General features: G+C 63.0%; 59 protein-coding genes, 1 pseudogene and 1 riboswitch (2 of these 61 cut by a window edge). Of the genes and pseudogenes, 37 read left to right on the top strand and 23 right to left on the bottom strand.

Going from position 1 to position 55,116, the window contains the following annotated elements; all coding sequences use genetic code 11:
• The 3 genes in view from K226_RS0107015 to K226_RS0107005 are tightly spaced (at most 2 nt apart) and all read right to left on the bottom strand, a layout consistent with a single transcriptional unit that may run on beyond the window.
• Nucleotides 1-658 carry the 5' portion of a type 4a pilus biogenesis protein PilO gene (locus K226_RS0107015; protein ID WP_024814123.1) on the bottom strand. 11 nt of this gene lie to the left of the window's left edge, so 658 of the gene's 669 nt are visible here — the first part of the coding sequence; its start codon is at nt 656-658; its stop codon lies off the left edge, out of view.
• Between the two features lie 2 nt (nt 659-660).
• Nucleotides 661-1,281: a PilN domain-containing protein gene (locus tag K226_RS0107010; protein ID WP_024814122.1), complete on the bottom strand. Its 621-nt coding sequence runs from the start codon at nt 1,279-1,281 to the stop codon at nt 661-663.
• A complete protein-coding gene (locus tag K226_RS0107005) occupies nt 1,278-2,357 on the bottom strand; it encodes a pilus assembly protein PilM (protein ID WP_024814121.1) in 1,080 nt (359 codons plus the stop codon). The genes K226_RS0107010 and K226_RS0107005 overlap by 4 nt, the downstream gene beginning before the upstream one ends.
• A 269-nt stretch (nt 2,358-2,626) precedes the next feature.
• Here K226_RS0107005 and K226_RS0107000 point away from each other — a divergent pair, with 269 nt between their 5' ends.
• A complete protein-coding gene (locus K226_RS0107000) occupies nt 2,627-5,026 on the top strand; it encodes a penicillin-binding protein 1A (protein WP_024814120.1) in 2,400 nt (799 codons plus the stop codon).
• Nucleotides 5,027-5,138: 112 nt separating this feature from the next.
• Here K226_RS0107000 and cyaY read toward each other — a convergent pair whose 3' ends face one another.
• Nucleotides 5,139-5,468 carry an iron donor protein CyaY gene (cyaY, locus tag K226_RS0106995; RefSeq protein ID WP_024814119.1) on the bottom strand — a complete coding sequence of 110 codons (330 nt, stop codon included), beginning with the start codon at nt 5,466-5,468 and terminating at the stop codon, nt 5,139-5,141.
• A 12-nt stretch (nt 5,469-5,480) separates the two neighbouring features.
• Here cyaY and K226_RS19445 point away from each other — a divergent pair, with 12 nt between their 5' ends.
• Nucleotides 5,481-5,690, top strand: coding sequence for a lipoprotein (locus K226_RS19445; RefSeq protein ID WP_081739334.1), 210 nt, complete (start codon nt 5,481-5,483; stop codon nt 5,688-5,690).
• 122 nt (nt 5,691-5,812) lie between these two features.
• The gene (locus K226_RS0106990; protein ID WP_024814118.1) at nt 5,813-6,640 is read left to right on the top strand and encodes an MBL fold metallo-hydrolase; all 828 of its coding nucleotides are present in this window, start codon (nt 5,813-5,815) and stop codon (nt 6,638-6,640) included.
• Between the two features lie 67 nt (nt 6,641-6,707).
• Here K226_RS0106990 and K226_RS0106985 read toward each other — a convergent pair whose 3' ends face one another.
• From K226_RS0106985 to K226_RS0106965, 5 genes are all read right to left on the bottom strand, one after another.
• On the bottom strand, nt 6,708-7,349 hold the full coding sequence (locus tag K226_RS0106985) for a sulfite oxidase heme-binding subunit YedZ (protein ID WP_024814117.1): 642 nt from the start codon (nt 7,347-7,349) through the stop codon (nt 6,708-6,710).
• Nucleotides 7,350-7,395: 46 nt separating this feature from the next.
• Nucleotides 7,396-8,391 (bottom strand): protein-methionine-sulfoxide reductase catalytic subunit MsrP, encoded by a 996-nt coding sequence (gene msrP / locus K226_RS0106980; protein ID WP_024814116.1) that lies wholly within the window; start codon nt 8,389-8,391, stop codon nt 7,396-7,398.
• Between the two features lie 143 nt (nt 8,392-8,534).
• Nucleotides 8,535-9,869, bottom strand: coding sequence for a c-type cytochrome biogenesis protein CcsB (ccsB, locus tag K226_RS0106975; RefSeq protein WP_024814115.1), 1,335 nt, complete (start codon nt 9,867-9,869; stop codon nt 8,535-8,537).
• 8 nt (nt 9,870-9,877) lie between these two features.
• Nucleotides 9,878-12,022, bottom strand: coding sequence for a cytochrome c biogenesis protein ResB (locus K226_RS18765; RefSeq protein WP_035240912.1), 2,145 nt, complete (start codon nt 12,020-12,022; stop codon nt 9,878-9,880).
• Nucleotides 12,023-12,156: 134 nt separating this feature from the next.
• Nucleotides 12,157-12,798 (bottom strand): cytochrome c, encoded by a 642-nt coding sequence (locus tag K226_RS0106965; protein WP_024814114.1) that lies wholly within the window; start codon nt 12,796-12,798, stop codon nt 12,157-12,159.
• Between the two features lie 72 nt (nt 12,799-12,870).
• Here K226_RS0106965 and yihA point away from each other — a divergent pair, with 72 nt between their 5' ends.
• Together yihA and K226_RS0106955 are read left to right on the top strand one after the other, a co-directional pair.
• Nucleotides 12,871-13,623 (top strand): ribosome biogenesis GTP-binding protein YihA/YsxC, encoded by a 753-nt coding sequence (gene yihA, locus K226_RS0106960; RefSeq protein WP_024814113.1) that lies wholly within the window; start codon nt 12,871-12,873, stop codon nt 13,621-13,623.
• 50 nt (nt 13,624-13,673) lie between these two features.
• Nucleotides 13,674-14,579: an alpha/beta fold hydrolase gene (locus tag K226_RS0106955; RefSeq protein ID WP_024814112.1), complete on the top strand. Its 906-nt coding sequence runs from the start codon at nt 13,674-13,676 to the stop codon at nt 14,577-14,579.
• A 161-nt stretch (nt 14,580-14,740) separates the two neighbouring features.
• On the opposite strand, the gene K226_RS0106950 is transcribed toward K226_RS0106955, so the two are convergent.
• The gene (locus K226_RS0106950) at nt 14,741-15,607 is read right to left on the bottom strand and encodes a lysophospholipid acyltransferase family protein (protein ID WP_024814111.1); all 867 of its coding nucleotides are present in this window, start codon (nt 15,605-15,607) and stop codon (nt 14,741-14,743) included.
• Nucleotides 15,604-16,452 (bottom strand): lysophospholipid acyltransferase family protein, encoded by an 849-nt coding sequence (locus K226_RS0106945; protein ID WP_024814110.1) that lies wholly within the window; start codon nt 16,450-16,452, stop codon nt 15,604-15,606. The genes K226_RS0106950 and K226_RS0106945 overlap by 4 nt, the downstream gene beginning before the upstream one ends.
• Nucleotides 16,453-16,584: 132 nt before the next feature.
• Between K226_RS0106945 and metK the strand changes: the two genes are divergently transcribed.
• A complete protein-coding gene (gene metK / locus K226_RS0106940; RefSeq protein ID WP_024814109.1) occupies nt 16,585-17,775 on the top strand; it encodes a methionine adenosyltransferase in 1,191 nt (396 codons plus the stop codon).
• A 366-nt stretch (nt 17,776-18,141) separates the two neighbouring features.
• Complete coding sequence (locus tag K226_RS0106935) at nt 18,142-19,179, top strand: bifunctional nicotinamide-nucleotide adenylyltransferase/Nudix hydroxylase (protein WP_024814108.1); 1,038 nt, start codon at nt 18,142-18,144, stop codon at nt 19,177-19,179.
• Between the two features lie 75 nt (nt 19,180-19,254).
• On the opposite strand, the gene cho is transcribed toward K226_RS0106935, so the two are convergent.
• From cho to K226_RS0106920, 3 genes are all read right to left on the bottom strand, one after another.
• The gene (gene cho, locus K226_RS0106930; protein ID WP_024814107.1) at nt 19,255-20,115 is read right to left on the bottom strand and encodes an excinuclease Cho; all 861 of its coding nucleotides are present in this window, start codon (nt 20,113-20,115) and stop codon (nt 19,255-19,257) included.
• A gap of 2 nt (nt 20,116-20,117) precedes the next feature.
• Nucleotides 20,118-20,249 (bottom strand): S24 family peptidase, encoded by a 132-nt coding sequence (locus K226_RS20205; protein ID WP_238324205.1) that lies wholly within the window; start codon nt 20,247-20,249, stop codon nt 20,118-20,120.
• Between the two features lie 122 nt (nt 20,250-20,371).
• Nucleotides 20,372-21,001, bottom strand: a complete 630-nt coding sequence (locus K226_RS0106920; protein ID WP_024814106.1) for a hypothetical protein — start codon at nt 20,999-21,001, stop codon at nt 20,372-20,374.
• Between the two features lie 189 nt (nt 21,002-21,190).
• Between K226_RS0106920 and K226_RS0106915 the strand changes: the two genes are divergently transcribed.
• Nucleotides 21,191-21,613 (top strand): HU family DNA-binding protein, encoded by a 423-nt coding sequence (locus tag K226_RS0106915; RefSeq protein WP_024814105.1) that lies wholly within the window; start codon nt 21,191-21,193, stop codon nt 21,611-21,613.
• Between the two features lie 207 nt (nt 21,614-21,820).
• Here the strand turns inward: K226_RS0106915 and K226_RS0106910 are convergent, their stop codons facing one another.
• Entirely contained in the window at nt 21,821-22,231 is a 411-nt protein-coding gene (locus K226_RS0106910) for a hemerythrin domain-containing protein (RefSeq protein ID WP_024814104.1), read from the bottom strand.
• An 820-nt stretch (nt 22,232-23,051) separates the two neighbouring features.
• Here K226_RS0106910 and K226_RS0106900 point away from each other — a divergent pair.
• From K226_RS0106900 to sufT, 11 genes are all read left to right on the top strand, one after another.
• On the top strand, nt 23,052-24,704 hold the full coding sequence (locus K226_RS0106900; protein ID WP_024814103.1) for a cbb3-type cytochrome c oxidase subunit I: 1,653 nt from the start codon (nt 23,052-23,054) through the stop codon (nt 24,702-24,704).
• The gene (locus tag K226_RS0106895) at nt 24,694-25,338 is read left to right on the top strand and encodes a cbb3-type cytochrome c oxidase subunit II (RefSeq protein ID WP_024814102.1); all 645 of its coding nucleotides are present in this window, start codon (nt 24,694-24,696) and stop codon (nt 25,336-25,338) included. Before K226_RS0106900 ends, K226_RS0106895 begins: the two co-directional genes overlap by 11 nt.
• A gap of 19 nt (nt 25,339-25,357) precedes the next feature.
• Nucleotides 25,358-25,963, top strand: a complete 606-nt coding sequence (locus tag K226_RS0106890; RefSeq protein WP_024814101.1) for a cytochrome c — start codon at nt 25,358-25,360, stop codon at nt 25,961-25,963.
• A 153-nt stretch (nt 25,964-26,116) separates the two neighbouring features.
• Nucleotides 26,117-26,794 (top strand): SCO family protein, encoded by a 678-nt coding sequence (locus K226_RS0106885; protein WP_238324204.1) that lies wholly within the window; start codon nt 26,117-26,119, stop codon nt 26,792-26,794.
• Nucleotides 26,791-27,471, top strand: a complete 681-nt coding sequence (locus K226_RS18760; protein WP_035240909.1) for a hypothetical protein — start codon at nt 26,791-26,793, stop codon at nt 27,469-27,471. Before K226_RS0106885 ends, K226_RS18760 begins: the two co-directional genes overlap by 4 nt.
• Nucleotides 27,472-27,920: 449 nt before the next feature.
• Nucleotides 27,921-29,375 carry a Fe-S cluster assembly protein SufB gene (gene sufB, locus K226_RS0106875; RefSeq protein ID WP_024814098.1) on the top strand — a complete coding sequence of 485 codons (1,455 nt, stop codon included), beginning with the start codon at nt 27,921-27,923 and terminating at the stop codon, nt 29,373-29,375.
• Between the two features lie 34 nt (nt 29,376-29,409).
• Nucleotides 29,410-30,180, top strand: a complete 771-nt coding sequence (gene sufC / locus K226_RS0106870; RefSeq protein WP_024814097.1) for a Fe-S cluster assembly ATPase SufC — start codon at nt 29,410-29,412, stop codon at nt 30,178-30,180.
• Between the two features lie 2 nt (nt 30,181-30,182).
• Complete coding sequence (locus tag K226_RS0106865) at nt 30,183-31,496, top strand: SufD family Fe-S cluster assembly protein (RefSeq protein WP_024814096.1); 1,314 nt, start codon at nt 30,183-30,185, stop codon at nt 31,494-31,496.
• The gene (locus K226_RS0106860) at nt 31,489-32,745 is read left to right on the top strand and encodes an aminotransferase class V-fold PLP-dependent enzyme (RefSeq protein ID WP_024814095.1); all 1,257 of its coding nucleotides are present in this window, start codon (nt 31,489-31,491) and stop codon (nt 32,743-32,745) included. The genes K226_RS0106865 and K226_RS0106860 overlap by 8 nt, the downstream gene beginning before the upstream one ends.
• Nucleotides 32,742-33,215 carry a Fe-S cluster assembly sulfur transfer protein SufU gene (sufU, locus tag K226_RS0106855; RefSeq protein ID WP_024814094.1) on the top strand — a complete coding sequence of 158 codons (474 nt, stop codon included), beginning with the start codon at nt 32,742-32,744 and terminating at the stop codon, nt 33,213-33,215. Before K226_RS0106860 ends, sufU begins: the two co-directional genes overlap by 4 nt.
• The gene (gene sufT / locus K226_RS0106850; protein WP_024814093.1) at nt 33,212-33,760 is read left to right on the top strand and encodes a putative Fe-S cluster assembly protein SufT; all 549 of its coding nucleotides are present in this window, start codon (nt 33,212-33,214) and stop codon (nt 33,758-33,760) included. The genes sufU and sufT overlap by 4 nt, the downstream gene beginning before the upstream one ends.
• 119 nt (nt 33,761-33,879) lie before the next feature.
• On the opposite strand, the gene fdxA is transcribed toward sufT, so the two are convergent.
• The 4 genes from fdxA to istA are packed head-to-tail and all read right to left on the bottom strand — an operon-like array spanning nt 33,880 to nt 36,793.
• Nucleotides 33,880-34,203 (bottom strand): ferredoxin FdxA, encoded by a 324-nt coding sequence (gene fdxA, locus K226_RS0106845; RefSeq protein WP_024814092.1) that lies wholly within the window; start codon nt 34,201-34,203, stop codon nt 33,880-33,882.
• Between the two features lie 15 nt (nt 34,204-34,218).
• Nucleotides 34,219-34,413 (bottom strand): DUF2249 domain-containing protein, encoded by a 195-nt coding sequence (locus K226_RS18755; protein WP_081739333.1) that lies wholly within the window; start codon nt 34,411-34,413, stop codon nt 34,219-34,221.
• A 60-nt stretch (nt 34,414-34,473) separates the two neighbouring features.
• Complete coding sequence (gene istB, locus K226_RS0106835; protein ID WP_024814091.1) at nt 34,474-35,277, bottom strand: IS21-like element ISThsp10 family helper ATPase IstB; 804 nt, start codon at nt 35,275-35,277, stop codon at nt 34,474-34,476.
• Nucleotides 35,267-36,793 carry an IS21 family transposase gene (gene istA / locus K226_RS0106830; RefSeq protein ID WP_024814090.1) on the bottom strand — a complete coding sequence of 509 codons (1,527 nt, stop codon included), beginning with the start codon at nt 36,791-36,793 and terminating at the stop codon, nt 35,267-35,269. Before istA ends, istB begins: the two co-directional genes overlap by 11 nt.
• Nucleotides 36,794-36,901: 108 nt before the next feature.
• Between istA and K226_RS20200 the strand changes: the two are divergent.
• The 5 genes and pseudogenes from K226_RS20200 to K226_RS0106805 all read left to right on the top strand — a co-directional run.
• Nucleotides 36,902-37,066: pseudogene (locus K226_RS20200) on the top strand (DNA/RNA non-specific endonuclease); the annotation flags it as partial.
• 72 nt (nt 37,067-37,138) lie between these two features.
• On the top strand, nt 37,139-37,450 hold the full coding sequence (locus K226_RS0106820) for an HU family DNA-binding protein (protein ID WP_024814089.1): 312 nt from the start codon (nt 37,139-37,141) through the stop codon (nt 37,448-37,450).
• A gap of 130 nt (nt 37,451-37,580) precedes the next feature.
• On the top strand, nt 37,581-38,033 hold the full coding sequence (locus tag K226_RS0106815; protein ID WP_024814088.1) for a transcriptional regulator: 453 nt from the start codon (nt 37,581-37,583) through the stop codon (nt 38,031-38,033).
• Between the two features lie 356 nt (nt 38,034-38,389).
• Nucleotides 38,390-38,875 carry an HAD domain-containing protein gene (locus tag K226_RS0106810; protein ID WP_238324203.1) on the top strand — a complete coding sequence of 162 codons (486 nt, stop codon included), beginning with the start codon at nt 38,390-38,392 and terminating at the stop codon, nt 38,873-38,875.
• A complete protein-coding gene (locus K226_RS0106805; RefSeq protein ID WP_024814086.1) occupies nt 38,868-39,200 on the top strand; it encodes a hypothetical protein in 333 nt (110 codons plus the stop codon). The genes K226_RS0106810 and K226_RS0106805 overlap by 8 nt, the downstream gene beginning before the upstream one ends.
• Nucleotides 39,201-39,376: 176 nt before the next feature.
• Here the strand turns inward: K226_RS0106805 and K226_RS18750 are convergent, their stop codons facing one another.
• Both K226_RS18750 and K226_RS0106795 read right to left on the bottom strand, forming a co-directional pair.
• Nucleotides 39,377-39,730: a DUF4124 domain-containing protein gene (locus K226_RS18750; protein WP_238324202.1), complete on the bottom strand. Its 354-nt coding sequence runs from the start codon at nt 39,728-39,730 to the stop codon at nt 39,377-39,379.
• Nucleotides 39,731-39,890: 160 nt separating this feature from the next.
• On the bottom strand, nt 39,891-40,808 hold the full coding sequence (locus tag K226_RS0106795; protein ID WP_024814085.1) for a restriction endonuclease: 918 nt from the start codon (nt 40,806-40,808) through the stop codon (nt 39,891-39,893).
• A 123-nt stretch (nt 40,809-40,931) separates the two neighbouring features.
• Here K226_RS0106795 and K226_RS19435 point away from each other — a divergent pair, with 123 nt between their 5' ends.
• Nucleotides 40,932-41,300, top strand: a complete 369-nt coding sequence (locus tag K226_RS19435; protein ID WP_369795401.1) for an H-NS family nucleoid-associated regulatory protein — start codon at nt 40,932-40,934, stop codon at nt 41,298-41,300.
• A gap of 473 nt (nt 41,301-41,773) precedes the next feature.
• Here K226_RS19435 and K226_RS0106790 read toward each other — a convergent pair whose 3' ends face one another.
• Nucleotides 41,774-42,397 carry a tyrosine-type recombinase/integrase gene (locus tag K226_RS0106790; RefSeq protein ID WP_024814084.1) on the bottom strand — a complete coding sequence of 208 codons (624 nt, stop codon included), beginning with the start codon at nt 42,395-42,397 and terminating at the stop codon, nt 41,774-41,776.
• A 294-nt stretch (nt 42,398-42,691) separates the two neighbouring features.
• A riboswitch (cobalamin riboswitch) is annotated at nt 42,692-42,933 on the top strand.
• 229 nt (nt 42,934-43,162) lie between these two features.
• Here K226_RS0106790 and K226_RS0106785 point away from each other — a divergent pair.
• Genes K226_RS0106785 through cobA form a run of 12 tightly spaced genes read left to right on the top strand, consistent with a single transcriptional unit; the run spans nt 43,163 to nt 53,606 of the window.
• Nucleotides 43,163-43,840 carry an energy-coupling factor ABC transporter permease gene (locus tag K226_RS0106785; protein WP_008906455.1) on the top strand — a complete coding sequence of 226 codons (678 nt, stop codon included), beginning with the start codon at nt 43,163-43,165 and terminating at the stop codon, nt 43,838-43,840.
• A 13-nt stretch (nt 43,841-43,853) separates the two neighbouring features.
• Nucleotides 43,854-44,636, top strand: a complete 783-nt coding sequence (cobM, locus tag K226_RS0106780; protein ID WP_008906454.1) for a precorrin-4 C(11)-methyltransferase — start codon at nt 43,854-43,856, stop codon at nt 44,634-44,636.
• Entirely contained in the window at nt 44,633-45,523 is an 891-nt protein-coding gene (locus tag K226_RS0106775; RefSeq protein ID WP_008906453.1) for a sirohydrochlorin chelatase, read from the top strand. The genes cobM and K226_RS0106775 overlap by 4 nt, the downstream gene beginning before the upstream one ends.
• Complete coding sequence (locus K226_RS0106770) at nt 45,520-46,200, top strand: precorrin-8X methylmutase (protein ID WP_024814083.1); 681 nt, start codon at nt 45,520-45,522, stop codon at nt 46,198-46,200. The genes K226_RS0106775 and K226_RS0106770 overlap by 4 nt, the downstream gene beginning before the upstream one ends.
• Nucleotides 46,201-47,400 carry a cobalt-precorrin-5B (C(1))-methyltransferase gene (locus K226_RS0106765; protein WP_008906451.1) on the top strand — a complete coding sequence of 400 codons (1,200 nt, stop codon included), beginning with the start codon at nt 46,201-46,203 and terminating at the stop codon, nt 47,398-47,400.
• Entirely contained in the window at nt 47,397-48,752 is a 1,356-nt protein-coding gene (locus K226_RS0106760) for a bifunctional cobalt-precorrin-7 (C(5))-methyltransferase/cobalt-precorrin-6B (C(15))-methyltransferase (protein WP_008906450.1), read from the top strand. Before K226_RS0106765 ends, K226_RS0106760 begins: the two co-directional genes overlap by 4 nt.
• Nucleotides 48,745-49,563, top strand: a complete 819-nt coding sequence (cobI, locus tag K226_RS0106755; RefSeq protein ID WP_008906449.1) for a precorrin-2 C(20)-methyltransferase — start codon at nt 48,745-48,747, stop codon at nt 49,561-49,563. Before K226_RS0106760 ends, cobI begins: the two co-directional genes overlap by 8 nt.
• Nucleotides 49,560-50,339 (top strand): cobalamin biosynthesis central domain-containing protein, encoded by a 780-nt coding sequence (locus K226_RS0106750; RefSeq protein WP_008906448.1) that lies wholly within the window; start codon nt 49,560-49,562, stop codon nt 50,337-50,339. Before cobI ends, K226_RS0106750 begins: the two co-directional genes overlap by 4 nt.
• On the top strand, nt 50,336-51,460 hold the full coding sequence (gene bluB, locus K226_RS18745; protein WP_024814081.1) for a 5,6-dimethylbenzimidazole synthase: 1,125 nt from the start codon (nt 50,336-50,338) through the stop codon (nt 51,458-51,460). The genes K226_RS0106750 and bluB overlap by 4 nt, the downstream gene beginning before the upstream one ends.
• A gap of 43 nt (nt 51,461-51,503) precedes the next feature.
• Entirely contained in the window at nt 51,504-52,523 is a 1,020-nt protein-coding gene (cobJ, locus tag K226_RS18740) for a precorrin-3B C(17)-methyltransferase (RefSeq protein WP_008906446.1), read from the top strand.
• The gene (locus K226_RS0106735) at nt 52,520-52,870 is read left to right on the top strand and encodes a ferredoxin (RefSeq protein WP_024814080.1); all 351 of its coding nucleotides are present in this window, start codon (nt 52,520-52,522) and stop codon (nt 52,868-52,870) included. Before cobJ ends, K226_RS0106735 begins: the two co-directional genes overlap by 4 nt.
• On the top strand, nt 52,860-53,606 hold the full coding sequence (gene cobA / locus K226_RS0106730) for a uroporphyrinogen-III C-methyltransferase (protein ID WP_008906444.1): 747 nt from the start codon (nt 52,860-52,862) through the stop codon (nt 53,604-53,606). The genes K226_RS0106735 and cobA overlap by 11 nt, the downstream gene beginning before the upstream one ends.
• 642 nt (nt 53,607-54,248) lie before the next feature.
• Here the strand turns inward: cobA and glmS are convergent.
• On the bottom strand, nt 54,249-55,116 hold the end of the coding sequence (glmS, locus tag K226_RS0106725; protein WP_024814079.1) for a glutamine--fructose-6-phosphate transaminase (isomerizing). The gene runs 1,046 nt beyond the window's last position; only the last 868 of its 1,914 coding nucleotides appear in the window; its start codon lies off the right edge, out of view; its stop codon occupies nt 54,249-54,251.

Here is a 55,116-nt window from a genome sequence, read left to right as displayed (position 1 = left end):
CTCCGGCATTCTTTTGCGCCTGAATTTCTTCAGGATCCAGGTAACGGAAAGTTCTCGCGGTAGCGTCCATAGACAACGTTCCGGACTCCTTTCCACCAGGAGCAATCGAGATATTGTTCAGCGTCACGATGCGAGACAAATGTGCAACATCCGACGCAAATGAACCAATGTCATGGTATTTGCCAGTTACCCGAACAGCGATCGGAAGCTCAGCATAATAATCTCTTACAACGATTTGGCCAGGACGAAACAAATCGAATTGCAAACTCCGACCCAAGCCGGCTTGGTTGATATCAGACAACAAAGCAGCCATTTCGGCTTTGCTGGGCAATTGTTTTTCCAATTGAATAACATATTGCTGAATCTGCTCGCGCTGCTTCTTTAGCGCCTCAAGACTCACCGCCTTCACGAGCTTCTTCGTATAATCCTCGCGGAGAACAACTTCTTTACCACGCTCAAGTTCGAGCTCTGCCTTATAATCCGTCAGCTTGACAAACCAGAGAGCTACGGCTACGCCAATTGCGATAAATGCACAGAGCAGAACTTTCGGCAAGACAGGCCAAAGCGATGGATCCTTGGTGTCGAGATTCTTAAACTGTCGTTGCAGATTGCTTTGTAACGCAGCGAAATCAATTTTCGGAGATTGTGTTTTTGCCATAGTTACTTTCCAGCCGGAGCAGCAACATTCGAGCTGGCGGCGTCCATGGTCTTTTGAGCCTCGCTTGCCCGTACAAGCTGAAATCTCAAATTGAAAGCACCCACACGACGCTGGTCGCGCGGAGTCAAGGCTACATTGCTGGCGACGATTTCCACCAACTCCGGCTTGGAGAACCAAGGGGTGTTGTTGGTGAGATTGCGCAACATCTCAGAAACACGCTCGTTGGACTGGGCCATACCTTGCATGGTGATGGTCTGCCCGGCTTGCTTCATGCTGGTGATGTAAACGCCATCGGGCAATTGCTTGACGAGTTCGTTCAGCAAGTGCACCGGCAAATTGCGGTCAGATTGCAGGTCCTCAACAGCCTTCTGGCGAGCGCGCAAGGAAGCAATTTCTTCTTCAATGGACGCAATTTCCTTGATCTGATTTTCGAGAACCTTGATTTCACTCTGAAGAAAACTGTTTTTCCCTTGTTGGTCCGTGATCATCACCTGAAACCACCAATAGATGGATCCCGCGATAGCAAGGCCCAACAGTAACGACGCGAACATCGTTGCCTGAAACGCCTCACGCCTGCGTTTACGCGCAGCCTCCCGGTGCGGGAGCAGATTAATCAATATCACTGCAAAAACCTCCGCATTGCCAAACCGCATGAAGTCAAATACGAAGGGGCTTCACGCACCATTTTTTTCAGCCGCACGGAACTTCCAATTTCCATGCCATCAAAAGGATTGACCGCACTGCAAGCAAATCCGGTTTGCTGTGTGACGGCTTCCGTCAACCCGGGGAGCGGCGCCGACCCGCCGGCGAGCATGATGTGGTCAACCCGGTTGTGGGGGGTGCTGGTGAAGAAAAATTGCAACGCACGGCCAATTTCTTGCGCCATGTTTTCGACAAACGGGCGCAGTACGGACGCTTGGTAGTCTTCAGGAAGGTCACCATTGCGTTTTTTGCTCTCCGCCTCTTCGATGGAAAAGCCGTATTGCCGCACGATGAGTTGCGTCAGCTGCGCACCGCCGAAAGCTTGGTCTCGGTCGTACAAGACTTCTTCATTTCGAATGACCTGCATGCTCGTGGTGAGCGCGCCGACCTCAAACAGAGCGACCAAGGCATCCACTCCTTTATTGGGTAATGCTTCGATCAAGCGCCCTGCAGCCAGCCGTGATGCGTGTGACTCAATGTCGACAACGACGGGCTTGAGACCGGCTGCCTCGGCGAGACCTTGACGGTCTTGCACCTTTTCACGCCGTGAAGCAGCAATCAGCACATCCACGTCCCCTGGCGCATTTTTGCTAGGCCCAATCACACAGAAGTCCAGACTGACCTCATCCAGCGAAAATGGAATGTATTGATTGGCTTCCGACTCGACTTGCACCTCGAGTTCCTGCTCCGTCATCCCCCCCGGCAACGTGATCTTTTTGGTGATCACGGCGGACGGCGGTAAGGCCAAGGCAACGTTCTTGGTGCGCGTGCCGCTCTTCTTGACCAACCTGCGCAACGCTTCGGCGACCTCATCGAATTTTTCGATGTTTCCGTCTGTGATCCATCCGCGCTCCAGCGGTTCGATCGCGCAACGCTCAAGCACCAGCCCGCCGGACTTGTCATGCCCCAACTCCACCAGCTTGACGCTGGAGGAACTGATGTCGATACCCAGCAGCGGTGCAGACTGGCGACTAAAAAAGGACCCCGTAGAGATCAAGATTGGTCTCCTGTAACTTGCCAAAATGACGCAACAAAACTTAACATTTCACATGAATGCTATCAGTAAGGTACTTCACCAGCAAAGGTTTTCAGGCACGCACAATCTTTCAAACGTTGCCAAAAGCAGACGGTTCGTTGCTTCGCGACACTGCCATTGATGCATTCGTCGGCCGTCCTGGCTGGCCGATAAGATTGAGGGCGCACCCCCTACAACTGCATCAGTCGCCGCCGTTTTTATAATGGGGGCTCTTTTCCATTCGGAGCGATATGGCGCCCCCCAACTCCCCCAAACAACCTCAAAAGCCAGACGCTTCGGCAACTGGTCGAAGCCCCGGCTGGTTCCGCTGGATTTTTCGTGCTTTTTTATGGATCGGTGGGCTCGGGTTGGCAGGAGGAATCGCATTGCTGCTGACCGTTGGCGTGGCGCTCTCCATGGCCTACCCCAATCTTCCCGACGTATCAGACCTTGCAGACTACCGACCCAAGCTTCCTCTGCGGATCTACTCGTCGGAAGGTGCTTTGCTGGGAGAGTTCGGCGAGGAAAGGCGCAACCTGACGCCCATAGGCGAGATCCCCACCGTGGTGAAAGACGCAGTGCTGGCCATTGAAGATGCACGGTTCTTCCAGCACGGTGGCGTCGATTACAAAGGAATGATGCGCGCAGTCCTTGCCAATCTGGGCCGCGTCAAAAGCCAGGGCGCCTCGACTATCACAATGCAGGTGGCGCGCAATGTTTATTTATCTTCCGAGAAAACATTTACCCGAAAAATTTACGAAATCTTACTGACATTCAAACTCGAACATTTGCTCACAAAAGACCAAATTCTCGAGATTTATATGAATCAGATTTACTTGGGCAACCGGGCGTATGGTTTTGCAGCCGCCTCCGAGGCCTATTTTGGCAAGCCACTCAAGTCGGTTTCCATCGCGGAAGCAGCGATGCTGGCTGGTCTGCCTAAGGCGCCCTCGGCTTACAACCCCATCAGCAACCCCAAGCGCGCCCGGTCGCGTCAACTTTACATCATTGAGCGGATGCAAGAAATCGGCTACATCACCGCCGACGAAGCCGCTGAAGCCAAACAGGAAAAAATCACCATACGATCAGGATATGACAACACCCGCGTTCATGCTGAATACGTTGCCGAGATGGTGCGCCAACTGATCTTCAGCCAGTACGGCAATGAGGCATACACCCGCGGCTTGAACGTATACACCACCCTGAACGCAGGCAACCAGGAGGCTGCTTATGCCGCTTTGAGGCGCGGCATCATGGATTACGAACGGCGCCAACATTACCGCGGCCCCGAACAGTTCGTGAGTCTGCCGACTGCAGCAGAAGAGGTGGAAGACGCGATTGACGAAGCACTGGCTAACCATCCGGACAATGGCGATATCCTGGCTGCGGTGGTGCTGGAGGCCACGTCACGCAAGATCGTGGCGGCGCGCGCCAATGGCGATACCCTCGAAATCACGGGCGACGGACTCAAGCCTGCGCAGTCGGGTCTGAGCGACAAGGCAGCCCCCAACATCAAGATTCGCCGCGGCGCCGTGATTCGCGTGGCCAAGACGCCCAAAAACGCCTGGGAAATCACCCAACTCCCCGAGGTCGAGGGTGCTTTGGTGGCTGTCGATCCACGCAACGGAGCCATCAAGGCGCTGGTGGGCGGTTTTGATTTTGACAAGAACAAGTTCAACCATGCAGCCCAAGCATGGCGCCAGCCGGGTTCCAGTTTCAAGCCCTTCATCTATTCCGCCGCGCTGGAAAAGGGCTTTACCCCGGCCACCGTTGTCAACGACGCTCCGCTGTTTTTTGACGCAGGCGTCACTGGCAGTCAACCCTGGGAGCCCAAAAATTACGACGGAAGATACGACGGCCCCATGACCATGCGAACGGGGCTTGCAAAGTCCAAGAACATGGTCTCCATTCGCATCCTGCAGGCGGTAGGGCCCAAAACGGCCCAGGAGTGGGTCACCCGTTTCGGGTTCGAGGCTGAAAAGCACCCCGCCTATCTGACCATGGCATTGGGTGCGGGTTCTGTTACGCCCTTGCAAATGGCATCGGCCTTCTCGGTGTTTGCCAATGGTGGCTACCGCGTCAACCCTTGGTTGATTACACGCGTGACCGACCACAAGGGTCGGGTGATCTCGGAGAACCCGCCCCCTGACATCAGTAATCTGCCTCGCGCCATTGATGCAAGAAATGCATTTGTCATGAACAACCTGTTGCAGGAGGTCACGCGCTCGGGGACTGCTGCACGGGCGCAAGCCACTCTCAAGCGGACGGATCTGCATGGCAAGACGGGCACCACGAACGACTCCGTGGACGCCTGGTTTGCAGGCTATCAGCCCACCTTGGCGGCCGTGACGTGGATCGGCTATGACAAGCCGCGCAACCTGGGCAGCCGTGAAACCGGGGGCGGACTGAGCTTACCGGTATGGATCAACTTCATGGAACGGGCCCTCAAGGGCGTGCCAGTCATGGAGGCCACTGTGCCGCCAGGGGTGGTGAATGTTGGTGGTGAGTGGTTCTATGAGGAATATTCGCGCAACGCGGGCGTTGCAAACGTAGGCCTGGAAAATCGGCCCACCCCTTCATCGACCGTGGCACCGCAGGCGCCACCGCCACCCGAAGAACGCGGTCGCATACTCGACCTGTTTCGCAACTGATTCTTTGCAAGATGCGGTCCTGCTGTGTTTTCACAGTGGCGCCGCATGTGCAATACATGTCCGGGTCTTGCCACTGCAAGGCTGGCTCGGCTCCCGATCCTGCCAGCGCTAATCAGGCCACGAATCGCAACGGCGTGCCCGACTGCTGTTCGGCATCCCGGCTCAGCCGGTCAAAGAATTCGCCGGCACCTTTGGTGTCTTGCCAAGCCAAGCCATCAAACCGGTAGTGGTATCCGCCCGACTTTGCGGCCATCCACACCTCATGCAGCGGTTTTTGCAAGTTGATGATGATTTGACTGCGGTTGGGAAATGTCAGTGTCACCATGCCGCCTGTGCGCTGGCTGTCCACATCGGCGGCCCCCTCATCGTTGATGCGATCGCAACTGCGTTCAACGGCAAGCAGCAGTTTTTCAGCCTGGTCCAGAAATTCAAGGTCGGTCATTACAATTTACGCATGTTGAGAGCTTCCCAAATTCTAGTCAGGTCTATTGCCCTTGCTGCCAGTGCGGCAGTGCTGTGGGGCTGCGGCCAGCGCGGCCCCTTGTATCTACCTGGGGCGCCTGAAGCCAGTCAACGCGCCACGTTGCCTGAAACGCTGTCCCCTGTAAAAACGGAACCGGCAGCACCCGCCACGGCCGCACCACCCGCTTCCGTGCCACGGTGACTGTGCAGGCGGCGGCCTTCAGGTATGTGAAACGCACAGGGCAAACGCAAACTTGATTCTTATCAAGCACTAAGAACGTGGGTAATCGTACAGTCGATGTTTTATTGCATTGCAGCATCGACATGGCCCTGGAACTCTATCGCGACAAGCATCACGCCTGCCTCATGTTTACCGACCTCATCGAGGAGGATGGGCAGGCGGTTCAGGCCAACCAGTTCCTGATCGTCGATGACGACACGGGCGCAATCATCGATCCCGGAGGCAACCTCGCCTTCAATGAATTGTTCATGGGGATGTCCAAGCACTTCCCGCCCAGCAAGCTGGCGTATGTCATCGCATCGCATGCCGATCCAGACATCATTGCCTCACTCGATCGCTGGATGAGCACCACCAAGGCTTCGCTGGTGATTTCTCGGGTGTGGGAGCGGTTTGCCCCCCATTTCACCAAGGTGGGCAAGACAGAAAACCGCGTGATCGGCGTGCCCGACAGTGGCGGCCACCTGCCTTTGGGGCGCCACGAACTGGTGTTGCTGCCAGCGCACTTCATGCACTCCGAGGGCAACTTCCATTTCTACGACCCGGTCAGCCGCATTCTTTTCACCGGCGACCTGGGCGTGTCAATGACGTCGGGGGCAGAGGCGCGCATTCCTGTCACCGATCTGGCTGCGCATATCCCGCGCATGGAGGGTTTTCACCGCCGCTACATGGTGTCCAACAAGATCTTGCGGCTGTGGGTGCACATGGCGCGCCAGCTGGACATCGCCATGCTGGTGCCCCAGCATGGCGCACCCATCATGGGAAAAAAGGCCATCAGCGATTTTCTGGACTGGATCGAAAACCTCATGTGCGGCATCGACTTGTTTGATGACCGCGCCTACCAGATCCCGACCGCCCACATCGACCCGGTAAGCCGACAAATGCGGCCAGCACTGCACGCGGTGAACGCTTGATGGTTATTGACAAAATCGGCTCCAGCCCTTTCGCATAAAGCGCTAACAGCTACTATTTTAGTAGCATTCAAAATGACTTTGCGGCTTTGCCGTTTCCCGAAGACCGTGCCGCCCTGGAGACCATGCGCCGCCACAGGCGCCAGCCCAGCAGCACCGACAGAATGGCAGCATACACCGCAACTTCCGCAAAGTCGTTTTTGCCCGCGCGCATCCAGAAAAAATGCAGGATCGCCAATCCGGCCACTCCATACACTGCCCGGTGCAGCGCCTGCCACCGGCGCCCTCCCAATGCCCGAATGGCACGTTGGAATGAGGTGGCTGCCAACACGGCGAGCAGGAAAAACGCCAGGAACCCCACCAGGATAAAGGGGCGCTTGGCAATGTCGCGGGCTATCTCGGCAAGGTCAAAGCCCATGTCGAACCCGCTGTAGCTCAACAGGTGCAGCAGCGCATAAAAAAACACAAACAGGCCCAACATGCGCCGAAAACGGGCAAGTTGCGGGCTCGCGGTGATGACGCGCAGCGGTGTCACCGCAAGCACCAAGCACAGGGCCCGCAGGGTCCAGTCGCCTGTGGCGCGGATCAGCGCCTCTGCCGGGTTGGCGCCAAGCTGGTTGGTGGCGGCCGCGTAAACCAGCCACACCAAGGGCAGCAGACACAACACAAACAACACCGGTTTGGCCACCGGATGGAGCAGAAGTTTTCTCATGGCACAACGCACCGGACGATTGGCCCGATGTCACCCGCGGCGGTGTTCAATAAAACTTCTTGAGATCCATGCCGGCGTAGAGCTGGCCCACCTGGGCCTCGTAGCCGTTGAACATCAGGGTTTTGCGCTTCTTGGCAAACAGGCCGTCTTCGCCAATGCGGCGCTCGGTGGCCTGGCTCCAGCGCGGGTGATCCACCTCGGGATTCACATTGGAATAGAACCCATATTCCTGTTTGGCTGCCTTGTTCCAGGCTGTTCCTGGCTCTTTCTCGACAAAACGGATCTTGACGATGCTCTTGGCACTTTTGAAGCCATATTTCCAGGGCACCACCAGGCGCACTGGCGCGCCGTTCTGGTTGGGCAGCACTTCGCCATACATGCCAAAGGCCAGCAGCGTTAGCGGGTGCATGGCCTCGTCCATGCGCAGGCCCTCCACATACGGCCAGTCGAGCACGCGCGAGCCCACATAGGGCATCGTCGCCTTGTCGGCCAGCGTTACGAACTCCACATACTTGGCGTTGCCCTGCGGCTCCACGCGCTTGATGAGCTCGGCCAGCGAGTAGCCCACCCAGGGAATGACCATGGACCAGCCCTCCACGCACCGAAGGCGGTAAATGCGCTCTTCCTGGGCGCTGAGCTTGAGCAGGTCTTCGATGCCGTATTTGCCGGGCTTCTTGACCAGGCCTTCCACCTCCACGGTCCAGGGGGCGGTCTTGAGGGTGTGTGCGTTGCGCGCAGGATCGGCCTTGTCGGTGCCAAATTCGTAGAAGTTGTTGTAGGTGCTCGCGTCCTTGTAGTCGGTAAGCTTCTCCATAGAGACCGCCCCCGCCACCGCCGACCTGGCACCCGCCAGCGCTGCCAGTTTGCCTGGGCGCGCCACCTGGGCCATGGCCTCACGCCCCGCCCAGGAAGCCAGAGCGGCACCCGCCGCACCGCCCGCCATGAGCTTGAGCATCTGGCGGCGGTCTTCGTAAACCGAACGTGGGGTGATTTCGGAGGAGTGCGGGTGGATAAAACCCGAATCGCGCGATGGAATCAGCATGGAGGCTCCGGTCATTCTCTGGTTGAAACAGCTGTGCGGTAGAGCAGAACAACTGTTAGTTCGTTCCCTGAACCGATCAGGTTACACCGAGGACGCGAGAGTTGCAGACCATGCCCTGCATGGCCTTTGCCATCATCGTGGTATCAAAGCGTGCCGTAGCTGTGCAGCCCGCTCAGAAACATGTTCACGCCCAGAAAGGCGAACGTGGTGACCACCAGCCCCACCAGCGCCCACCAGGCAGACACGGTACCGCGCAGCCCCTTCATGAGGCGCATGTGCAGCCACGCTGCATAGTTGAGCCACACGATCAGCGCCCAGGTTTCCTTGGGGTCCCAGCTCCAGTACCCGCCCCAGGCCTCGGCCGCCCACAGCGCCCCCAGCACGGTGGCAATGGTGAAGAACGCAAAGCCGACGGCAATCGACTTGTACATCACGTCATCCAGAATCTCGAACGACGGCAGGCGCTCAGCAATGCGTTTGCGACCCATCAAAATGCCCGCCACGATGAGCGCGGAGATGCCGAAATAGACCATCCAGTAGCCACCGCCGGTTTCGGCGGCACCTTGGCGGAACACGATGGGCTCGAAGCACAGCACCACGCCCAGCAGCCACAGGGGCGCCAGTTTGTACCAGCGGGTTTCACTGGCCTGCTGCTTGATGAGGTAGGCAAAGGCCACCATGGCAGCCAGCGCAAAAGTGCCATAGCCAATGAAGTTGGCAGGCACATGCAGCTTCATCCACCAGCTTTTGAGTGCGGGCACCAGGGGCTGGATCTCGTGGGCTTCGCGCACCACCGTGTACCACAGCAGAAAACCCACCGCAGCGCTCACCACCAGCATCACGAAGCCACCCAGAGCACGCGTGCCGTACTGCTGCTCGTAATACAGATAGAACGCCGCCGTCATCCAGCAGAACATCACGAACACTTCGTAGAGGTTGCTGACCGGGATGTGGCCGATATCGGGGCCAATCAGGTAGCTTTCGTACCAGCGCACCAGGGTGCCGATGAGAGCCATGCCCACTGCAACCCACGCAAGGCGCGAGCCGATCAGACTCATGGTGTGGCCTTCGCCCCTCGCAAACATGCCCAACCAGTAAAACGCCGTGCTCATGAAAAAGAGCATGCTCATCCACAAAATGGCCGACTGGCTGGACAGAAAGTATTTAAGCCCGAACACCGTCTCGGCACGCGCAAGGTTGCCCGCACCATCTTGCTGGTACAAGCCGATGGCTGCCAGTGCCAGCACCACCACGACCAGCATCAACACCTGCAGCGGACGCCAGAACCAGCCCAGCCATACGGTGCAGGGAATCGCGCCCAGCAGAATGCCTTTTTCGTACACATCCATGTAGCTGCCATAGCGCTGCAGCGCATACAGCCCACCTACGGTCACGATGGCAGCGAACAGCCAGTCGAACCAGTTGCGGCGGGCGAAGAACCCCTCGTTGAGCAAGATAGTGGTGGTAGCAGTGTTCATGCGTTGCCTCAGTGGGGACGAGCCCCGATCAGTTTTTCAGCGAGCTGGACGAACTCCCGGTCGCCGTCCATGGTCTTGCGATTGGTGGACAGTGCCATCAGCGCGTGAGACTGGTCCCCCTGCGGAGCGACCCACACCCACACGCGGCGCTCGCGCACATAGAGCATGGCAAAAACGCCCAAAATCAGCAAGGCGCAACCCAGATAGACAATGTTCTTGCCAGGGGCTCGCGCCACCTGAAACACGCTGGCCTGCACCTGGGTGAAGTCTTTGAGCTCAAAAGCCAGCGGTGCAGGATAGATCTGCGCATCGCTCAGCGAGAGCACCGCCTGCGTCATGAACGCCTGCGTCTGGTCACTCTGCTCCATGGGTTTCAGCCCTGCACGCTCACGCGTGAGCTGGGCCAGCTCGAACAGGGCACCGTTGAGAATGCGCACCAGCACTTCGCCGGCACGCGAGCGCTCGGCTTCGGGCACGTTGGCCTCCATGAAGTCAGAGATGGCCTGCAAGCCACCGAGCGTCTTGCCATCAGGCCCATTGCTTCCGGCAAACAACGCCAGCGCCCGCAACGCAGATTGGGACAGCTGTGCAGCCAATTCGGGGCGCGATGGCTCTACCGCCAGCGCTACGTAACGGCGCACGGCCTCCTCACGCGCCGCCGGATCGCCGAGTGCGGCGTACAGGCGCATGAACTCTTCCATGGAGCTCTGCTCGTCGGCTGGAACGCGCAGGTAACGGAAGGGATCGGACGGGTTCTCGCGCACCCCCAGCAAAAACACCGGCACCCCGTCGCCCGTGTCCACGGGCAGCATGTAGTTGTGAAACTCGCGCGCCTGTCCTGCCGCATCGCGCAGCTTGTAGCTCACGCTGGGCCCTACATTGCGCAGTTCTTTCTTGGTCACCGTCTTGTTGGCAGCACCCAGGCGCGACTCCACCGACTCACGCAGATCGACCTTGCGCACATCGACACCTGAGCCCGGTGCGCCCACCACGTCACCAAAATTCTCGACATTGATGGTGCGCAGCGCCGTGAATTCCAGCGTGAGCTTCTCGCCGTCCGTAACACCGCCCCTGCCGACCAGTTCGGTGGATCCGCCCACCGTGCCTTCAATGTCAAATGCCTTGGCGCCCGCAGTCATGGGCACGGCGCGCAGCTTGAGGTGCGAGCCACCGTCGTCAAAGCTCGACTGGTAAATCTCGATGCCCTTGTAACTGGCGGGGTGATTCACCTCGATGCGGGCAGGCGTTTTCTCGCCAGTGGCCTTGTCGTGAATGATGACCTCGCTGGCAAACAGCTTGGGCATGCCGGTGGAGTAATGCTCCACAATGAATTTCTTGAGTTCGATGGCAAAGGGCAGGTCTTGCAACAGCACCCCGTCGGACTGGCTGAGGATGGCGGTGCCCGATTGCGTTCCCTCTGCAACCACCAGATTGCCCCGGAACGTGGGGTTGCGCTCGGACAGACGGTGTTCTGGCTTCACCTCGGAGATCAGGCCACTACCGGCGTAGGGTGTTTTGCCGCCCAGCAGCATCTGCGCTCGCACGATCAGGTCACCATCGAACAGCCCGCCCAGGCAGATCAGCACGATGGCGCTGTGTGCAGCGATGTAGCCGATCTTGTTGGCGGCCCCGGCCTTGGCCGCCACCATCCAGCCCGGACCCGCGCCCTTGGCCGAATCCCGCTGCTGCAGTTTCACCTTCCAGCCGCCACTGGCCAGCGTGCTGCCAATGCGTCGCGCTGCGGCCTCGGCCGGTTCCGCCAGCGAACCTTCGGCCTTGTGGTGAAAGGACCGAAGGCTTTGCTCGCGGATATTCTCTTTGTAGACCTTCAGATCCACCAGAATTTTGGGCGTGTTGCGCGCGATGCACAACGACGTGCTGACCACCAGAAAGGCCAGGATCAGCAGGAACCACCATGCGCTGTAAACCGCATTGAGCTGGATGGCTGCAAAGAGTTCTGCCCAGAACGGGCCGAACTGGTTCACATAATTCACCGCCGGTTCATGCTGCTTGAGCACCGTGCCAATGACCGATGCGATGCAGATCACCGTCAGCAGCGAAATGGCAAAGCGCATGGAAGACAGCAGCTCGATGCCTGCACGCAGGGCCTGGGAGCCAGACCGGACTTGAACGCCTTGGGTTGTGTCAGACATGAAAGAGGTGAACGCAAGCACTAAAGAAAAAGGGCGGGGCCATCTTGAACGATGGGCCCGCCCGTCTTGGGGTTTGTTATTGGCGGTTGGTTCCAGGCTTCCCGCCTGGCGGGGCCGCCGAAATCACAAAAAAATCAGCGCAGGCCGGCAATGTAGTCGGCAACTGCCTTGATTTCCCGGTCATTGAGCTTTGCGGCTACTTGGGTCATCTGCAGACTGTTGGCACGCGAGCCGTCGCGGAACATGTTCAACTGCGACACGGTGTAGTCGGCATGCTGACCCGAAAGGCGGGGATATTGCGACGGAATGCCCGCGCCATTGGGGCTGTGGCAACCCGCGCAAGCAGCAATCTGGCGGTCTGCGATGCCGCCGCGGTAGATGCGCTCACCCAGTGCCACCAGGGCCTTGTCGGTCGACGTGCCGGGCGTGGCGGGCTTGGAAGCCGCCCAGTACGAGATGTTCTTCATGTCCTCGTCGGTCAGCATCGATGCAAAGCCGGTCATGATGGCGTTGCTGCGTTTGCCGGACTTGAACTCCTGCAACTGCTTGACCAGGTATTCCGGATGCTGCTGTGACAGCTTCGGATTGACAGGAATGGCGGAATTGCCATCTGCACCGTGGCATGCAACGCACACCGCAGCGTAGCTGGCCTCGCCTTTGACCAGGTCGGGCTTGGCCGCCTTGGTCGGCGCCGCAGGTGTTTCACCCGCAGAAAAGGCCGGGAGAGCGGGTGCTGCCAGTGCGGCAGCCATCAGCATAGAGGCAAGCAACTTCATATCGAGGGTCTGTAATTAGGTCCGCAAAACCACGCGATTCTACAATGAGGCTTCAACGTATCCTAACTTTCCATGACGACACCCTCTTTCGCGCCAGTTGCTGGCTCCCTTTCGCCCGCACCAGACGCCAAGATCGCCATGGGCTGGATGCACACCGCCAAGTTCCTCACCACGGCTGCGCAACTGCACCATCTGCCGCCCATCCACGTGCCTGAGATAGCCTTTGTGGGCCGTTCCAACGCGGGCAAATCCACTTGCATCAACACGCTTACCCAGCAAAAGCAGCTGGCGTTCGCCTCTAAAAGGCCCGGGCGCACGCAGCACATCAACCTTTTCTCTCTGGGCAAACACGGCGTGACCGATGCCGTGCTCGCTGATCTGCCCGGCTACGGCTACGCGAAGGTGTCGCGATCCGACAAGGTGCGCTGGCAGCAAGTGATGGTCAATTACCTGGTCAGCCGCCCCGGGCTCACCGGCATCGTCTTGTTGTGCGACCCACGGCTCGGGTTGACCGAGCTGGACGAGGCCCTGCTCGAAGTGCTGCGCCCACGGGTCGAAGAAGGCCTGAAATTCCTCATCCTGCTGACCAAGGCCGACAAGCTCACACGCTCTGAGCAGGCCAAGATCCTGTCGATTACGCGACTGAACGCGGCCGGCGGAGATGTGATGATGTTCTCGGCCCTCAAGAAGCAAGGGGTGGACGAGGTGGCGCAATTGCTGTGGCAATGGGCACACCCGGTGTTGCCTGCAACCGAGGCGGCGCAAGCGCCCCCCGAGTCGGCCCCCGAAGCACCGGAAAATTCTGGGGAATCTGAACCAAACTAGGCTCTGGCGCTTATGCATCAGGCGGCAGCAGCTATTGATTGCATAGCACCATGATTTCTTCACAAGCCATCGACCTGCCGCACGGCATCACCCTGCAGTGCCGCGTGAGCGGCGTGGCGGGGCGGCCTACCCTGTTTTTTTTGCACGGCTTTCCGGAAGGCGCCTTCATCTGGGACGCTTTGCTGCTGCATTTTTCGCGCCCCGAAAATGGCGGCTACCGTTGCGTGGCGCCATTTTTGCGCGGCTTCGGGGCATCGAGCAGTCCGGCGGAAGTGGCGGCTTATCGCGCCAAACACCTCGTGCAGGATCTCGTTGCGCTGATTGCCGCTGAATCCCCCGGCGGCGTACTCGAATGCCTGGTGGCGCACGACTGGGGCGGTGCGGTGGCCTGGAATCTGGCCAACCAGCAGCCCGGTCTGATGAAGCGGCTGGCCATCTTCAATTCACCCCACCCGGGGGCTTTTTTGCGCGAGCTGCAGCACAGCCCGGCGCAGCAGGCCAGCAGCCAGTACATGCACTTTTTGTGCAGGCCCGATGCCGAGGCACTGCTGGCCGAAAACGACTTTCGTCGCCTGTTTGCTTTTTTCAACAACCCGGACGGCAGCGCACCCGCGTGGTTGACCGACACCGTGCGCGCCCAATACCGCGCCCTGTGGCAGCAGGGCCTGACCGGCGCCTGCAACTACTACCGCGCCAGCCCGCTGCGCCCGCCCCGCGAAGGCGACCCGGCCGCGCAGGCAGTCACCCTGCCCGACACGATGCTGACCGTGGATGTGCCCACACTGGTGCTGTGGGGTATGGACGACCCTGCCCTGCTGCCCGGCCTGCTGGACGGCCTGCCGGGCTGGGTGCCGCAGCTGCAATTGCAGCGCGTGCCGGGCGCATCGCACTGGATCGTGCATGAACACCCGGAGCGCGTGGCCGTGGAATTGCAGCGCTTTTTGCAATCAAACTGATAGCTGCTTGCGCTTTACCCATAAGCGCCAGAGGCCATTTTGACTCATATTTTGCAGCACAGGCTGCGCCATGCTGCTGCCACCATGGAGCTGTCTTGGCCGGGTTGCCGTCGCCCCCTGCGATAGAAGGCGCGCCGCACGCCATGAAAGCCCCGGGGAAATCAATACACCGATGGCTCGCCTGCGGGCCGCGTCTTGAACCGCTTGTGCACCCAGTAATACTGGCCGGGCATGGTGTCGATATAGGATTGCAGGCGCAGGTTCATCTGCGCCGTGTCGGCCTCTACGTCGTCAGAGGGATAGCCCTCCCAGGCTGGCGTGATCTCGGCCACGTAGCCGGTGGGTGTCAGGCGGGTGTACATGCCGATCACCTTGGCCCGCCCCAGCCGTGCAAACCGTGGCAGTGAGGGCACGGTTGCGGTTGGCACACCATAAAAAGGCACGAAGATCGACTCGCCGGGGCCAAAGTCCATGTCGGACAGCAGGTACAGCAGCCCACCCTTGCGCAGGTTGGAAATGATGGGTTTCACGCCATCGGCCCGGTTGAGCATGCGCACATCGCCAAAGCGCTGGCGCCCGGCCATGAACCAGGCGTCTACCGCCGGATCGGGGTGGGTTGAAAAAATGGATGTAAAGGCGCGCGGGGTGTGCAGCGTGAGCGCGGTGCCCCCGGCGTCCATGCCGTAAAAATGCGGGGCAAAAATGATGGTGGGGGTGTCGCCCTCCAGCTCGTTCAGCGCGCCCTGCAGCCGCACGCGCCGCTGCACCACTTCGCGCGGGGCAAACCACAGCCAGCTGCGGTCCAGCCAGGTCTGGCAGAACACCACAAACGTTTCGCGCGCCCAGCGACTGCGCTGCGCAACGGTGGCCTTTGGAAAACACAACGCCAGGTTGCGCAGGGCCACCTTGCGGCGCGGCACGGCCAGAACGTAAAGCAACTGCCCAAGGCACCAGCCCAGCGCGCGCAGCGCGGGCAACGGCACATGCGCCAGCACCCGCATGAACCACACCCCCAGGCGCCCGGTCATGCCGCGCCCCCGGGGGTGGCTTCAGCACGCGGCTGCTTGTAGCGGGCATAGCCCCACAGGTATTGCTCGGGACATTGGCGGATGAGGTGTTCCATGGCCTGATTGATCTGCAAAACAGCACTTTCCAGCCGCTCGTCCAGCGGCGCGGGCAAAGGCTCGAAGTGGGTGACGAAACCACGGCCCCAAGGCAGACGCTCGCAGCGCGCCAGCACCACGGCAGCGCCGGTCTGCTGGGCCAGGCGCACGGCCAGCGTCATGGTGTAGGCATCGCGGCCAAAAAAGGGCGACCAGACGCCCTGGCCATCGGGCGGCACCTGGTCGGGCAGCAGCCCCACCGCCTCGCCGCGGCGCAGTGCCTTGATCATCTGGCGCACGCCCGACAGCGTGGTGGGCACGGCCAGCATGCCGGGGCGGTTGCGCGCGGTCTCCATCACCCGCGCCAGCCACGGCTGGCGCGCTGGCCGGTAGAGCACGGTGATGGGGCCGCGCTCAGCGCTCCAGTGGCGCGCCGCCGCCTGGGCAGACAGCTCAAAACAGCCCTGGTGGGGCGTGAGAAACACAATGCCGCGCCCCGCGGCGTACGCCTGCTCTACACAAGCCTCGCCCACCATACCGCAGGGCAGAGGCGCACCCAGCCACAGCCGCGGCAACTCGGCCACCATGCGGCCCGCATGGGCCACTGCCGCGCGCACCGCACCAAACGAATACCCGGCCCGCGCCGAATTCTCGAGAAAGCGGCGCCGGTAGGTGGGCGACGCACAGAACGCCACCCAGCCCATGGCTACGCCCATGACATGCAGCAACCACAGTGGGAATATGGAGAAGATTCGAAAAACCAATGGCATTAAAATGACCGGGTCGCTGAGTTAAATGAGCAACTTGCAGGGCGACGTTAAATAAATCTGCTAAAGCGTTCGCCAAAGCTCCTTCGGGGTGAGGGCAACGCCCTAAATGCCGGAACACTGGAGTTTATTCAAATGGCGAACGACTTTCTCTTTACATCGGAATCCGTCTCCGAAGGCCACCCCGACAAGGTGGCCGACCAGATCTCGGATGCGATCCTTGATGCGATCTTCAAGCAAGACCCCCGCAGCCGCGTCGCCGCCGAAACGCTGACCAACACCGGCCTCGTGGTGCTGGCCGGTGAAATCACCACCAACGCGCATGTGGATTACATCCAGGTGGCCCGCGACACCATCAAGCGCATCGGCTACGACAACACCGACTACGGCATCGACTACAAAGGCTGCGCCGTGCTCGTGGCCTACGACAAGCAGAGCAACGACATTGCCCAGGGCGTGGACCACGCCAGTGACGACCACCTGAACACCGGCGCCGGTGACCAGGGCCTGATGTTCGGCTACGCCTGCGACGAAACGCCCGAGCTGATGCCCGCGCCCATTTACTACGCGCACCGCCTGGTCGAGCGCCAGGCCCAGCTGCGCAAGGACGGCCGCCTGCCCTTCCTGCGCCCCGACGCGAAATCGCAAGTGACGATGCGCTATGTAGACGGCAAGCCCCACAGCATCGACACCGTGGTGCTCTCCACCCAGCACCACCCCGACCAGAGCGAGACGCAGCACAAGATGAAGGCCAGCTTCATCGAGGCGGTCATCGAAGAGATCATCAAGCCCGTGCTGCCCAAGGAATGGCTGCAGGACACCAAGTACCTGATCAACCCCACGGGCCGCTTCGTCATTGGCGGCCCACAGGGCGACTGCGGCCTCACCGGCCGCAAGATCATCGTGGACACCTACGGCGGCGCCTGCCCTCACGGCGGTGGCGCCTTCAGCGGCAAAGATCCAACGAAGGTGGACCGCTCGGCCGCCTACGCCGCGCGCTACGTGGCCAAGAACATCGTGGCGGCCGGCCTGGCCAAGCAATGCCAGATCCAGGTGGCCTATGCCATCGGTGTGGCGCACCCGATGAACATCACGGTCTACACCGAAGGCACGGGCGTGATTCCCGACTCCGAGATCGCCAAGCTGATTCAGTTGCCCGAGATCGGCATTGACCTGCGCCCCAAGGGCATCATCCAGATGCTCGACCTGCTGCGCCCCATCTACGAAAAGACCGCCGCTTACGGCCACTTTGGCCGCGAAGAGCCCGAGTTCAGCTGGGAACGTACGGACAAGGCAGCTGCGCTGCGCGCAGCTGCGGGCCTGTAAAGGCCCCGAGCGGAGCGCGCTTGGCTGTTTTTCGGCGCAGGCTCATATCGCGCAGCGATGTGAAGGCCTGCAAGGTCGGCCGAAGCCAACGCACCGACAAGGCGACGACGCTGCAGGCAGCGGCAGGGCTCTAGGCCCGCCGTTTGCCCCACGCAAACCATAAAGCTCCGGCAGGGCTGCACGCCCGCCATGCGGCGGCAAGCGCTCCACCGCCAGCGCAACCGCTATCAAACCAATAGCGGCCTGCGCCTGTATATTGAGCACTTAGAACAATAAGCAGTCGAAAACTGATACAGACCAAGCGCAAGGCGCTATTGTTTTTGATGCAGGCCAATCCCTGCTTGCACCAAGGCAGACCGGAGACACATGTACGACACCGCCATCTACATCGGGCGTTTTGAACCCGTCCACAACGGCCACATGGCCTTGCTGCAGCGTGCGCTTGACAGCGCCCGCAACGTGATCGTGGTGATGGGGTCGGCCTGGCAGGCGCGCTCACCCAAGAACCCGTTCACCTGCCACGAACGTGCCGACATGATGCTGGAGGCCCTGACCGAGACCGACCGGGCCCGCGTGCAGGTGCTGCCCATGCGCGACTACTACAACGAGGCGTTGTGGGTGCAGGCGGTGCGCAAGGGCGTGGGCCAGATCGCGGCAGCAGATGCCCACGTCGGGCTGGTGGGCCACTTCAAGGATGCGACCAGCAGCTATCTGAGCGCCTTTCCCGGCTGGGAGTTAATCCATGTCGAGCGCCAGGGCCGCATTGATGCCACAGCCATCCGCGATGCCTACTTTGGCGCCACGCCTGGCACCGTGCGGGCCAGACTGAGCGACCTGGCCAGCCAGATGCCCGAGAGCACCCTGGGTTTTCTGGAGCGCTTTGCGCAAACCCCCTGCTACCCGGCACTGCAGGAAGAGTGGCGCATGCTGCGCGGCTACCGCGAGGCCTGGGCCGCAGCGCCCTACCCGCCGGTGTTTGTCACCGTGGATGCCGTCCTGCGCTGCCAGAACCATGTGCTGCTGATTCGCCGCGCCCACGCGCCGGGCAAGGGTCAGCGCGCAGTGCCGGGCGGGTTCATCGAGCAACGCGAAACGGTGTGGCAGTCGTGCCTGCGCGAGCTGGCGGAAGAAACCCATTGCGAGTTGCCCGAGTCGCACATGCGCGATGCCCTGCAGTCGGTGGCGGTGTTCGACCACCCCGACCGCAGCCAGCGCGGACGCACCATCACGCATGCGCACTATTTCGATCTGGGCGATGCGCCGTTTCCGGCCGTACGGGCAGATGACGATGCCATGCAGGTGGAGTGGGTGCCCGTGGAAAAACTGGCCGCGATGGAAGAAGAGTTTTTTGAGGACCACTTCCACATGCTGGACCACTTTCTGGTCCTCACGACTCCGCCGTGAACCCAGTCAGCCGCGCTGCACAGCTTGCACCGCCACGGAAACTTTTACCTTCGCCCAGGGCCCCACTGCCCCTGCCTAAAGCAGGATGACCTCTGCGCGGCCACTCAGGATGGGCTTGCACAGGATCTTGTAGCCGTCCGCATCAAAGCCCGGCGCCACCTTGTCCAGCAGCCGGGCTTCGTCTGCATCACGGACGCTGCCCAGGTAATGCCAATGGTGGATGACGTGGATTTGCTGCCCGTCACCGTCGCGCTCGACCAGTCCAATGGCACCCGGATAGGGCCAGCAGGCCACCCGCAGCCCTTCAAGGCCGATGAACAGGCGCTGCCGATGCACATCGGGGTCTTCATCGCCGCGGCACACGCCCGCGCACTGGTGCAGCATGGCCCGAAAGCATGCCCGGCCCTTGGGGAGCTTCTCCAGACCCAGGGCTGCGTAGCACAGGCGCTGGTCGTCGGCCACCTGGCGCAGCGACTCCAGGGCCGCATGGCGACTGGCGTACAGGCCATACAGGTCGGGCGCGGTGGCAAAGTTCAGGTCTTTGGAATAGACCACCTCGGGCAAGCCACCCTCTTGCACCCGCAGGGAACACAGCTGGCGATTGCGGCGCAGCTTCTGGTTGAGCAGCGGGTGCTGCTGCTTGATCAGGCGCGCTTCGAGCAGCAGTGCGCCGATCTCCCCGGCAGTGCGGACATGGCTGATGCGCAGGGTCTGGCGCAGCAGGCGCGCTTCATCGGGATTGCGCAAGTGGGCCAGCAAGCGGCTGCGCAGATTGACGCTCTTGCCGATGTACAGCGGCAGATCACCCTCGGCCCCATGAAAGATATACACACCCGGTGCGCAAGGCATGCCCTCGATGGCCTCACGCAGGTGACTTGGGTATTCGTAGAGTCGGGCCTCGTCAAACTCGGAGTGGCGACGGCGGTGCAATTGCATGCTCAGTTCCGAAACAGGGTCAGTGCAGCGGTGACCACACCCCACACCTCGATGGTCTGTCCCTCCTTGGGACGAATGTCGGGGTAAGCCGGATTGGCGGCCACCGGGCGCACACGGCCATGGTGCGCAAACAACTATTCTGGGTAATTAAAGTCGTAAACCCAGGCCGAGCATCCATGTGGGTTTGCAGGCTTCCGACTTGCAAGAGTGTCGATCTAAAGTCGTAAACACACTATCCAGTCAATGGCATGCCGTGTCATGCCAGCCGATAGCTCCCTTTGCCCCGCTCGCGCACAGCCTCAGCGACCACCAATCTCCTCATCGCCAGGCCGACAGAACCCAGAGGGATTCCCGCCCCTTGGGCAATGGTCCCGTGGGTCAACGTCACCCAACTGCGGCGGTCCAATACCTTTTGCAGGTGCGCCAAGACCTTTTCGTCGTTTGAACTCAAGCGTTGAGGCTGGCTTGCTGTTTCCTTCGCCCGCTTTCGCAGCGGTTTGGCCCTGGGTGACTGCCGGTGCAGCGCGGGCTTGACGATCACGTCTTCTGCTTCGTCCAGGTCTCCCGCGCCTTGATGAGCACGAGAGCGCCTTCCATGGTCCTGCAACGCAACAATGACTGGCGTCTCGGGCTGCATCATTTCCGCAGCTCCTCCGTACATAGTCTTGAGTTGCTCTTCGATGCTTTGCAACTCATGCGCCATGCGCGCCACGGCGCGCAATTGGGCATAGGCGCGGTCGGCCTCGGAACTGAAGGGCTCACTGGCAACAATACCGACCACACGGCCGGCGTTGGACTGGACTTCCTGCGCGAATGCCTCTCGGGCGGTGTGCAAGCCCTCCCCCGCCTTTTGCAGGGCCAACAGGGTCGAGGGAGAAATGGACATGGGAGCTCCTGAAATGAGACATTGCGGCTTGGCATGCTGCTCGATGCCATTGCCGTGAAGATTCGAGTCTATTGGAGAGCCGATAAGCCCGCTGCACGAGCCTGTCAGAACACTGCTCCTAGAATCCGAATCGCTTGCCTGAATTCATCAGGCAGCGCATATCAATTCACCAACCCAAAAAGATCCACCATGGCAACTGCAAAGAAGACATCCACTCCCGTCAAGAAGACTACGAAAGCGGCGCCCGCCGCCAAGAAGGTCGCGCCTGTTGCCACCAAACCGGCAGCGGTTGCCATCAAGCCCATCAAGACGGTTTTCAACAAGACCACGTTGATCGCCCATCTGGTCGCGCAATCTGGTGTGGAGCCCAAGGCAGCCAAGGCAGTTTTCGCCGCATTGGAAACCGCCATCCTGGGTTCGGTGCACAAGAAGGGATCGGGGGAGTTCACCTTGCCCGGCCTGATGAAGATCGGCCTGCAGCAGGTGCCTGCGAAGAAGAAGCGTTTTGGCAAGGATCCCTTCACGGGTGAGGAGCGCTGGTTCCCCGCCAAGCCAGCATCGGTGAAGATCAAGACGCGCGCGCTGAAGAAGCTCAAAGACGCGACGCTCTAAGCAACGCTTCAAGCAGGCGCCCCATCCGCGGCACATCAGCGGCAATGTGCTGCAGCACACCAGGCAAATAGGTCACGTTGCGCACTACGTGGTGCGCCACAGCTCAGGGAAAAACTGCCGGGGCTGCTTGAGTCTTTTCCTTGAGGCACTCGCGCTCGATGAGTCACCAGGCAGGCATGTGATGGGTGTTTCGGATTTTGCAGCCGGTCACGCTGCCTCTATGCGCGGGTAGAAGTCGCGGTTCTCGCGCTGCATGCGTTCGTGCACCATGCGCAGTACGCGGTTGGCGTCGTCGCGGAATGCCTGCTCGTCGTGAAGCACACTGTCGGCCCGGTTCCAACGCCGCGCGAAGGCCTCGTAGGCCTGGGCGATGGGTCCCATGTCCGTTTGGTACTGCTGGCCCATGCGCGCCAATTCGGGGTTGTCGCCACGTTGCAAAGCCGGGTACAGCGCCTGGTCTTCCACTGCCAGGTGCAGCTTGATGGTGGAGCTCATGCTGACGATGAGCCTTGCGATGTCGGCGGCGTTTTGCGCCACCCCAGCCTGCGCGAGACGCCGCAGGGCCGAGATGTTGCTCATGATGTCTGCGTGCTGGTGTTTGAACTTGTCGATATTCATGGAATGCTCCGTGGATGAAGAGACTGGCGGGTGTAACCCATGGCCCCCGGTTGGAGGATCAGCGGGAGTCCTGCGGCGATGGAGTGCAGATTCGATTCGCAACGGAAGTGCTTCGGTGCGCTAAGAATGATCCTCTTAAAGAATCATAATATATGCATCTTTAACGGATCATCAAAATTGTTGTCGGCGTTGTCCGCCTGGTTTCCATGGTCATGGGACAAGAATCCGCCCTTTTGGGTGAACGGGGAGACAGTCACCTGGCGGGAAAAGGCCACGCCAAGTTGAATACTCACCATGCGCGGACATGCGCGTAAAGGTCGGTTGTCAGCAAGGCCGTGGAAGTCACAGTGAAGACCATTGAGGTGTCTTTGGAAACACAACGGTCTATTTGGCTTTCAGGTCGCACTCAAGCCATGCGGATGCTCAGTACCGAATCGCCCAGGCTTTGCCGGAGGCCATGGAATAAGGCAGATCGGCATAGCCTGACAGGTTCAATATGCAAGCGGGGGAGTTTGCATAAGAGCAGCCCGTCACGGCAGCAGTACCAAGCCCGATAGCTGTAGTTCGACCTCCGGGGCGAACGCCATTGCTCGCTGACGTTCTCCCCCGCAAGTGAGGGAGGTTTGGCCTGACATCCTTAACACTGCTAGTCAGCAGGACATTGTCACACTTTAAACATTCATTTCTTATGAATCATAGAATTCCTGCGTGAATGCTTAGCACGCACAAGAAACGCCGTTATTGCTCTACCTCAACTTTCCCGTAGAGGCTTGAGGCGTTCATTCATTTTTGTAGTGGATACCCTAAAGGACTGACGCTCATGGACAGCGCGATACTGAGTTTGCTGGGTGCATTTTTGCTCTCGATCACGGGGCTGTTTGTTTTCATCTGGTCCATGCGCAAAGGCCTGTTGGTCGAGAACCCGCGGGCGGCTTCGGTTATCTTTGTCCGTGGCGAAATTGGCAAGGTAGACGACCCGGCGCTGCAAGAGGCAGGGCAGGTGCGATTGCAGGCGGCAGCGGCGGAGCGTGGTAGCGACCTGCACGTGGCCGACCCTGATGAACTGCAGCACCGTGTGGCGGCCGACCGTTCCAGTGCGTTCCCGGTATTCATGTTCATTGCTTTTGCCTGCCTGTGGCTGGTAGTGGGCTCACTGGCGGGATTGACTTCATCGCTCAAGCTGCACATGCCCGACTGGCTGGTGGGCGAGGCATGGCTCACATTCGGCCGCATCCGCACGATCCACCTGAATGCGGTGCTGTATGGCTGGATCACCAATGCCGCCCTGGGCGTGATTGTCTGGGTGCTGCCACGTCTGCTGCGCACGCCGCTGGTGGGAGCGATGTGGGTGATGGTGGGCGGAGCGCTGCTCAATACCGGCATTGCCAGTGGCATTGGCGCCATTGGCGCTGGGTGGACTGACGGTATGGAATACCTCGAAATCCCATGGCAGATCGGGATTTTCATCGCTGCAGGCTTCATCTGCATTGTCGGCCCCGTGCTGTTCACACTGGTCAACCGCAAGGTTGAATCACTCTATGTGAGCGTCTGGTACATGGTGGCGGCCCTGCTCTGGATCACCTTGCTGTTCGTGGTGGCGAAGCTGCCGGGCGTGCACACCGGTGTGCAACAGGCCACCACCAATTGGTGGTACGGCCACAACGTGCTAGGCCTTTGGTTCACGCCCATTAGCGTGGGCTCGATCTACTACTTCCTGCCCAAGATCATTGGCAGGCCGGTGCGCTCGTACAACCTGTCTATCCTGGGCTTTTGGACGCTGGCCTTCTTCTATGGTCAGGTGGGTGGCCACCACCTGATCGGAGGGCCGATTCCGGGCTGGCTGACCACGCTGTCCATCGTGCAAAGCATGATGATGATCATTCCCGTGGTGGCCTTCACCATCAATATGGCTGGCACCATGTGGGGGCGGATGCACCTAGCGCTGCACTCGCCCACACTGCGATTCATGATGTTTGGTGGGCTGATGTACATGCTGTCGTCGCTTCAGGGCTCACTGGAGGCATTGCGCAGTGTTAACCAAGTGACGCATTTCACGCACTTCACAGTGGCCCATGCGCACCTCGGGGCCTACGCCTTCGTCACCATGGTGTTGTTCGGCGCCATCTATTTCATGATGCCCCGCGTTCTGAACTGGGAGTGGCCTTCTCCGCGGCTGATCTCGCTGCAGTTCTGGCTGGCAGCCATTGGTATCGGCACCTATTTTGTGGGTCTGACGATTGGCGGCTGGCTGCAAGGACTGGCCATGCTCGACGCATCGCGCCCGTTCATGGAATCAGTGGCCGTGACGATCCCCTACCTGCAGTGGCGCAGCGTGGGTGGTTCGTTGATGGTTCTGAGCCACCTGATCTTTGTCGGCCATTTCCTGGCCATGGTGCTGCGCTTTGGACCTGCGCGCACCGGCGCGGCGCTGTTCTCGCCCCGACTGACCACGGAGCTCGTACATGGAAAATGAAGTCAAGCTGGCCGCAGGCGCCGTGGTGTCGTTGGCGATTGCGACAGCGGCGCTGGTGGTGCTGCCTTACATGCAAGTGAGGGATGTGACACCGCCCGAGGCACTCAAGCCCTACACCAGCGCCCAATTGCGGGGCCGTGATGTCTATATTGCCAATGGCTGTGTCTACTGCCACAGCCAGCAGCCGCGTGACCGTGGCCTGGGGCCCGATCTTGCGAGAGGCTGGGGCCGCGCCTCGGTGCCTGGCGATTACTTCTACGACAAACCTCATTTGCTCGGCAGCATGCGCACCGGACCGGACTTGTTCAACATCGGCGGGCGCCAGCCGAGCAAGGACTGGCACCTGGGCCACCTCTACCAGCCCCGCGCATATGTTCCGGGCTCCATCATGCCGTCCTACCCCTATCTCTTCGAGGTCAAGGATGCCGCCGAGCCCGGTGACGAGGTGCTGAATCTGCCGCCTGGGCAGGGACCATTTGGCCGGGTGGTAGTTGCGCGCCCCGAGGCGCTGGACCTGGTCAAGTACATGCAGGGACTGGACCACACCTATCCAGTATTGCCGCCGGCCCCAAAAGCAGCACAGGGCACCGAGGCACAGCCGCCTGCGGGCGCAGCCTCCAGTGCTGCATCCTGACCCACTGCGAGAGGCATCCATGTTGAATGAACCAAGTACCCAATACCGGGCACAGCAGCGCGAGAACGCCGACCCTGAAGAACGCACAAGGCCCATGCCGCTGATCGTTGCGGCGGTCACGCTGGCCATGGTGGCGTTTGGCGTTATCTACATCCTGCTGTCGGACCCCTTTGGCAACTCGGAGCTGGGTGACCGTCGCACACTGGCAGACCTGTCAGGCCCTGCGCCCGGTGCTTCGGGCGCGGTTGATGGCAAACAGCTATTTGCTGCCAACTGCGTTGCTTGCCACCAGGCCACCGGCAAGGGCTTGCCAGGCGTTTTTCCTCCCCTCGATGGCTCCGAGTGGGTGCAGGGAGACGAACGCACGCTGGCCAACATTCTGCTGTACGGCGTCAGCGGCGAAATGGAGGTAGCTGGCATCACGTACAAAGGCGCGATGCCTGCCTTCCAGCAACTGGGCGATGCCGAACTGGCGGCACTGGCCAGCTACATCCGCGGCAACTGGTCGAACAAAGCGGGCGCAGTTCAGCCCAATCTATTCGAGCACGAACGCAAGGCCAGCAACCGCTCCGCTCCGTTTGAAGGCGGGGCCGCGCTCAAGGCCCTGGCTTCCAAGCCGGCCTGACGCTGCCGTGTACTGGCTGACGGTGTCCATGTTTCTGGACCGGCGCGCACCGCCGGTCATCGCTGTGCGCACAGCCTGCATGCCTCGGGCGCAGGGAGGCAAAGCCAAGCTCCACCGCGCGGCGAAATGCCATGCCGGGCGTAGGAGCCACACGTGACGGTGTTGCGGACAGCGCTGCTCAGCGTGGGGCTGGCAGTGGCGGGATATGCCTCTGTGTCATGGCTCACCCATGATTTCCAGGTGTGGACGGCCGAGGGCGCACGGCGGCTCGAAGTGGCGCTGCAGCCTGTTGCCATGCCGCCCGTGGTGGTCGATGGCCCGGGCATAGCTCCGCAGCTGCTCACCCGTTGGCTGGCCGTGCCCGGTTACGTTACCGTAGTCGATTTCATCTACACGCGCTGTCAGACGGTCTGCCTTTCACTGGGTAGTACCTTTCAGCAACTGCAGAGCAGTCTTCAGCGCGATCGCGCCACGCAGGCAATAGGCGCCCTCATCACAACCACAGAAAGCGCGGGCGGACGTGTGCGCCTGCTGTCGCTCAGTTTCGATGGGGGATACGACACCCCGGCCCGATTGCAGGCGTATGCCCAGAAATTGGAAGCCGACCCGGTCGTGTGGCAACTGGCACGGGTGCCCGACATCGCGCAGAACGCGCTGTTACTGCACCGCCTCGGGGTGGTGGTGGTGCCCGATGGGCGGGGTGACTACGAGCACAACGCGGCGCTGCTCGTGGTGGACGACCAGGGGCGGCTGGTGCGCATCTTCGACCAGGCCGAACAGCAGCTGGCGCTAGATTACGCGCGCGATCTGGCCCAACGGCAATTGCCATGACAACCCCCCGTATTGCCGCCTTCAAGAGCCATTGGGCGTTGATATCCACTAGGGCCCGTGCAGGTGCGGCCACGCTATGCCCGCCGCGGCGCCAGCGAGCGCTGGGGCTGTCCCTGCTGGCGATCCTGCTATTGCCGCCTGTGCGCCATGCCCTGGAGGCCAGCATGGCGCGGCATATGTTGGTGCAGTTTCCGCTGCTCCTGTGCGGCGGTGCCCTGCTGGTCGCCAACCTGTCGTCCCGTACGCGTGCATTCGTTGACCGCTGGAATGCCCACGGCATTAGCGGCCTCGTGGGAGTGTCCCTGGCTCTGGCCACACTCATGGTGCCGCGGGTGCTTGACCTCGCGCTCATCGACCCCGTCATCGAAATCGCAAAATGCACGGCCCTCGTACTGGCGGGTGGGGCGCTGCGGCTGTCCTGGCGCCCGGCGGGGATGGTGGTGCAGGCATTTTTTCTGGGCAATGTGTTACCCATGACAGCCGTGGTTGGTCAGCTCTACATTGATTCACCCGTGCGGGTCTGCAACGCCTATTTGCTGGACGACCAAGCTTTGCTCGGCCAATGGCTGGTGCGCGCAGCTATCGTGCTGGCCGTGCTGTGGCTGATGCAGGTGGCGCGTGCCTTGACGCGTCAGGAAGTGCGGGTTGCTCCACCATCGGCTCCCGACACAGCCTAAGGCCCCTCGATGCAAGCCACCTCCACCAACCACATATGCTCCCCGTGTGAGCGCTCTATGCGCATGCGGGATACGCACTGACGGCGTTCATGACGGGTCTGGAAAGACCGGTTTCCTTTCCTAGTGGGGCTTTCAAATCCACCTTTCCTTGATCCACACCTGCTGTGTTGGATCAGAAATTTGTACTGTTTGAGAGGCTGACCTGTAGGGCTCCATTTGTGCTTCTGCCTATCTGGATTCTTGGCAGGAAGCTGGCCCACTCGCTCTCCCTCCGAGGGCTGGCTGTTTCCCAATGCCCCTTGCAGGCAGGCGGGCAACGCTTTTCAAGATTGTGAGAATTCTTAAAGATTCATATACTTTACTTCTTTAAAAGAGGGTTCAGTTTGAGCGAGCCGAAGCTTCTTCAGCAGCGCATCGAATCTGCACCCTATCCCCGCAGGAGCCCCGCCATGACCACCGTTGAACAAGCACCGCCGCTGACCCAGGCGTTGCAGCAGTCCTACCGGCACGGGTTCGTCACCGACGTGGAGAGCGACTCGCTGCCACCGGGGCTGGACGCCGACACCGTGCGCGCCATCTCGCGCCGCAAGCGCGAGCCTGATTTCCTGTTGCAGTGGCGCTTGGCCGCCTTTGAGCGCTGGCAGTCCATGGCGCATCCGCACTGGGGCCAACTTCGCATCGAGCCGGTGGACTTCCAGGCCCTGAGCTACTACTCGGCACCCAGGTCGCAGAAAGACGGACCCAAGAGCCTGGCTGAGGTGGACCCCAAGCTGCTGGAGACTTACGAGAAGCTTGGCGTGCCGCTGCACGAGCGGGCGCGCCTGGCCGGGGTGGCAGTCGATGCTGTATTCGATTCGGTATCCGTCGGCACTACCTTCCGTGAGCAGCTGGCCGAAGTCGGCGTAATCTTCTGCTCGTTCTCGCATGCCGTGCAGCACCACCCGGCCCTGATCGAGCGTTACCTCGGCACGGTGGTGACGCCGGGCGACAACTTCTACGCGGCGTTGAATTCGGCGGTGTTCTCCGACGGCTCCTTTGTCTACATCCCAAAAGGTGTTCGTTGTCCGATGGAGCTATCGTCCTACTTCCGCATCAACGCAGCCAACACCGGCCAGTTCGAGCGCACGCTGATCATTGCCGAGGAAGGCAGCCACGTGAGCTACCTGGAAGGCTGCACGGCGCCGCAGCGCGACGAACACCAGTTGCACGCGGCGGTGGTCGAGCTGATCGCCCACGACGACGCCCACATCAAGTACTCGACGGTGCAGAACTGGTACCCCGGCGACGAACGCGGCCGGGGTGGCATCTACAACTTCGTCACCAAGCGAGGCCTGTGTGCGGGCCAGCGCTCGCACATCGCCTGGACGCAAATTGAGACCGGATCGGCCATCACCTGGAAGTACCCGAGCGTAGTTTTGCGCGGCGACGATTCGCGCGGCGAGTTCCATTCAATCGCGGTCAGCAACCACTTCCAGCAGGCCGACACCGGCACCAAGATGATCCATCTGGGCCGCAACACCAAGAGCCGCATCGTTTCCAAAGGCATCAGCGCCGGACACGCCCAGAACAGCTACCGCGGCCTGGTGCGCGTGGCCCCGACCGCGGCCGGTGCCCACAATCACACGCAGTGCGACTCGCTGCTCATCGGCCCCGACTGCGGTGCCCACACCTTCCCGTACATCGATGCCGCGCGCGACGACGCCCTGGTGGAACACGAAGCCACCACCACCCGTATTTCCGAAGAACGCCTGTTCTATTGCCAGCAGCGCGGCATCCACCCGCAGGACGCCACCGCCCTCATCGTTGGCGGTTTTTGCCAGTCGGTGCTCGACGAGCTGCCGATGGAGTTCGCGCTCGAAGCGAAGGCGCTGCTAGCTGTCTCGCTCGAAGGCGCTGTCGGCTGAGCCCACCCACCCGATTCCACAGAAAAGAGCCTCCATGACCCATGCCGAACCCCTGTTGCAGGTGCGCGATCTGCGCGTTGACGTTGGCGGTCGCCACGTGTTGAAGTCAATCTCGCTTGATGTCCCGGCCGGTGCGCTGGTGGTGCTCATGGGCGCCAACGGCAGCGGCAAGAGCACCCTGGGCCTGACGCTCGCCGGCCATCCGCGCTACAGCGTTGTCAGTGGCCAGGTCCGCTTTGGCGGTCAGGACCTGCTGGCCATGAGCCCTGAGGCGCGCGCGCGCGCCGGGCTGTTTGTCTCGTTCCAGGCGCCGCCCGAGATCCCCGGTGTGAAGAACAACCTGTTCATCCGGACGGCCCTCAACGCCGTGCGCGAAGCGCGCGGCGAAGCACCGCTCGATGCCTTTGATTTCCTCGGCGACGCGCGGGCCGCAGCCACCCGGCTTGGGCTGCCCGAGGCGATGCTGGCGCGTCCCGTCAACGACGGTTTTTCTGGCGGGGAGCGCAAGCGCAACGAGCTGTTGCAGCTGGCCCTGCTGCGACCACGCCTGGCCATGCTCGATGAAATCGATTCGGGCATGGACGTGGACGGAACCCGCGCGGTGGTAGATCTGGTGCAATCGCTGCGCGCCCAGGGCACCGCTTTTGTGATGGTCTCGCACTACCTGCAGCTGATCGAGTCGCTGGAGCCCGACGCGGTGATGCGGCTCGACCAGGGCTGCATAGCCGAGACCGGTGACCTGGCGCTCGCCCGGCAGATTTCACGGACCGGCTTTGTGCGCGCGGCCGACGCGCTGGAGGCCTGAGCATGGACCACGCACGCGCCGACATCCTGGCCGCCCGCCACCGGCTGCAAGATGCGGGCTGGATCCCGCGAGACGCCGAGGCGTTTCGCCATCTGCCGCCACCGCCGGCCGCTGTCTGGCTGGGCGAAGCGCCCGAAGCCGCGTCGACCGGCTGTGACGCCCGCCCGCTGAGCGGCGCAGGCTGGACGCTGCACCCGCTCGGTCAGACGCCGCAAGGCCGTGTGGACGCCCGCTGGCTCGATGCCACCGACCCGGCGCAGCGCAAGGAGCTGTTTGCCGGCCTGCCGTTGCCCTTTCATGCCGAAGGTGTGGCCGAAACTGGTGATACCACCCAGCAAGATGCCGCGCCGTTTGCCTGGGTGCACCACGCGCTGTGCCGTCACGGCCTGCGGCTGCGCGTTGGCGGTGAACACGACAGCGGTCACAGGGTCGCAGAGACGGTGTGGATACAGCTGCGGCACCAGCCACGCAGCGCGGTCGAAGCACCGACGCTGGTGATCGATGTGCAGGACGGCGTGCACTGCGTGCTGGTGGAAACCCACCACCGCCATCACCGTGAAGGGGTGGCCTGTGAGCAGCCGGTGGTGCAGAACTTGCACACCCACATCCGGCTCGGCGCGAGCGCCACCCTGCAGCACCTGCGCAGCGTACAGCCCGGCGCGGCCGACCGGGTCGCCCACCACCTGCACCTGCAGCTCGGGCCGGACGCGCGCTACGAACAAGGCCTGATCGCCACCGGCAGCCGTTACCACCTGCAACGCCAGGTAGTCGAGTTGGCGGGTGTCCGCGCAGAGGCCCGCAGCGTGGGCTTGCTGCTGGCGGCCGGTGCCGACCTTGAACAACAGGTGCGTATGCTGCACACCGGCGAGCGCACCCGCAGCCACGTCGAGGCGCTGGCGCTGGCCAGCGGCGCGGCGCGCGCGGTGGTCAACGCCTACACCCGCATCGCACCGGGCGCGGCCGACGCGGAGGTGCGGCAGCGGCTCACGGGCGTTCCCACCGGCGGCCAGCCCCGGCTGGTGTTGCGGCCGCACCTGGAGATCCAACACGACCAGGTGCAGGCGGCCCACGGCGCCACCTGGGGCGCCTTGCCCGAAGACGCGCTGTTCTACGCCCGCCAGCGCGGCCTGGACGAACGCAGCGCGCGCGGCCTGATCATCGAAGGCATGGCCAGCGCCTTGCTCGCGCGGGCCTTTGGTAATCCCCAGTTCATCGAGTCGCTCGACCTCGCGGGCCTGCTGCACCAAGCGGTGACCCATCACCTGAGCGATGACCCCACCGCCCCTACCACTCAGCAGGAGGCCGCCCATGGGTGACGCCCTTTGGACCGACCGCCTGGCGCTCGATACCGTACGCTCGCAGTTTCCGGTGCTCGCGCAGCGCATTCACGGTGCCGAGCTGGCTTACCTCGACAACGCGGCCACCACCCAGATGGCCCTGGCGGTGCAGGACGCGATGCGCGCCTTCGAGCAGCACGACCGGGCCAACATCCATCGCGGTGTGCACACGCTGAGCCAGCGCGCCACCGACGCCTTCGAGCGCGCCCGCAGCGATCTCAAGCGCTTTGTCGGCGCCGGACCCGATCACGAGCTGGTGTTCACCTTGGGCACCACCGACGCGCTGAACATGGTGGCCCATGGCCTCTCCACCGCCGGCCATCGGTCCGCCTGGCTGCAGGCCGGCGACGAGATCGTGGTCAGCGGCCTGGAACACCACGCCAACCTCGTGCCCTGGCAACAGGCGGCGCGGCGCACCGGTGCGGTGTTGCGCGTGTTGTTGCCCGATGCCCAGGGGCGGCTGCATGTGGCCGACCTGCGCCGCCTGCTCACCCCCCGCACCCGCGTGCTGGCGCTCACCGCCTGCGCCAACGCCACCGGCGAGCGCCCGCCCTACGAGGCCCTGTTCCAGCTCGCCTCCGACGCGGGCGCGCTGACCGTGCTCGACGCAGCCCAGGCCGTGGCCCACGGGGTGCCCGACCTGTCGGCGCTGGCCTGCGATTTCATTGCCTTTTCGGGCCACAAGATGTACGGGCCCATGGGCAGTGGCGTGCTGGTGGGCCGGCGTGCCGCGCTGGAACGGCTGGAGCCCTTGCGCTACGGCGGCGACATGGTGGCCTGGGTGAGCGCCACCGAGGCCAGCTTTGCCGAACTGCCGGCGCGGCTGGAAGGCGGTACGCCCAACGTCGCGGGTGCGATCGGCATGGCGGCTGCGGCGGGCTTCATCGAACAGATCGGGCGCGATCGCATCGACGTCCACCTGAGCGCGCTGCGCGAACACGCTGCCGCGGGGCTGGCCGCGCTGCCCGGCATCACGGTGCTGTCGGCCCACAGCCGCGCATCGGCCATCGTCTCGTTTGTCGCCGATGGCGTGCACCCGCACGACATCGGCACCGTGCTGGACCAACTCGGCATCGCGGTGCGCACCGGTCACCACTGTGCCCAGCCGCTACTCGAACACCTGGGCCTGGGGCCTACCACGCGCGCTTCGTTTGCGCTCTACAACACGCACGCCGAGGTGGAGCGCCTGCTCGCCGGCGTTGCGCATGCCATAAAGGTGCTGCAATGATTTCAGAAACAGCCGCCGAAATCGACCTCTACCAAGACGTGGTGATGGATCACAAGCGCGCGCCGCGCCACTTCGGAACGCTGGCCGCACCAACACATCAAGCGCGCGGCCAGAACCCGCAATGTGGTGACGACCTGCGGGTGGCCCTGGTGGTCGACGATGGGCGGGTGAGCGACATCCGCTTTCACGGCCAGGGCTGCGCGATTTGCATCGCGTCCGCGTCCATGATGAGCGAGGCGGTGCTCGGGCAAGAGGTGGCGCTGGCGCAGGCGCTGCAGGGCCGGTTCCGCGCCGTGCTCACTGGCCAGATGGAGGCCGAAGAAGCGCACCTGGGCAAGCTGATCAGCCTGGCCGGTGTGAGCCGTTACCCAGGCCGCATCAAGTGCGCGCTGCTGGGCTGGCACGCGCTGATGCACGCCTTGGCCGCTGAGGCCGAGAGCGCCAGCAACGCGTCGGAGGCGACGCCATGAGTGCACGACGCGAACGGGTGATCGTCAGGCGCAATGTCGAGGTAGCCTGCGTGCCCGATGGAACTCCAGCCGAACTGCCGGCAGGCACGCTGGTGCAGATCACCCAGGCGCTCGGCGCGTCGTTCACCTTGCTGGTCGATGGCCAGCTGATGCGCCTGGCCGGTGCGGATGCCGACGCCATCGGCAAGCCGGTGCCGGTGGCTCCGGTGGTGGTGCAAGCGGAGGGGCCCGAAGGTGTGCGGGCGCAGGTCTGGCAGACGCTCAAGACCTGCTACGACCCGGAGATTCCGGTGGACATCGTTGAGCTCGGCCTGATCTATGCCTGTGACGTGCTGCCGATGGACGACAGCGACGATTTCAGGGTGTCGATCGAGATGACCCTGACGGCGCCCGGCTGCGGCATGGGGGACCTGCTGGTGGAAGAGATCCACGAGAAACTGCTGGCCTTGCCCAGTGTGGCGCAGGTGGATCTGGATTTCGTGTTCGATCCTCCCTGGGACCGCTCTAGGATGTCCGAGGCCGCGATGCTGTCGCTGGGCCTGTGAGACGGTGAAGCGGTGAGGAACGCTCGCGGCATCGCTATTTCCGTCCGTTCCTCATTTTTCGCCTTTACCCTTGGCACCGGCCGCATGGGCCGCGTGCGCCGGGGTGAAGGTTTCTAGCGCTACCGTTTGAGCTCTCCGAGCTTGTCATGAACCTTGCTCCACGCGTCGGCATCTGGCAGCGCGGGCTTGGTCCGGGTGATCGGCTTCCACTGCCGGGCCAGTTCGGCGTTGAGCAGCGTGAAGTCGCGCTGGTCGCTGGGCACGTCTTCTTCGGCGTAGATCGCCGCGACCGGACATTCCGGGACACAGACCGCGCAGTCGATGCATTCGTTGGGGTCAATCACCAGAAAGTTCGGTCCTTCGCGAAACGCGTCGACCGGGCAGACGTCGACGCAGTCCGTGTATTTGCAGCTGATGCAGGCGTCAGTGACCACGAAGGTCATGGCAATGGCTCCCGGTCAGCCGCCGCAGGATCCGCAGCAGGAGTCCACTCCGTGCACGGGCTTGCTGCTGGCGGGTTTGGTGATCTCGACACGCCATTGCTCGGGGCCGTTTTCCAGCGCGGCCCAGTTGAACGCGCCATAGAGGCCGCTGTCGAACTGCCCGCGCAGCGGCAGAGGGTTGTGGTCGTTGATGAGTTTGTTGATTTCCACGCAAACCTAACCCACCATTTCCATCTCGATCTGACCCACCCTGGTTTGTGAACTTCACGCTCACGTTGTGGATAAGTTCTTGGCTGTCTTCTCCTTCTTGGTGGTCTGTGGTGGTTGCTGTGCAGAGCTGTTCTTGAATCGATAGCTGTCGTTACCGGTTTCCAGAATATGGCAGTGATGCGTAAGCCGGTCCAGCAATGCCGTAGTCATCTTCGCATCCCCGAACACACTGGCCCATTCGCTGAAGCTCAGGTTGGTGGTGATCACGACGCTGGTGCGCTCGTACAGCTTGGACAGCAGGTGGAACAGCAAGGCGCCTCCTGACGTACTGAACGGCAGGTAGCCCAGCTCATCCAGGATCACCAAATCGGCATAGGCCAGGCGGTGGGCCAACTGTCCGGGCTTGCCGTTGGCCTTCTCCTCCTCCAACGCATTGACCAGCTCCACCGTGGAGAAGAACCGCACCCTGCGGTGATGGTGCTCGATGGCTTGCACCCCGAGGGCTGTGGCGATGTGGGTCTTGCCCGTACCCGGTCCACCCACCAGCACCACGTTGTTGGCGTTCTCCAAGAAGTCGCACCGGTGCAGCTGGCGTACCAGTGCCTCGTTCACCTCGCTGTGGCCGAAGTCAAACCCAGCCAGGTCCCGGTACGCCGGGAATCTGGCCACCTTCAATTGGTAGGCTACCGAGCGCACCTCCCGCTCGGCGGTCTCGGCCTTGAGCAGTTGAGACAGGATGGGCTGTGCCGCATCGAAGGCCGGTGCACCTTGCTCAGCCAGTTCCGCAACCGCCTGGGCCATACCGTGCATCTTGAGCTCGCGCAACATGATCACGATGGAAGCGATGGCAGGGTCATGACGCATAGCGCACCTCCCTCAATTGGTCGTAGCGAAGCACATTGGCCTGGGGTTCCACCGCCAGCTTGAGGGCCTGGGGCGAAGTGACCGGTGCTGGAGCGGGCTTGCCGTCCAGCAGGCGATGGAGCACGTTCAGGATGTGGGTCTTGCTGGCAGCACCTGACTCCAGTGCCAGCTCCACTGCGGTGAGTACCGCCTGCTCGTCGTGGTGCAGCACCAGTGCCAGAACCTCCACCATCTCCCGGTCGCCGCCGGGTTGCTTGAGCAAGGTGGCCTGCAGTCGCTTGAAGGCCGCTGGTAGCTCCAGGAACGGAGCACCATTGCGCAAGGCTCCGGGCTTGCGCTGCAGCACCGCCAGGTAGTGGCGCCAGTCGTAGACGGTCAGCCCAGCACCATGGTGGTTACGCTCGATCAGGCGCTGGTGCTCGCACACGATCTGGCCTTCGGCGGCAATCACCAAGCGGTCTGCGTAGACCCGCAGGCTTACAGGCCGGTTGGCATACGGGGCCGGCACGCTGTAGCGGTTGCGCTCGAAGTGGACCAAGCAGGTGGGCGAGACGCGCTTGGTGTGCTCCACAAAGCCATCGAAGGGCCGAGGCATCGGCATCAAGGTTGCCTTCTCTTGAGCCCAGACATCCGCGACGGTGCCCGGCAACTTGCCATGCTCGATCTCATTCCATAAGGCCACGCAGCGCTCCTCAAGCCAGGCGTTGAGCTCAGTCAGGCCTGGGAATGGCGGCACCACCTGCCACAGACGATGGCGGGCGTCGCGCACGTTCTTCTCCACCTGGCCCTTCTCCCAGCCCGACGCGGGATTGCAGAACTCGGCCTCGAACAGGAAGTGGCTGACCATGGCCGCAAAGCGCGCATTGACGTCGCGCTCCTTGCCACGGCGCACCCGGTCTACAGCGGTGCGCATGTTGTCGTAGATGCCACGGCGGGGCACACCGCCCAGAACTACGAACGCATGGTTGTGAGCGTCAAACAGCATCTCGTGCGTCTGCAGCGGATAGGCGCGCAGGTAGAACGCTCGGCTGTGGCTGAGCTTGAAGTGGGCCACTTGCAGCTTGGTGCGCACTCCGGCCAGCACTGCCCAGTCCTCGCTCCAGTCGAACTGGAAGGCCTCACCTGGGCCGAAGGCCAGGGGAACGAAGGTGCCGCGGCCGGTGGTCTGCTGGGCCACCACGCGCTGCTCTTGCCACAGCCGGGCAAAGGCGGCAACCCGGTTGTAGGAGCCGGTATAGCCCAGGGCCTGCAGATCAGCGTACATCTGCTTGACGGTACGCCGCTGCTTGCGGGATCGGCCAGCTTCCGTCTTGAGCCAGCCCGAGAGCTTCGATGCGAAGGGATCGAGCTTGGATGGACTGACCCGCTTGGCATAGTGCGGCTCGGCCTCGCCTGCGCGCAGGTACTTGCGGATGGTGTTGCGCGAGAGGCCCGTGCGGCGGGCGATCTCTCGGATGGACAACTGCTCTCGCAGGGCCCAGCGCCTGATGACACTCAGTGTTGCCACGTCTATCACTCCTGGTCTCCTGCTGCTCAACAAAGCAGCAGGTTAGGGTTAGTACGTGGGTCAGGTTTAGATGGAAATCCTGGGGGTTAGTGGGTCACTTCTGCGTGGAAATCAACACCCACCTATTTGTACAAGCTGGTCTATGACGCGACGGACAAGCGCGCCTGGGCGCATTGGCAGGAGAACCGGGAGGGTGAGACGGTGGGTCGGCCGATCAGCTACCAGGAGTTGGTGAAGCGCACGGGGGTTGAGTTTTCTCCAAAAAGTGCACTGCAGCATTGAGCCTTCGCAAGCCAGGTGTCAGTGGGGGCGTTATAAATCGGCCCTTTCAACTTCTTTGCATTGTGAGCATCCATGAACCGTGCCGACCTCGTTGCCATCCTCGCCGCCAAGAATGATCTGTCCAAGGTCGCAGCCAATGCTGTACTGGACACTTTGATCGACACCATCCAGACCGCCGTGAAGAAAGGCGATGCCGTTCAACTGGTGGGTTTCGGGACTTTCAAGTCTGCCAAGCGTGCCGCCCGCACGGGCAAGAACCCATCAACCGGCGCTGCGCTGAAGATCCCTGCGAGCACGGTGCCGAAGTTTGTGGCGGGTGCCAAGTTCAAGGCGGTGGTCGATCCCAAGGCTGCAAAGCGCAAGGCGGATAAGGCTGCGAAGTAAGTACAGCGCAGTAGGACAAAGCCAGACTAAAACCGCCACGGGTCTGGGCCTCTGGCGGTTTTTTTGCGGTACGAGAGGGCACAGTTCAGTATCCAGCGCTCGATAAGCGGAGAAAGTTACCATTGGGGATATGAATACGTTTTCCAATGCCTTCCGTGCCGAAGTGGTCCGCATGGCCCGCAAAGAGCTCAAGCCAGAGCTGCAAAGCATGCGCAAGGCCATAACGACCCATAGATCCGAGATCGCCGCTTTGAAGCGTGAGCTCAAAACCGTCACATCGCGATTGAACACGGCGCAGCGCCAGATCAAGGTAGCGGACACCCCCAAGGTAACCACCTCAGAGATATCTTCCAAGCCGTCACAGTTCGAATTCAACCCCGAGCTTTTGGAGAAGATGCGCACAGCTCTCGACATCACGCGAACCGACTTTGCGCAGTTGCTTGGAGCTTCTGCATTGTCAGTGTACAAATGGACTACCAGCGGTGTACGCCCACGGGCAGCGCAGTTGGCCAAGATCGAAGACGTGCTGCGCATGGGGCCGGGCAAAGCGCTGAAGAAGCTGCAGGAGCTGAAAGAGTCTTGACGCCGGTGCCGGATTGACCAGATCCGTCCCAATGTGCCAATTGGGGTGTGACCCTCAATGACGGCTGAGAACTCTCACCAGCGTTACATATGGGGCAAGCAACCAATGGTCAATGATGGATCGGCATTGGCGCGCTGCCGGCAACACAGTGGAATCCCGAGTGAAGAACATTGACGAATAGACAACATCGCAACTGTTCAAATTCTGTGGGGCAGCGCAGTTCCGTGAAGACGCTTTGATCGCGAGAGGATTGGGCCAAGTTTCAGAATGGGTTCGTCAACGATTCGGTACCATGGGGCGAGCAAACCGCGCTTCGCGGCATAGGAGAGAGCTGTATGAGAGGGACTGGTGCCCCGGTGCTGTATCTCGATTTCGATGGAGTGCTCCACCACGAGAACGTGTTTTGGCATCCCAACATCGGGCCCTACATCTCGGGTGCTCCCGACGGCTATGTCTTGTTCCAGCACGCTGAGTTGCTTGAGAAAATGCTGCAACCGTACCCCAAAGTGGAGATAGTGCTCTCGACGAGCTGGGTTCGTCGTTATGGGTGTGCAAGCGCAGCAAAACAGCTGCGGCCGTCCCAAAGAGCAAGAGTGGTCGGCGCCACCTTTCGCGCCAGGATGGGCGTCCAAGATTTCCTGGCAAAACCCCGTGGCATGCAGGTTTTGGATGACGCTTTGAGGCGGAAGCCCAAGAGCTGGTTGGCGCTCGATGACGACGGGTTGGGGTGGCCCGATGGGTATCTCGCCAAGCTCATCAAAACGCATCCGCATGAGGGCATTAGTGACCCTGCGGTGCAAGAAGAATTGAGAGCAAAACTAAAGGAGCTGTATCGTGCCTAAGATTCCAGACTCGTTCCCATTGGACCCGTGGCCGGCCGCTCTTTCTGGCGCGCAACCGAAACTCGCGGTCCGATTGATTGACGGCAAGTACGTCACCGGCCTGACTGATGCCGAGCGGATTGAGCGATATGAGATATGCGAGGACTTGGCCCAACAGCTCGTCGGCTACTGCAGACGCAAACAATCTGAGCGCCCCGACGAACCGCTCGATTCGCTCTTGCAGAAAGTAGAAAACAGCGCGCGAGGCAAAGGCTGGGACATCTCGCCTGTCGAGCTGACATGGGTGATGGGGCGAGTACGTGAAGCGCTGACGGATGTGGGTTAGGCCCCAATCCAGGTGCGCAACTTCAGAGCGAATGCGTTCGGAACGGTGTTCATGGATGCATGGGTAACCGGCACAGGTGGTCGGCTCATGCGGGCTACACGATAAGTTGGACACACAGGGACTTGAGTTTTGAGCAAGATTCTCTGAATGAAAGTCAGCCCGTTGGGCGATCCAAGCTAGCAGTTCAGGTCATTGAAATTTTTGCGGGCTTTGTACAGCTCCACGTCGGCCAGGACTTTTTCACTGGACGGCGCTGCAACGGCCCGCTGCTTAAGTCCTGGCAGGCTGGCGTCCAGTCGTGCACATTCCGCTTTGTCCCCGGGGCTGAGCTTGAAGCGGTGCTTGTACACGCGGTATTGCTCGGGCGTCATGCCGGTCAATGGCTTGAGTGCATCGGCCATGGCACCATCGTGTTCATGGCGCCGTACATCGGCACCCTTGCGGCTTGTGCCGGTCATCTTGTCCATGCCCTGTGTGGGCGTTGCGTCGATTTCCTTGGCGCCAATACAAGGCGCGTCCGAGTAACTCACCTTGCCCGCCGTCTCACAGCGGTAGACGGGTTTTTGCGCGTTCGCCTCGAAACCAAAGCAAAGAAGGCCCAGCAGTGCAAACGACCCATGAAAGCGTCGTTTTAGATGCAGGCGTTGAGATGGAAAGAAACGCATTGGGTTGCACCCTGAAGACAAAATACTACTCAGCCGCACGTGTTCCTCGGCATCTTGGATAGGTCGAGCATCCCCAGAACCCGTTGCCCGCGTTCGCGCCTTGTCGAGCGGTACGCAGCGCCATGGCTGCACCGCAACGCGGGCATTCAGGCTGGGAGGTCTCTTTGGCGGCTGCTGGTTCGAGGGCCGCGACCTGGGCAAGAGCTTCCGATATTCCGGCTAAGTTCGCCGATTCATTTCGAGATGTCGCCGATTGACCTTGAGCCAGCCTCGCCCGCTGGATCATTGCGAACAGTCCGGGGCCGTCAATGAGCTCGATGTTGCGACCCTGCGCAAACTCTTTCGCATCGGAGGTAAAGCGCCCCGAGGTAACCACAAAACCGCCTGTGGCTCCTTTGGCCGCCATGACGCCATAGAGCTCGCGCACCGTGGTCACACCCACCTTGTAGGCCTTCCACTGTTTGCACTGCACGAAGAATTTCTCGCTGCCTTTGAGCAGCACGAGATCGACACCGCCATCTGGCCCAGCGCCGCCGATTTCGATAACGCGGTATCCACGCTGTCGGTAGGCTTCACCGACCAAGAGCTCAAACTCACGCCAGCTCATTCCGTCCAGGACATCGGCATTGCGCGCCTGGGCCACATCCGAAACCAAGGTGTGGCGCTGTTTGCGTCGCCAGGCAGAGAGAGCCGCCGCTGCGAGGCAGAGAATCGGCACGATGTACTGACCGGCCGTTGCCAGGCCATGGATCACAGCCTTTTGCATCATGGCCCCCACCATGGCGCCCCCTTGGCCCCGAATGTCGGATGCTTGGATTGGGGCAGCCAAAGGATGCAGGGAAAGGTAGCTCACCGCAGCGAGCACCACGCAGGCCCACCAGGGGAGCATTGCAAGGAGGTCCAGCACATCCTCCAAGGGGCTGGTTTTCTTGCGTCTGGCCATGGTTCCTCCCGTTGTTGACGTGTTGTTGCACTATTTTGGCGTATGCCGCAGCCGGGAGGGTTGGCATTGAGCTTGCCCGTCGAACATCACCTCGTAGTGGTGCTGTCTGGATAATCCAGTCACATGCGAGATTCCGAGGAAAAACTTAAAGCGATGACAACAACACTGAAGGACCTTTTGGCACAACGCGCGCAGCTGGATGCCGCGATTTCAGGGGCCCGGAAAGAAGCATCCGAGGATGCGCTGAGGAAAGTACACGAGCTGGTGACTGAGTTTGGATTCACTGCCCAGCAAGTCTTCCCTTGGAAACCCATCGTCAAAAAAGTAGCCCAAAAATATCGAGATGAAAAGAGCGGCGCGACCTGGACAGGACGAGGTAGGGCACCAGCCTGGATCGCTGGGAAGAACCGTGAAGATTTCCTGATAGAGCGCCCAAGGTCTCAAGAGGGCCCATTCCTGGCCGAGATGGCAGCTGCGTCCGCAAGGAGTTAGGGCTGCCGCAACTGAGAGAGATCGCACAGTGCTTGCCTACGTTTTTTTCAGTGCTGACGTGGCCCGCGTGCTCATCCCATCGCACGCACCAGCGTTGATTGCCACGTAGAAGTGGCCTACAGACCCTCAGCACAATGTGCGTCCAGTAGAAGCCGATTGCGTGTCCAAGTGCTGTTGAAGTAGGAGTCTGACGATCTCAGCCAGCATGAAGCAGACCTCCCAAGGTCACAGTCAGCTCCGCAGCGGTTGCAGTAGTTCGCCGGGAACCACACAACGACTGCTCTCGTCGACGAAGCGGTCACCCAAACGGTCTCGATCTTTTTTTGTCCAACGACTGCGTGTATATCGCGGGAAATCAGTGGCAAACAAAGCACTCCCTTCTTGTGAAGGGGAGGCAGATGTCGTGAACCTTAGTTCCACGCGAAAGGGGTGGCCGCTGGGCGCCCAGTAGAAATCGGCCACTCATACCCTGCTCAAATTTCCGTCTGCTCCGCGATTTCGAGAGCATCATCGAGTTCGATGCCGAGGTATCTCACGGTCGATTCGAGCTTCGAGTGTCCCAGCAGCAACTGCACGGCTCGCAGGTTTTTGGTACGACGATAGATCAGTGTCGCCTTTGTTCTCCGCATCGAATGTGTCCCGTAGTCGGCGCGATCCAGCCCGAGTTCGTCCACCCAGTGCCCAAGAATCCGCGCGTACTGCCGAGTCCCCAGGTGCGGAGACTCGTGCAACCTGCTTGGAAACAGGAAATCATCCGATTTCAACGCTGCCAGCTGGATCCATGCCTGCAGCGCGTCTCGGGTTGCTGCGGTGATTTCGAACTGCACCGGTCGCTGCGTTTTGTGTTGCATGACGATGGCTCGCGCGGCCAGTTGGTCCCCGTGACACACATCACGAACCTTGAGGGCCACGAGGTCGCAACCACGTAGTTTGCTGTCGATGCCGAGATTGAAGAGCGCAAGCTCTCGGACGCGCCCTTGCATCTGTAGGCGCACCCGTAACGCCCATATCTCCTTCAGCTTGAAGGGTGCCTTTTGCCCCACTATCTTTCCCTTGTTCCAAGGCTCGTGGTGAACAGAACTGCTCGGAGTTTCCATGATGGTCTCCCATCGAGTTGAGGGGCCGACAGCTTGCGCCTGATACCTTCCTTCGTCTTGTTCTGGGTCAAGTCGTCATCTGAAACTATGTGACCGGGTGGGTGCGAGCGAGATCGAGACAGACCTGCAGAAGGGGACTCCCCACCCACTAAGCAAGCACTTCAGCTTCAGGAGTGCAGCATTGGAGTGCGGAGTGTCAGCCAATACGAGCCTCTCGCCTGTGCTCCATGCTCCGATGCACGAGCTCTAGGATTGCAACGTTGCCGCTCAAACGCTCCGAGCAATTTTTGGGGGTATAGAATAAAAGCTGTTGGTGCTCGCGATGCTGTTCAGGCATCGCAGTTCAACGGGAAGCAGGAGGGCGAGTCCCACACGGACGAACCTAACCTGCGCTGCCCCCGCAACGGTAAGCAGACGGGTGGTCCAAGGCATTGCCAAGGCCCCCATTTCTCAAAATTTCGCCACTGGGTCACACCGGGAAGGCTTTGAGAAACGTTCTGTCAGCCCGGATACCGGCCAACAAGGAGGCTGCGCCCCAAGCGCAGCCGCATTACCCAAACACCGTCGGGGAAGGCGGTGAGGGGTCTTCGCCGGTGTTCTCATGTCGTCCCTTCGCATTGCTTTGCGAGTCTGTGCCAGCGCCTGCGCGTGCGCTCGCCGGGGGCTGTCCGTTCGCCGACGGAACCTGTCCTCACCTCTCCCTTGGGTCTTTGCCGACTTTTTAACCGCGTTGTGTCCAACGCATCCAACCCAAGGAGTCACTTCATGCACATCGAACCAGGTCTGGTGGACGGGGCCAAGCTCGCCCTGAGCTACACCACGGCGGCCGCCTGCATCGGCTACACGGCCAAGCTGTCCGCGGACGCGATCAGAAAGGACGGCGCAGCGGCCCTGCTGTTACGGGCCGCGCTGGCCACGGCGCTGGTGTTCTGCTTTTTCGAGGTGCTGCCGCACCACCCGGTGGGCGTGTCCGAGGTGCACCTGATCCTGGGCACCACGCTGATGCTGCTGTTCGGCGCGGCACCCGCGGCCATCGGGCTGGCGGGTGGGTTGCTGATCCAGGGCCTGTTCTTTGCACCCTTCGACCTGCCGCAGTACGGTATGAACGTGACCACGCTGCTGGTGCCGCTGTTCGCCACCGCGGCGCTGGCTCGCCGCGTGATTCCCGACCAGATGGCCTATGTGGATCTGCGCTACGGCCAGGCCCTGAAGCTGTCGCTGGCCTACCAGGGCGGCATCGTGCTGTGGGTGGGTTTCTGGGCGCTCTACGGGCGTGGCCTGGGCGCCGAGAACCTGGTGAGCATCGGCAGCTTCGGCGCCGCCTACATGAGCGTGGTGCTGGCCGAGCCGCTGATCGATCTGGCCGTGCTCGCACTGGCCAAGACGCTGCGTGGCCTGCAGGGCAGCGCGGTGGTGGATCGCCGTCTGCACCAGGCCGCCTGACCGGGGGCACACCATGGGCCTCGGAACGGTCTGGTTTGTGGGGGCGGGTCCGGGCGACCCGGACCTGGTCACGGTCAAGGGGCGCGACCTGATCGCGCGCGCCGGGGCCATCCTGTTCGCCGGTTCGCTGGTGAACGAGGCGGCCACCCGCTGGGCACCGCCGGGTTGCCTGATCGCGGACAGCAAGGACATGACGCTGGAGCAGATGTCGGCCTGGCTGATCGCAAACGCGGCGCGCTGCGACACCGTGGTGCGCCTGCAAACCGGCGACCCGGCCCTCTACGGCACGCTCATCGAACTGGTGCAGCCGCTGGACGCCGCGGGCGTGCCGGTGGCGGTGGTGCCGGGCGTGTCTTCGGCCATGGCCTCGGCGGCGGCGGCGGTCGAGAGTTTCACCTTGCCCGAGGTCACGCAGACCACCATCTTCACGCGGGTGGAAGGCCGCACGCCCATGCCCGACGGCGAGGACCTCGCCGCGCTGGCGGCGCACCGCACGACCTTGTGCATCTTTCTGTCCATCACGCTGCTGCACAAGGTGGAAGCCGGCCTGCGCGCCGCCGGCTGGTCCGACGACGCGCCGGTGCTCGTGGTGCACAAGGCCAGCTGGCCCGGCGAAGAGCGCATCGTGCGCGGCACGCTGGCCACCATCAAACAACAGTGCCGCGACGCTGGCATCGTCAGCCAGGCCATGGTGATCGCCAGCCCCACGCTGGGCGCGCGCCACTGGCCCGAGCTGACCCGGTCCCGGCTCTACGACCCGGGCTTCACACACCGCTTCAGGAAAGCCACGACATGAATCACACCACGATCCTGCTGGTGGGCCACGGCTCGCGCGAGGACACCGGCAACCAGGAAATCCGCGTCTTCGTCGACCAGTGGCGCGCGCGCCAGCCGGCCTGGCGCATCGAGGTCTGCTTCATCGAATTTGCCGCGCCCTCGCTGCACGATGGCCTGCTGGCCGCGGCGCGGTCGTCGCGCCGCGTGCTGGTGCTGCCACTGATCCTGAATGCCGCCGGTCACGCCAAGATGGAGATTCCCGAGGCCATCGAGCACGCCCGCGAGCACGCACCCGGCGTCGAGTTCCTCTACGGCCCGCACCTGAGCGCCTGCGACCCCATCCTCGCCATCCTCAAGCGCCGCCTGCGCCAGGCCATGGCCACGCTGGACATGCCCGACCCCACCACCACCGGCGTGGTGCTGCTGGGCCGGGGCTCGTCCGACCGTGGCGCCAACGGCGACATGGCCAAGATGGCGCGCTGGCTGCAGGAAGAAAGCGACCACGAGCTGGTGGACCTGGCCTTCACCGGCATCACCTTTCCGCGGCTGGAGCGCGTGGTGCAGCGGCAGGTGCTGATCGGCCTGCGCCAAGTGGTGGTGCTGCCCTACTACCTCTACACCGGCACGCTGATGCAGCGCATCCACCGCCAGGTGGACCACCTGCGGGCGCAGTACCCGCAGATCCGCTTTGCCTGCGGCACGCACTTCGGGTTCGAGAAAGAAATCTTCGAACTGGTGGAGCAGCGCGTGCACGACCTGCTGGCCGGTGTGCCCGACAGCAAGCTGCCCTGCGACGGCTGCAGCTACCGCGAGCTCGCACACGACATGGGCCATGGGCACTCCCACGAGCACACGCACGCCCCGGTGCACGTGCACAGCCATGCGCACGAGGGTGCTGCCGCATGAGCACGGTCAACACCGTCACCGAGCAGCTCACCGCCGCCGGCCAGGCCATCGAGCACGACAGCTTCGCCATCATCGACGCCGAGGCCGGGCGGCACGCCTACTCGGCCGAGCAGTGGCCGATCGTGCGCCGCATGATCCACGCCAACGCCGACTTCGAGTTCAACGGCCTGACCGACTTCCACCCCGGCGCGGTGCGTGCGGGCGTGGCCGCGATGCTGCGCGGAGGCACCCCCGTGGTGGCCGATGTGGAGATGATCTGTTCGGGCCTGTCGCGGCCGCGCCTGGCGCACTTCGGCATGTCCACGCACCAGTTCATCAGCGACGCCGACGTGATTGCGCAGGCGCAGGCGCAGAACACCACCCGCGCCGTGCAGGCCATGCGCAAGGCACACCGCCTGGGCCTGCTGCAGGGCGCCGTCGTCGGCATCGGCAACGCGCCCACCGCGCTGATCGAACTCGTGCGGCTGATCATGGAGGACGGCGTGCGCCCGGCCCTGGTGGTGGGCATGCCGGTGGGTTTCGTGTCGGCCGCAGAGTCGAAAGACCTGATGGCGCAGATCGCCGACGTGCCCTGGATCGTCATCCGCGGCCGCAAGGGCGGCTCCACCCTGGTGGTCGCCGCCCTGCACGCGCTGCTGGCGCTGGCCGAGGCACAGCAACGCGCCGAGGGCGCCTGAATGGAAAGCACCACCCCGCGCGGTACACGAACCGGCTTCACCACCGGCGCCTGCGCGGCCGCGGCCGCCCGGGCCGCGGCGCAGGGGCTGGAAACCGGGCAGGTGCCCGACGCCATGGAGAGCCTGCTGCCCAACGGCCAGCGGGTGCGTTTTGACGTGCACGACAGGCGCTGCGATGCGCACAGCGCCCACGCCATGGTGGTGAAGTTCGCGGGCGACGACCCGGACTGCACCGACGGCGCGCACCTCACGGTGGACCTGCGCCTGCTGCCCGGCAAGGCAGGTGAGATCGCGTTCGTGGCCGGCGACGGCGTGGGCACGGTGACGCTGCCTGGCCTCGGGCTGGCGGTGGGCGGTCCGGCCATCAATCCGGTGCCGCGCCAGAACATCGCCGACAACCTGCGCGAGGCCGCGCCGAGGCTACTCACACAGCACGGGCTGGAGGTCACCGTGAGCGTGCCCGGCGGCCAGGAGATGGCGAAGAAGACCACCAACGCGCGGCTGGGCATCCTGGGCGGCATCAGCATCCTGGGCACCACCGGCATCGTCAAACCCTATTCCACCGCCGCCTGGCGGGCCAGCGTGGTGCAGGGCATCCAGGTGGCGGCCACGCTGGACCACGGTGTGGTGGCGCTGACCACCGGCGGCCGCACCGAGACATTTGCCATGCAGACGCTGCGTGCGGAACGCCCTGGCCTGCCCGCCGCCTGCTTCGTGCAGATGGGCGACTTCCTGCGCTACGCGTTGGATGAGGTGGTGGCCCAGGGCCTGCCCGAGGTGGTGCTGGGCGTGATGGTGGGCAAGCTGACCAAGATCGCCCAGGGCGAGACCATCACCCACGCCAACCGCAACGTGGTGGACACCGACCTGGTCGCCGAGATCGCCCGGCAGATCGGCGCCACGGACGAAGACTGCGCCGCCATCGCCGCCGCCGAGACCGCGCGCTTCGGCGCCGAGCTGATGGTCGAACGCGGCCTGGGCCCGGCCTTTCACCAGGCGCTCGCACAGCGCGCCATCGACACACTCACCGCGCCCGAGCGCTACGGCCACGCGTTTGCGCTGCGCGTGCTGGTGTGCGACTTCAGCGGCAAGCTGGTGGCCGACGTGCGCTCGGCCCCCGTCGAGGCGCGCCCCCGCCCCGCCACCGCCGGCCGCACCGGCATCGGCCACACCCACCACTTCGACTTCGACACCGAATGAACGACCTGCCCTCCCACGATCCCAACCGCTGCCGCGTCATCGGCGTGCTCGACGACGGCGTGGCCAGCCTCGGCGCCACCGCGCTGGCCCACCTGCGCACGGCCGACGTGGTGATTGGCGGCGCGCGCACGCTGGCGCTGTTCCGCCACGCACTCAAGCCCGGCACCCTCACCCACGACCTGACAGGACAATTGAAGGCCGTGCCCGGCTGGGTGCGCGCCGCACGCGAGGCCCACCAGTCCTGCGTGGTGCTGGCCACCGGCGACCCGCTGTGCCACGGCATCGCACCCTACCTTGCCCAGCACCTGTGCCTGGACGCGCTGGAGATCCTGCCCAACCTCTCGACCCTGCAACTGGCCTGTGCCCGCGTGGGCCTGGCCTGGCAGGACGCACGCATCGTCTCCGTGCACGCCGCCGACGCAGGCGAGTGGCAGCGCGGTGCCCCACCCTCGCACGGCCTGTACGCGCTGGCCCAGGCCCTGCGCGCCGAGCAGCGCCTGCTGCTGCTGACCAGCCCGGCCAACTGCCCCGACCGCATCGCCCGCCTGCTGCTGGCCGAAGGTCTGGGCAGCGACTTCCACATGGCCGTGGCTGAAGACCTGCTGCAGCCCGACGAACAGGTGCATGCGCAGCTCAGTCCCACCGAGGCGGCCAGCATGCGCTTTGCCGAGCTGAACGTGGTGCTGCTGTGGCGCACCCGGCCGCGACCGCAACCGGTGCGCTTCGGCCTGGCCGACAGCGCCTTCGAGCAGCGCCAGCCCGAGAAAGGCCTGATCACCAAGCAGGAGGTGCGCGCCGTCAGCCTGGCGCGGCTGCAGCTGCACGCCGACAGCGTGGTCTGGGACATCGGCGCCGGCAGCGGTTCGGTGGGCCTGGAGGCCGCCCGCCTGTGCCCGCAGGGCCATGTGTTCGCCATCGAGAAGAACGAGGCCGACCACGCCATCGCCCGGCGCAACCATGCAGCTTTCGGCGTCAGCAACTACACGCTGCAGCACGGCAAGGCGCCCGAGGGCCTGGAGGACTGGCCCGACCCCGACGCAGTGTTCATCGGTGGCTCGGGCGGCGAGCTGGCCGGACTGATCGAGCAGGTGTTGCGGCGCCTGCGGCCCGGCGGCCGGCTGGTGATGAACTTCGTGACACTGGAGAACCTGGCCACCGCCACCCAGGCCCTGCAGCAGCTGAACGCCGACTGGGACGTGCTGCAGCTGCAGGCGGCGCGCAGCCGCCCCATCCTGCACATGCACCGCATGGCGGCCGAGAACCCGGTGTGGCTGGTGTGCGCCGGCGTGGGCCCCATGGGCCACGGCGAACACGGGCCGGTGGTGGCGGCCGAGGAGACGGCGCATGGCTGACGTCACGCCTTCAACCACCCCGCGCATGGGCACCCTGCACGGCATCTCGCTGGGCCCGGGCGACCCCGGCCTGATCACCCGCGCGGCCTGGGCCGCGCTGGAGTGCCGCGACGCCATCTGGGTCTACCCGGTGCGCAGTGGCAAGACGCCCAGCTATGCGCTGGACATCGTGATGCGCGCCGGGCTGCCGTTGCCCGAAACGCACACGCCGCTGCTGTTTCCCATGACCCACGACGGCGAGAAGCTGGCGCGCGCCTGGCTGAAGGCCGCGCAGACCGTGCTGCCCTGGCTGCAGGCCGGGCGCGAGGTGCTGTTCCTGGTCGAGGGCGATGCCTCCACCTACGCCACCTTCGGCCACCTCGCGCGCACCCTGCGCGGGCTGGACGAGCGGGTGCCGGTGCGCACCATCGCAGGAGTCAATTCGTTCACCGCGGCCTGTGCGGATGTGGGCGAACCGTTCGCCGAGCAGGACGACACAGTGGCCATCGTGCCGGCGGCCTACGGCGTGGGCGCGGTCGACCGGCTGCTGCCCGACTTCGACACCCTGGTGCTGATGAAGATCAAGCCGCTGATCGAGGACCTGCTGGACTGGCTGGAGGCGCGCGACCTGCTGGCCGGCGCGCATTTCGTGGAGCGTGTGGGCGCGCTGGACGAGCGCCGGCTGTCCGGCCCCGAACTGCTCACGCTGCGCGGCAGCAAGGTCAGCTACCTCTCGCTGCTGATCGTGAAGAACCCTCATCGCGTGCGCGGCGAGCGCATCAAGGGCTGCCTGAAAAAGAGCGGCCCACCGCCACTGGAGACCACCCCATGAACCCGGACATCACCGCCCCTCCCCGCGTCTGCCTGGTCGCCATCACGAAACACGGCTCTGCCCAGGCGGCCACGCTGGCGCGGCAGCTGCCTCAGGCGTCGCTCTGTGTCGCGGCCAAGTTTGCAGAAGCCACAAGGGGCCTGTCCAACCCGGTGCAGGCGTACGAAGGCGCGTTCAAGGACCAGATCGGGTCGCTCTTCCAGGCCTTCGACCAGATCGTGTTCTTCGTCTCACTGGGTGCGGTGGTGCGGCTGATCGCACCCCACCTGAAGAGCAAGGACGAGGACCCCGGCGTGCTGGTGGTGGATGACGCCGGCCAGTTCGTCATTCCCGTGCTCTCGGGCCACGTGGGCGGCGCCAACGCCATGGCCGAGACCGTGGCCGCGCTGCTGGGCGCCACGGCGGTGCTCACCACCGCGTCGGACGTGGGCAAGACCATCCCGGTCGACATCCTGGGCCGTGAGCTGGGCTGGCAGGTTGAGGCGCCCAAACTCAACATCACCCGCGTCTCGGCCGCGGTGGTCAACGAGGAACCGGTGGCCGTGGTGCAGGAGGCCGGCAGCCCGCACTGGTGGACCCGCCCCACCCCGCTGCCGCCGAACATCCACCGCCACACGCGCCTGGAGGATGTGGATCTGGCCCGCTACCGCGCGGTGCTGTGGATCACCCACCGCCCGGTGGACGACACGCTCTGGCAGACGCTGCACGAGCGGCTGGTGGTGTACCGCCCGCCGCTGCCGGCCGGCAACGACGCCACCACCGAGGCCGCGGCATGAAGGTGGCCCTGGGCATCGGCTGCGACCGCGGCACGCCCCTGGCTACGCTGGCGCGAGCGGTCGACGAAGCCCTGGCCGTGGCCGGCCTTCAGCGCGGACAGGTGACCGGCGTGGGCAGCATCACGCTCAAGGCCGACGAACCCGCGCTGCTGGCGCTGGCCGCGCAGGCCGGCTGGCCGCTGCACTTCTACCCCGCCACCCAGCTGGCCGAGGTGGTGGTGCCCCACCCGTCCGAAACCGTGCGCCGCCACACCGGCACCCCTTCGGTCTCCGAAGCCGCGGCGCTGCTGGCCGCGGGCACCACCGAGGCCTCCGCCCTGTGCGTCGAGAAGCACCGGCTGCGCGGCGGCGACGGGCGCAACGCCACGGTGTCGGTGGCGCGGGTGATGCCGCGCACAGCCATCCCGCCCTGTGTCGCCAACCCCGATCCGGCGCGCCGTTTCACAGCCAGCGAACGCGAAGCCGTGCAGGCGCTGATGCAGGTGCGGCGCGACATGCGCCACTTCACTGCCGGTGCGCAGGTCGCCGAAGACGTGCGGGCCCGCCTGCAATCGGCGCTGCTCGCCGCGCCGTCCGTGGGCCTGATGCAGCCGCTGCGGGTGTTGCGCATCACCGACCCTGTATTGCGCGACCGGCTGGCCGCTGCCGTGGACCAGGAGCGCATGCGCACCGCGCAGGCCCTGGGCCCCCGTGCGGCTGAGTTCCTGGCACTGAGGGTGGAAGGGGTGCGCGAGTGCGCCGAACTGTGGGCGCTGGTGCTGGCGCCAGACGACGGCACGCTGTTCGGTCGCCGCACGCTGGCGAGCGAAATGGCGTGGTGCTCGGCGGGCGCCGCCGTGCAAAACCTCTGGCTGGCCGCGCGCGCCGAACACCTGGGTCTCGGATGGGTGTCGCTGTTCGAACCCGGCGACCTGCACACGCTGCTGGCGCTGCCCGCGGGCGCCGTGCCGCTGGGCCTGTTGTGCATCGGTCCGGTGGATCGCTTCTACGAAACACCCCTGCTCATCCAGCAACAGTGGCGCCAGGCGCGTCCGGTGCCGGCCCTGTTCACCGAGAACAACTGGGCCCCGTCCTGGAACACCGACACCAGCGCCACCACCGAACAACCGCTGCACAGCTGACCGCGGCCTTGCCATTGAACCCCCGCCCGTCCCAAGGAACGACATGACCACAGACACCCCCGTCACTGCCCCGCGCAACGCGGGCACCACCGGCCGCATCAGCCTGGTGGGCATCGGCCCCGGCCATACCGACCACATGACCGCCCGCGCGCGCGCCGCCATCGCCGAGGCCGACGTGGTGGTTGGCTACGTCACCTACATCAAGCTGGTGGCCGACCTGCTGGACGGCAAGGAAGTCGTGCGCAAGGGCATGACCGAAGAGCTGGACCGCGCCGTGCACGCGCTGGCCGCGGCCCGCGCCGGCAAGAAGGTGGCGCTGATCTCGTCGGGCGACGCCGGCGTCTACGGCATGGCCGGCCCGACCTACGAGGTGCTGTTCCAGGCCGGCTGGACGCCGGAGGACCATGTGGCGGTGGAGATCGTGCCCGGCGCGTCGGCCATCAACGCCTGCGCGGCCCTGGTCGGCGCGCCGCTGACGCACGACTTCTGCTCCATCTCGCTGTCCGACCTGCTGACGCCCTGGCCGGTGATCGCCCGGCGCCTGGACGCCGCCGCCGCGGCCGACTTCGTGGTGGCGCTTTACAACCCAAAGAGCGGGCGCCGCACGCGCCAGATCGTCGAGGCGCAGCGCCTGTTCCTGCGCCACCGCCGGGCGGACACGCCGGTGGCGATCGTCAAGAGCGCTTACCGGCGCCGCCAGCACATCGTGCACACCACCCTGGACCAGATGGCCGAACAGGAGATCGGCATGCTCAGCACCGTGCTGATCGGCAACAGCAGCACCTTCCTGCGCGAGGGGCTGATGGTCACCCCGCGCGGTTACGCCAACAAATACGACGTGGACCAGGGCTTCGAGACCCGCGAAGGCGAGAAGGCCGGCCGCTCGCTCTCCAGTGGCCTGCTGGGCTGGATCGAGGGGCTGCGGGCCGAGCACGCAGCCGGCGCGGGACTGGTCGAACTCGCCAGCCGACACCGCCTGCCCGCCGACTACATCGCACAGGTGCTGGCGGCGCCCGATGCACACGCACCGGCCGAGGCCGGCACAGAGGAGACCGAGGCATGAGCAGCACAGAAAAACCCCGCATCGGCGACTACTGCCGGCACCTGCTGGTCTGCACCGGCACGCGCTGCACGCAGGACGGCGCGGCGCAGGTGCTGTTCGACAGCCTGGGCGAGAAGTTCAAGGCCGCCGGGCTGAACGAAGGCGCGCTTCGCGTCAAGCGCAGCCGCGTGAGCTGTTTTGCTGCCTGCAAGGGCGGCCCCATCCTGTGCGTGCAGCCCGACGGCACCTGGTACCACGGCGTGACCCCCGACAACATGGACCGCATCATCGGGCAGCACCTGGTGGGCGGACAGGTAGTCGCCGATCTGGTGTTCCACCAGGGACCGGGGGTCATCGATGGTGAGTGAGACGCCGGCTGCGGGCTCGGTCTGCATCGTTGGCGCCGGGCCGGGACCGGCCGACCTGATGACGCTGCGCGCGCTGAACCGGCTGAAACAGGCCCAAGTGGTGGTGCACGATCGGCTGATCGCCGAGGATGTGCTGGCGCTGATCCCGGCCGCCGCCCGGCGTGTGTACGTGGGCAAGGCGCTGGGACACCACGCGGTCCCGCAGGAAGAGATTCATGACCTGCTGGTGGGGCATGCGCGCCAGGGCCTGCGCGTCGTTCGCCTCAAAGGTGGTGACCCCTATGTGTTCGGACGTGGTGGCGAGGAAGTGCTGGCGCTGCAGGCGGCCGGCATTGCATTCGAGGTGGTGCCCGGTGTGACAGCCGCCAGCGGCTGCTCCGCCGCGGCTGGCATTCCGCTGACTCACCGCCACCTTGCAGCCAGCTGCGTGTTTCTGCCCGGCCATCTGGCGGACGACCAGGCCAGTCACGACTGGCAAGCCCTGGCGGGTGCGGGGCAGACCCGGGTGTTCTACATGGGCGTTCAGCGTCTGGCGCAGATTGCCCAGGCCTTGATCGCCCACGGGCTGCCGCCCGACACACCCGCGGCCATCGTCCAGGACGGTGCCCGACCCACACAGTCCGTTCTGGCCCACCCATTGCGCCGCTTGGTCGAGATCGCTCCCCCCTACGGTCCTCGACCGGGCTTGCTGATCATTGGCGAAACGGTGCGACTGAGCCCGTCATTTGAAGAATGATGCGAGTGTCTGAGTCGACGGCAAGGGCGCTGACTCTCCTTGGAGCTGATCGCTGCTGCCTGGCGCAGCAGACAATTTGGGGATTCGGACACATTTCCGGCAGCCAACGCTAGTGTTGCACTGCTTCTCGAAGTTAGCGGTGTCCCGTGCGTCCCCTACTCAGTGCTTGTCCTGCAGGAGGACCCGGCGTTCGATCCGCAATCGGTTCAGCGTCAGCTGTGTGTGTATCAGCGATCATTGAGTCGTACACCGAAGGTGACGGCAGTCAGCCTGAACCGGGTACCGATGGGCGTTCTATGACCGGCAGCTCATGGCCGACCTCTGCCGGTCAGAGCTAGCGGAGCGGCCAGCCTTAGCCGGCACAGGTAGTCAGTTCAACCGGAATACGCAGTGTGCTCATATATGAGCAGCGGGAGCCGCAAAAACGCTGAGCCGTCCGATCTACATAGTCAACCGTGTACTTCGGCGCATGGTGCTTCTGAATTTCCCGAACGGCACTCGCACAGGGCTGGAGAGCTTCTACACAGCACACGCATTGCGCTGTACGACTTTATTCCAACGCTCAGCCAAATTTTTACGACTTTTTTGTGAGTTGTACGAGTTTATTCTCACCAAACAAACAACGCCCCAGGCGCGCGCCGGTCATTCGACTGTCACGCTCTTGGCCAGGTTGCGCGGCTTGTCCACATCGGTGCCACGAGCGCAGGCTGTGTGATAAGCCAGCAGCTGCAGCGGCACCACGTGCAGCAGTGGGCTGAGCTGACCATAGTTTTCAGGCATGCGGATGACGTGAATGCCTTCGCTGCTTTCGATGCGGGTGTCGGCGTCGGCCAGCACATACAGCACGCCGCCGCGCGCGCGCACTTCCTGCATGTTGCTCTTGAGTTTTTCAAGCAAGGCGTCGTTGGGCGCTACGGTCACCACGGGCATGCTGCTGGTCACCAGGGCCAGGGGGCCGTGTTTGAGCTCACCAGCGGGGTAGGCTTCAGCGTGGATGTAGCTGATTTCCTTGAGCTTGAGCGCGCCTTCGAGCGCAATGGGGTAGTGCAAGCCCCGGCCCAGAAACAGTGCGTTTTCCATGCGGGCAAAGTCTTGTGCCCAGCTGATGACCTGCGGCTCCAGCGCCAGCACGGCTTGCAGCGCCACAGGCAGGTGGCGCATGGCTTTGATGTGAGCGGCTTCCTGCTCTGCCGTGAGACGCCCCCGCGACTGTGCCAGCGCCAGCGTCAGCAAAAACAGGCCGGCGAGCTGGGTGGTGAAGGCCTTGGTGCTGGCCACGCCGATCTCGACGCCCGCGCGCGTGACATAGGCCAGCTTGCATTCGCGCACCATGGCACTGGTGGCCACATTGCAGATGGTCAAGGTGTGCTGCATGCCCAAAGACTGGGCATGGCGCAACGCAGCCAGGGTGTCGGCGGTCTCGCCCGATTGGCTGATGGTGACCACCAAGCTGCGCGGGTTGGGCACGCTGGTGCGGTAGCGGTATTCGCTGGCCACTTCCACCTGGGTG

It is taken from the genome of Acidovorax sp. JHL-3 (genome assembly GCF_000526295.1).
GTDB lineage: Bacteria > Pseudomonadota > Gammaproteobacteria > Burkholderiales > Burkholderiaceae_C > Acidovorax > Acidovorax defluvii.
Note: the sequence above shows the minus strand (reverse complement) of the source record. Positions and strands in the feature narration are given on the sequence as shown.

Bases quoted from the DNA above. Each gene is read 5' to 3' on its own strand.
- K226_RS18765 (WP_035240912.1), bottom strand. From the start codon at position 12,022: ATGTCTGACACAACCCAAGGCGTTCAAGTCCGGTCTGGCTCCCAGGCC.
- fdxA (WP_024814092.1), bottom strand. From the start codon at position 34,203: ATGACCTTCGTGGTCACTGACGCCTGCATCAGCTGCAAATACACGGAC.
- K226_RS18760 (WP_035240909.1), top strand. From the start codon at position 26,791: ATGACAACCCCCCGTATTGCCGCCTTCAAGAGCCATTGGGCGTTGATA.
- sufU (WP_024814094.1), top strand. From the start codon at position 32,742: ATGATTTCAGAAACAGCCGCCGAAATCGACCTCTACCAAGACGTGGTG.
- K226_RS0106750 (WP_008906448.1), top strand. From the start codon at position 49,560: ATGAACCCGGACATCACCGCCCCTCCCCGCGTCTGCCTGGTCGCCATC.
- sufT (WP_024814093.1), top strand. From the start codon at position 33,212: ATGAGTGCACGACGCGAACGGGTGATCGTCAGGCGCAATGTCGAGGTA.
- K226_RS0106945 (WP_024814110.1), bottom strand. From the start codon at position 16,452: ATGCCATTGGTTTTTCGAATCTTCTCCATATTCCCACTGTGGTTGCTG.
- K226_RS0106895 (WP_024814102.1), top strand. From the start codon at position 24,694: ATGGAAAATGAAGTCAAGCTGGCCGCAGGCGCCGTGGTGTCGTTGGCG.
- metK (WP_024814109.1), top strand. From the start codon at position 16,585: ATGGCGAACGACTTTCTCTTTACATCGGAATCCGTCTCCGAAGGCCAC.
- K226_RS0106770 (WP_024814083.1), top strand. From the start codon at position 45,520: ATGAGCACGGTCAACACCGTCACCGAGCAGCTCACCGCCGCCGGCCAG.
- yihA (WP_024814113.1), top strand. From the start codon at position 12,871: ATGACGACACCCTCTTTCGCGCCAGTTGCTGGCTCCCTTTCGCCCGCA.
- ccsB (WP_024814115.1), bottom strand. From the start codon at position 9,869: ATGAACACTGCTACCACCACTATCTTGCTCAACGAGGGGTTCTTCGCC.
- K226_RS0106760 (WP_008906450.1), top strand. From the start codon at position 47,397: ATGAACGACCTGCCCTCCCACGATCCCAACCGCTGCCGCGTCATCGGC.
- cyaY (WP_024814119.1), bottom strand. From the start codon at position 5,468: ATGACCGACCTTGAATTTCTGGACCAGGCTGAAAAACTGCTGCTTGCC.
- cobI (WP_008906449.1), top strand. From the start codon at position 48,745: ATGGCTGACGTCACGCCTTCAACCACCCCGCGCATGGGCACCCTGCAC.
- K226_RS0106920 (WP_024814106.1), bottom strand. From the start codon at position 21,001: ATGTCCATTTCTCCCTCGACCCTGTTGGCCCTGCAAAAGGCGGGGGAG.
- K226_RS0106820 (WP_024814089.1), top strand. From the start codon at position 37,139: ATGAACCGTGCCGACCTCGTTGCCATCCTCGCCGCCAAGAATGATCTG.
- K226_RS0106790 (WP_024814084.1), bottom strand. From the start codon at position 42,397: ATGGAAACTCCGAGCAGTTCTGTTCACCACGAGCCTTGGAACAAGGGA.
- cobM (WP_008906454.1), top strand. From the start codon at position 43,854: ATGGGCCTCGGAACGGTCTGGTTTGTGGGGGCGGGTCCGGGCGACCCG.
- cho (WP_024814107.1), bottom strand. From the start codon at position 20,115: ATGCAATTGCACCGCCGTCGCCACTCCGAGTTTGACGAGGCCCGACTC.
- K226_RS0106935 (WP_024814108.1), top strand. From the start codon at position 18,142: ATGTACGACACCGCCATCTACATCGGGCGTTTTGAACCCGTCCACAAC.
- cobA (WP_008906444.1), top strand. From the start codon at position 52,860: ATGGTGAGTGAGACGCCGGCTGCGGGCTCGGTCTGCATCGTTGGCGCC.
- K226_RS0107000 (WP_024814120.1), top strand. From the start codon at position 2,627: ATGGCGCCCCCCAACTCCCCCAAACAACCTCAAAAGCCAGACGCTTCG.
- K226_RS0106900 (WP_024814103.1), top strand. From the start codon at position 23,052: ATGGACAGCGCGATACTGAGTTTGCTGGGTGCATTTTTGCTCTCGATC.
- K226_RS0106765 (WP_008906451.1), top strand. From the start codon at position 46,201: ATGGAAAGCACCACCCCGCGCGGTACACGAACCGGCTTCACCACCGGC.
- K226_RS0106785 (WP_008906455.1), top strand. From the start codon at position 43,163: ATGCACATCGAACCAGGTCTGGTGGACGGGGCCAAGCTCGCCCTGAGC.
- msrP (WP_024814116.1), bottom strand. From the start codon at position 8,391: ATGCTGATTCCATCGCGCGATTCGGGTTTTATCCACCCGCACTCCTCC.
- K226_RS0106910 (WP_024814104.1), bottom strand. From the start codon at position 22,231: ATGAATATCGACAAGTTCAAACACCAGCACGCAGACATCATGAGCAAC.
- sufB (WP_024814098.1), top strand. From the start codon at position 27,921: ATGACCACCGTTGAACAAGCACCGCCGCTGACCCAGGCGTTGCAGCAG.
- K226_RS0106955 (WP_024814112.1), top strand. From the start codon at position 13,674: ATGATTTCTTCACAAGCCATCGACCTGCCGCACGGCATCACCCTGCAG.
- K226_RS0106795 (WP_024814085.1), bottom strand. From the start codon at position 40,808: ATGGCCAGACGCAAGAAAACCAGCCCCTTGGAGGATGTGCTGGACCTC.
- K226_RS0106815 (WP_024814088.1), top strand. From the start codon at position 37,581: ATGAATACGTTTTCCAATGCCTTCCGTGCCGAAGTGGTCCGCATGGCC.
- istB (WP_024814091.1), bottom strand. From the start codon at position 35,277: ATGCGTCATGACCCTGCCATCGCTTCCATCGTGATCATGTTGCGCGAG.
- sufC (WP_024814097.1), top strand. From the start codon at position 29,410: ATGACCCATGCCGAACCCCTGTTGCAGGTGCGCGATCTGCGCGTTGAC.
- cobJ (WP_008906446.1), top strand. From the start codon at position 51,504: ATGACCACAGACACCCCCGTCACTGCCCCGCGCAACGCGGGCACCACC.
- bluB (WP_024814081.1), top strand. From the start codon at position 50,336: ATGAAGGTGGCCCTGGGCATCGGCTGCGACCGCGGCACGCCCCTGGCT.
- K226_RS0106890 (WP_024814101.1), top strand. From the start codon at position 25,358: ATGTTGAATGAACCAAGTACCCAATACCGGGCACAGCAGCGCGAGAAC.
- K226_RS0106865 (WP_024814096.1), top strand. From the start codon at position 30,183: ATGGACCACGCACGCGCCGACATCCTGGCCGCCCGCCACCGGCTGCAA.
- K226_RS0106950 (WP_024814111.1), bottom strand. From the start codon at position 15,607: ATGACCGGGCGCCTGGGGGTGTGGTTCATGCGGGTGCTGGCGCATGTG.
- K226_RS0106735 (WP_024814080.1), top strand. From the start codon at position 52,520: ATGAGCAGCACAGAAAAACCCCGCATCGGCGACTACTGCCGGCACCTG.
- K226_RS0106990 (WP_024814118.1), top strand. From the start codon at position 5,813: ATGGCCCTGGAACTCTATCGCGACAAGCATCACGCCTGCCTCATGTTT.
- K226_RS0106915 (WP_024814105.1), top strand. From the start codon at position 21,191: ATGGCAACTGCAAAGAAGACATCCACTCCCGTCAAGAAGACTACGAAA.
- K226_RS0106965 (WP_024814114.1), bottom strand. From the start codon at position 12,798: ATGAAGTTGCTTGCCTCTATGCTGATGGCTGCCGCACTGGCAGCACCC.
- K226_RS0106775 (WP_008906453.1), top strand. From the start codon at position 44,633: ATGAATCACACCACGATCCTGCTGGTGGGCCACGGCTCGCGCGAGGAC.
- K226_RS19435 (WP_369795401.1), top strand. From the start codon at position 40,932: ATGCGAGATTCCGAGGAAAAACTTAAAGCGATGACAACAACACTGAAG.
- K226_RS0106985 (WP_024814117.1), bottom strand. From the start codon at position 7,349: ATGAGAAAACTTCTGCTCCATCCGGTGGCCAAACCGGTGTTGTTTGTG.
- K226_RS0106860 (WP_024814095.1), top strand. From the start codon at position 31,489: ATGGGTGACGCCCTTTGGACCGACCGCCTGGCGCTCGATACCGTACGC.
- K226_RS19445 (WP_081739334.1), top strand. From the start codon at position 5,481: ATGTTGAGAGCTTCCCAAATTCTAGTCAGGTCTATTGCCCTTGCTGCC.